The organism is Microvirga aerophila, from assembly GCF_003332305.1.
GTDB lineage: Bacteria > Pseudomonadota > Alphaproteobacteria > Rhizobiales > Beijerinckiaceae > Microvirga > Microvirga aerophila.
In genome coordinates, this window is sequence record NZ_QOIO01000015.1 from 55,517 (window position 1) to 113,187 (window position 57,671).

Sequence of the window (57,671 nt, forward strand, 5' to 3'; positions counted from 1 at the left end):
GTGGTAACCCTCTTCCTCGATAGCCTCGTCGCTCGGGGCCTCGAACACCGAATAGGGCGCCGCGAGGCTGGGGCTGCGGCTGCTTCCGGAGGAGGCAGGGTGATCCTTGAGCCTCTGCTTGTAGCGGCGAAGACGCCGTTCGATCCGCTCGGCGCTCTGGTCGAAGCTGGCATAGGCGTCCTGGGCGGCCCCCGTGGCCTCGAGGGTCATGCCCGAATTCAGGTGAAGAACGCAATCCGTCCGGAAGCCGGCCCCGTCCCGGGTGACCGTCACATGGCCCGAATAGCCCCCGTCGAAATACTTGGTCAGCGCGCCGGCCATGCGCGCCTGCACCTGGGACCTAAGGGCCTCGCCGATATCGAGATTCTTGCCGGATACCCTCAGTGACATGGCGATCTCCTTGGTTCGTTTCCCCGTGCGCCCTTGAGCGGCGCACCATTCGGACCGGAAAAACCGGTTCTGCTTTTTCGCGCGATACGCTTGCCCGGACGGTTGCCGGTCGCGGTGAGTCTTGATGGGATGATGATGGTTTCAATGAGGTCAAAACCAGCCTTGAGGTTTTTATCGGTTACGATGCCTTCCGACGATGCTTGCTCATTCGTCGCCGTTCGGCCGATGAGGGAATGCGGAGGGCCTCGCGGTATTTCGCGACGGTCCGGCGAGCGACTTCGATACCTTCCAGCTTCAATTTTTGGGCAATTGCATCATCCGACAGCACAGCTCCGGGGGCCTCGGCTCCGATCAACTGTCCAATCCGGTGCCGCACGGCATTCGACGAATGCCCGCCCTCGCCCGCGGCCGCATTGAAGAAATACTTCATCTGGAAGACGCCGCCAGCCGTGCCGATCGCCTTGTTGGCGACCACCCGTGAGACAGTTGATTCGTGCATGCCGATCGCTTCGGCCACATTCTTGAGGGTGAGCGGCCGAAAGGCCGCGACCCCGTGCCGGAAGAAGCCGTCCTGTTGCCGGACGATCTCGGTCGCAACCTTCAGGATCGTCTTCGCCCGCTGGTCCAGGCTGCGTGTGAGCCAATGGGCGCTCTGCAAGCATTCGGACAGAAAAACTTTCTCCTCGTCATTGCGCACCGCCTGGACGACCTGGGCGTGGTAGGTGCGGTCGAGAAGGATGCGCGGCAGGGTGTCGGGGTTGAGCTCGACCAGGAAGGCCCCATCGGGAGCGGCGCGGACGAAAACGTCGGGAACGAGCACGTCGATGGGCACGGACGTGAAGGCGAGGCCGGGTTTTGGCTTGAGACGGCGGATCTCGGCCAGCATGTCGGCCAGATCCTCCTCGTCGACGCCGCACAGCCGCTGGAGAGCCGCGAAATCCTGCCGCGCCACCAGGTCGAGGCGCGCGAGCAGCGCCTCCATGGCTGGATCGAGCCGGTCGCGATCGCGCAGCTGGATGGTCAGGCACTCGGCGAGATTCCGCGCGCCCACCCCCGGAGGATCGAAGCCCTGGATGAGCCGCAAACCCGCCTCGACGGCGGCAGGTGACGCCCCGACCGCATCGGCGATGTCCTCCAAGTCCTCGGTGAGGTAGCCGGCCTCGTTCAGGCTGTGGATCAGGTGCTGACCGATGGCGCGCGCCTGGGGATCGGCGGATGCCAGGTCGAGCTGCGCCTCGAGATGCTCCGTGAGGCTCGCCGCGCGGGCAAGGGTCGCCTCCAGCTCGGGCTTGATGTCGGTTTCGCCCCCGGACGCGCGGGTGGAGCCGCCCGATGAGGTTCCCTTGGGGACAGGCAGCGGCCGGGGAGCGCTTCCGCCCATGAAGCCGTCCGCGGACCGGGCGGTCTGGGCGCGGGATGCCGAAATACGCGGCAGCGCGCCGCCTTCCGCCTCCTGCAGGAGAGGATTTCGCTCGAGCTCGGCTTCCACATAGGCGCAAAGCTCGGCGTGGGAGAGCTGCAGAAGCTTGATCGACTGAAGCAGCTGCGGAGTCATCACCAGGGACTGGCCTTGGCGTAGTTCGAGCCGTTGCATTGAACTCATGACGGCATCCAGCGAACCTCTCGCATGTCTTAAGCATGCCCTCTTGGTTTACTGCGCCGTCTGCCCGCCGTCAAAAGGGAAGGTTTCCTAAGGTTAGGTCTTGTTCATGATCCGACGTGGTCGCAGGCTCGCAGCCGGGCCTGCCGATCCTATATGGACAGGATCATTCATCCCGAACCGCGGGAGACGGGGATGCAGAACGACGAGCCGGAAGCCCCTGCCGCCTTGGACGAGGCGACGCTTGCCTTCGCGCAGCGGGTCTTCGGCCATGCTCGGGCCGGGCGCGCGGCGGAGCTGGCGAAACTCCTCGGAATGGGCCTTCCGGCGAATCTGCGCAACGAGAAGGGCGACAGCCTTCTCATGCTCGCGTGCTATCACGGGCACGTGGAGGCCGCCCGGCGGCTTCTGGAGCATGGGGCCGATCCGGAACTCGCCAACGATCGCGGCCAAACTCCTCTGGCGGGCGCGGCCTTCAAGGGCGATGCAGACATGGCGCGGCTGCTCCTGGAACAAGGCGCGAGGGTCGACGGCGCGGGCCCGGACGGAAAGACCGCCCTGATGATCGCCGCCATGTTCGACCGCATGGAGATCGTGGAACTGCTGCTCGCCTCGGGAGCGGACCCGGCCGCAAGGGATGCCGGGGGCCTTACGGCCGCGGACGCAGCGCAGAAGATGGGCGCCTTGAACACCGGGGCCCGGCTGGCGCAGCCCAGCCAGGCTTGAAGAGCCGAGAGGGTTATGAGCCGACCCCTCAGGATGAGGGTCGGAGGCAGGAGCCGACCTGCTGAGGGTGAGGCTTGCACGGCTTGTCTCGTCCAGCCTCCTCCTAGGCCTTGGCCACGCCGACCGTGTCGGCCATCTGGGCCCCACGGGTGCCGAGGGGCTGATGACTGCCCTCGGTGGTGTCCTTGGATGTCTGGTGCTCCATCTCGGCGTTGACCTCCGCACCCACCAGCACCACGATGCTGGAGATCCAGATCCACGTCATGAAGCCGATGACGGCGCCGAGGGAGCCATAGGTCTCGTTGTAGCTGCCGAAGTTCGACACGTACCAGGAGAACAGCATCGACACCGCGAGCCACAGCACCGCGGCCACGACGCCGCCGGGCGTCACCCATTTCCACTCCGCCTTGTCGCGGCTCGGGCCGAAGCGATAGAGCAGCGCCAAGCCGAGCACCACGCAGGCCAGGAGAACCGGCCACCGGGCAATCGACAGGAGCCATTCGGCCCTGCTCCCGAGCCCGATGAAATTCAGCAGGATCGGCAGAACGATGATTCCGCCAACCGCCGTGAGCAGGAACACGATGGCGCCCAGGGTGAAAGTCAGTGACATGAGGTTGAGCTTGATAAAGCTTCTCTTCTCCTCCTCGTCGTAGACGATGTTGAGGGCGTCGAAGACGGCCTTCATGCCCGCATTGGCGCTCCACAGCGAAATGACCAGACCAATCACAAAGCTCAGTCCCAGGGTTCCCCCGCCCTGCGAGGCGATGCGGGTGACCTGCTCGCGAATGATGTCGAGGGCCCCGCCCGGCATGATCCCCGACAGGGTGTTGAGGTGATCCTGGATCGTTACCGGGTCGGCGAAAAGGCCGTAGATGGACACCAGAGCGGCGATGGCCGGGAAGACGGCCAGCAACGCATAATAGGTGACGCCGGCTGCGACCGACATCACCCGGTCCTTGTTGAATTCCTCATAGGTCCGCCACAGGATGTCCTTCCATCCCTTGGCGGGAATCTCCGTCGGGGTGTCGGCGTGCCGGCCGCGTCCGCTCTCCTGGGTCGCCTGCTCCGGCGGCGCATGCTGCTTCTCGCCAAAGCCCCTGTCCGCACCGTCATCGCGACTACCGGCCCCATTCTGTTGCGGACGCCTGGCATGGGCGGGCCTTGCGGCGCGCTCGCTTCCGGCGATCACCCGGATCAGGGCCCAGCCGAGGACGACCGACATCATGGTGGCTATCGCGGTCGGAGACTGACCTTCGCGGGGTGGCTGGACAGCAGGATTGTTCGCCATGATCGGGCCGGGCCTCGTTGATCGGATGCCAAACGGACAGGCTTGGCTCCAATCTAACCTCTTGAGGAAGCGGCGGTTCCGGCAGCCGCGTGGCGTCGGCCCGCGATCACGATCCGATCGCCGGACTGCTCATACGGCGTTTCGACGCCCTAGAGGCGGAAATCCTCGCCGAGATAGAGGCGGCGCACGTCTTCGTTGGCCACGATGGCATCCGGGTGGCCTTCGGTCAGAACGCGGCCCGAATGGATGATGTAGGCGCGATCGATCAGGCCAAGGGTCTCGCGGACGTTGTGGTCGGTGATCAACACGCCGATGCCGCGGCGGGTCAGGTGCCGCACGAGGTTCTGAATGTCGCCGACCGCGATCGGGTCGATGCCCGCGAAAGGCTCGTCGAGCAGCATGAAGGTCGGCTCGCCGGCCAGCGCCCGGGCGATCTCGCAGCGCCGCCTCTCGCCGCCCGAGAGCGCGATGGACGGGGCCTTGCGCAGGCGCGTGATGTTGAACTCGTCGAGCAGCGCGTCGAGCTTGCGCTCGCGCTCCTTGCGGCTCGGCTCGACGATCTCGAGCACCGCCCGGATGTTGTCCTCCACGTTGAGGCCGCGAAAGATCGAGGCCTCCTGCGGCAGGTAGCCGATGCCGAGGCGCGCACGGCGGTACATGGGCAGCTGCGTCACCTCGTGGCCGTCGAGACTGATGACGCCCTTATCGGCCGAGACCAGACCGGTGATCATGTAGAAGATGGTGGTCTTGCCCGCGCCGTTGGGCCCCAAGAGGCCAACGGCCTCGCCGGCCCGCACATTGAGGGCGGCCTCATGCACCACCGTGCGGCCGCGATAGCTCTTCTGCAGTCCTTTGACGGCCAGCACGCCAGGTCCGCCGAAGACCGACACGGGTCCGGACGCCTCATAGAACTGGTGGCCGGGGGCGGCGAGCTCCGTCTCCAGGAGGCGCGAATCCGCCGGACGTGCTTGAGAGCGGTTGAAGAGTGGTTTCAAAGGGCCAATCGCTGCAATGGGAGGGATTTTACCGAAGCGGCTCCAAGTCGTCTCAGTTCGTCGCCGGCGGCTTCTTGGGCTGTGCCGCCGGTTTGGCGCCAGCCGCCGCGCCTGCTCCGGTCGGGGCTGGGCCGCCACTGCCGGGGACGAATAGGGCCCTGACCCGTCCGCCCTCCACATTAGCCACGCCCGTATCGAGGTCGTAGACGACCCGCTCGCCCTTCGTGACGTTCGGTCCGTCGCTGAGCACGGCGTTGCCGGTGAGGAAGATCTTGTTGGCCGTGCGATCGAAGCTGGCGTTGTTGCCGGTGGCGACCTGGGTCTTCGACACGATCGTGACAGGCCCCTTGCAGTCGATCTTCTTGATCGAGCTGTCATTGGCGCCTGCCGCCGCGGGCGGGCCGCCGCCTTCTCGATTCTGCTCGTAGTAGACGGTCATGAGCGTGCAGTTCATGGTGCTCTCGCCCTGAACCGCCACCACGTTGCCGGTGAAGACCGCCCGGCCCTCCTTGTCGAAAACGTCGAGGCTGTCGGCGTCGATCTTGATCGGCTCCTTGCTGGATCCGAAATTGCCGAAGCCGACGGCGCGCTCCTTGCCGGCGCTCACCTGGGCCGACGCGGCGGCGATCCAGAGCGGCGCCGAAAGGAGAAGCGCGCCCGCGAGCGCGGCGTGTCTGAAGGTGATCATGGCTTTGAACTTGTGGGTTGGGCCGACGGGGCCGCAGAGGCGGTGCCCGCAGGATCGGATGCGGGGGAGGACGGGTCGGACGCCGAGCCGCGGAACGTGGTGCTGACCCGGCCCTTGAAGTGCAGGATCTTGCCGTTGTCCTTGACCTCGAGGCCCGCGGCCTCGATCAATCCGTTGTTCATGGACACGGTGACGGGTTCCTTGGACACCACGGTGCCGGCCTTGAAGTCCACAAAGGCCGAGCGGAGCTTGACGTCCTGTCCGCCATCGGTCCGGACGCGTACATCCTGGCGCAGGTTCATCTGCTCCTTCTGGGTGTTCAGCACGCCGACGGCGGCTTCGAGCCGGGCGACGCTGCCCCGGTCGTCCGTGACGAGGCGGGCCCGGAGGTCCTTCAACTCGACGAGGTTCGGGTTCTTGACGTCCTGCGTGGCGGCGCTCGCCGTTACCTCGTAGGGACGATTGTCGTTGCGGAAGCCCGTCAGCTTCGGGCTTTCCATGGTGACGTTCGTGCCGTTCACCGAGATGGGGCCGACCGTCAGACCCTCGATGTTCCGGAACGGATCGAGATACGCCACGAGGCCCAGCGCGACGATTGCCAGGAAGGCCCCGACCGGAATGACGATCTTGGCGAACCGGACCCAATGCGAATGCCGGCGGGCTTTGGAGAAGGCGCGCGAGCGTGCGACGGCCTGCGAGGCCGGGCTGCCGCCTATCGTCGTGATGCCGCTTGTTCCCGCCACTCTCGAAAAACCCCTCATTGCCGCAAACAGGCCGGTGCCATGACTGAAAGCCATGGCAATGTTGTGACGGACAAGGATTTTATGCGTGAAAGTTTAAGCCGCCGTCAACTATGGGCGAAGATGTCGGTCTCGGGCCATCCCAGAAGGTCGAGCTGGGACCTTGTCGGCAGGAACGAAAAGCACTGATGCGCCACGCCCAGCCGGTTCTCCCGCTCCAGCATGCGGTCGAGCTTCTCCCGCAGGGCATGCAGGTGCAGGACGTCCGACGCCGCATAGTCGAGCTGCGCCTGGGTGAGCGTGTCCGCGCCCCAGTCGGAGGATTGCTGCTGCTTAGAGATTTCCACGCCGAGCTGCTCGCGCACCAGGTCCTTCAATCCGTGCCGGTCCGTATAGGTACGTACCAGCCGGGAGGCGACCTTGGTGCAATAGACCGGGCGCGGCATCACCCCGAAAGCGTGGAACAGGACCGCGAGGTCGAACCGCGCGAAGTGGAAGATCTTGAGCACGCTCTCGTCGGACAAAACCCGAATTAGGTTTTGCGGGACAGGTCCGTCCTTGAGGATCTGCACCACGTCGGCGGTGCCGTCGCCGGTCGAGATCTGCACCACGCAGAGCCGGTCGCGGTGCGGGTTGAGCCCCAGGGTCTCGGTGTCGATCGCAATCGCCGGGCCCGGCTTGTAGTCCGCGGGCAGGTCGCCGCGATGGAAACGCACTGTCATGAGAAGTCCAGATCGGAATGGGTTCGCCAATGCCTGTAGCGCATGATCCGCCGAAGTGTAAGCGGTTCGGCCGCAGGATCATGGGTCGCTTCGAGAAGAGAGCGAGAAATGCGCCTGCGGGCCGGAAAAACAGACCCCGCCGGGGCGGGGCCTGTTCGGGACCTTGGCCGGCTTTGGGCCTCAGTAGCAGGTGCGAACCCTGCGCACCACGGCATTGCCGTTGCGGGTGACGATTCGGCGACGTTCGAAGAAGCAGCGGCTATAGGCCGGGTATGCGGCAGGCCGGTAGTAGGGCTGGGTGGCCGCGTTGGCGATCGCCCCCAGGGCCAGGCCGCCGATCAGGCCCGCCACCACTGCGCCCCCGCCGTCATAGGAGCGCCGATAATATCCGTAGGGATAACCGCCGCCGTAATATCCATAGTATCCGTAGCGGGGGCCGTAATAGGCGCGGCGGTAGCCTCCGCCCCAGCCATAGCCGCCACCGTAATAGGCTGGCCGGTACCCGCCACGCCAGCCGTAACGGGGCCCGTAAGCGGCGGGACGGTAGCCTCCGCGCCATCCGTAGCGCGGGCCATAAAAGCCGCCGCCGCGATAGAACCCTCCGGGCCGAGTTGCGACGAAACCCGGTCCGCCGCCCCGGAAGCGCACCGCACCACCACCGCCGCCCACGCGAACCACGCGGTAGCCTTGAGCTTCGGCGGGCGTCGGCTCGATGGTGGCAGCGCCGCCCATGGTCAGGGCGGCGAGGGTCAGAACCTTGAGAGCCATTCTCATGGCGTCCTCCACATTCGCAGGAACTCGCTCAATCCGACAACGTGACCCACAGCTTCGATGTTCCGCTTTTGTTTTGCGCCGCTTCGACGCAAGACCACAAGCTGCCGGGAGGCGCTTCTGGCAGAGCCGGCTCTCGCGACAGGCCTGAATTCCATCTCCCGATGGGATTTTTTGTCAGCACCGGCTCAGGCGTCGGAACGGAGAAATTGACGTTACGTTAACTGACAACGACGCGTTCCTCCGAGCCCGCGATATGTCAGGGAGATTTCTCGATGCGTGTAACCTTGTTGACCACTGTTGCGGCGGCGGCTCTTTCACTGAGCGTTGCTGCCATGGCTCAGACAGGCGGGTCCTCGGGCGGCGCTTCCGGATCCGGCGGCTCCTCCACGGGCGGTTCCACCACCGTTGCCCCGAGCGGCGGTTCGTCAGGCGGATCCTCCGGCGCGACCGGCGGGACGTCCGGTAGCACCTCGGGCTCGACCTCCGGCAGCGCTGCATCCGGCAGCTCGAATCCTACATCGGACAACGCCTCGTCGGGTGCATCGGGCACCACGTCCGGCAGCAATTCCGCCGGCACGTCGGGCACGAGCGGGACCAACACCAGCGGCACGAACAACACCACCACCGGCGGCGCTTCGGGCACGAACAACAGCAGTTCGGCCTCCCGCCCGTCGAATGAAACGAACACGACCGGAAGCACCTCAAGCTCGACGAGCGTCAACGTGACTTCCGAGCAGCGGACCGAAGTCACACGCGCCTTCAGCAGCGTGAAAGTCGAGCCGGTCACTAATGTCAGCTTCAGCGTGAACGTCGGCACGGTTGTTCCGACCACTGTCACGACCCTGCACACCTGCCCGGGCGAAGTTGTCCGCATCCTGCGCGGTCTTCCCGAGTGCCGCTACATCGTGGTGCGCGACCAGATCGTCATCGTCGAGCCGTCCACGCGCAAGATCGTGACCGTGATCGAGCGCCGCGGCTGATCCTGGGTTCCGAGCCCGCGCAAAGCCCACCCGTGGGGGCCGCCTCAGCCCCCACGGACCGGCTCCCGCGAAGAGCCGGGAAATCACGAATTATTGATCTCAATTTGGCCATATAACGCGTCTGAGACGGTCCCAGGGACCAGTGTCTCGCTTGAGAACGCGACCACTCCGCACCATCTCAATCATGCGGACCTCTATTCCCCGCATTCCCTTTGTGCTTGGTCCGCGAACTCAACGACCTAGGTCAATTTTAAGCCCGCCATCGAAGCGGGCTTTCTTTTGTCCCCATGGACTAAAAAGGCGCCTGGGCGGCGCAAACCGGACCCCCAGGCGCGTGATTTCCCGGCTCAGTGCTTCGTCGTATCCGAACTGTTGATGGCAATGCGCTTCACGTGCGAAGCCGCCTGGACCGTCTTGGGCATGGCGACGGTCAGGACGCCGTTCTTGAACGAGGCTTCCACCTTGTCCTCGTCGACCTCCCAGGCCAGTGGGATACGACGCTCGAAGCGGCCGTAATACCGCTCGGTGAACGCGCGCTCCTTGTCCTCCGACTCCGATTTCTTCTCGCCGCGGATGGTCAGGACGCCCTCGTTCATCAGCACTTCCACATCCGTCTCGTCGAGGCCCGGAAGTTCGGCGCAGACGCGCACCTCCTTGTCGCTCTCGATGACTTCCACGCTCGGCCATCCCGCCAGGCGGCCCGCGGCGCCGAACGACGCGAGATCGAAGCCGCGGAAGACGTCGTCGAAGAGCCGATTCATCTCGCGATGCAGGGTCATGAAGGGATCGCCCTCTTCGCGATAGCGGCTCGGGGTCTGCTGGGTGCGACCCCATGGGATGAGATCGCGCATGTTCATGATGTTCTGCTCCTGTCTGTTGGCGTTGAACGCAAGAGGTTGGAACCGACGCCGGCAAGAGCCGGCGTCGGCCCGAGATCCGATCCCTCCTAGGCCGCTTTGTCGTGCTCGATGACCTTGTGGCCCCGGCTGGTGCCGATCTCGATGCGACGCGGTTTCATCTCCTCGGGCACCTCGCGCACGAGGTCGATCGTCAACAGGCCGTTCTCGAGTTTCGCGCCCGTGACGTTGACGAAATCCGCCAGGTTAAACGTCTGCTTGAAGTTACGGGTCGCGATGCCCCGGTGCAGGAACTGCCCGTTCTCCTGCTCGGGGTGCTTCTGGCCCGTCACCAGCAGCGCGTTCTCTCTCTGGGTGATCTCTATCTCGTCAGGCGCAAAGCCAGCCACCGCCATGGTGACCCGGTATTGGTCGTCACCGCTCTTCTCGACATTGTACGGCGGCCAGTGGGGCGCGCTCTCGGCGCGTGCGGTCTGGTCGATCATGTCGAACAGACGGTCGAAGCCGACCGTGGAGCGGTAAAGGGGAGAGAGGTCGAATGCCGTTCTCATAGCTACATCCTCCATTGAGCAACGTAACCACGGACGCGCCGGACACCGCCGGCGCCCGATCAGCCAAGCTGTTGAAAAGCCTTGGCATTGCTGATGTTAGGAAGCGCTTTTCAGGTTTTCAAGACCTCTTAACCATCTCCTGCGTAGAATAAGATGCTCCCTCGAACATCCTGCCGGCGACGGCCTTCGCGGTCAGCGGAGACAGGCCTGAGGCGCGGCAGGAACGGAGCCTATCGCAGACCGAACCGGAACCCGTTTGTCTCATTCGTTCGAAAGCCCGATGATCTCCATCAGCCCCTCCCGCTTCATCCGTAAATCCTGCGCCGTCGCGGCGATCGTTGCCGGCGTGGCGAGCTTCTCCGTCGCGCCCGCCTTGGCGACATTGCCTGACACCCAGAAGGCGAGCGTCGCGCCGCTGGTGCGCGCGGTGACGCCCGGCGTCGTCAACATCGCGACCCGCGGAGTCGAGACGGTGGACAACCCGCTGCTGCAGGATCCCGATTTCCGTCAGATGATGGGCATTCCGGACGAGGCCGTGCGACGGGAGACCCGCTCTGCCGGCTCGGGCGTGATCGTCGACGCCGCGCGCGGCTACGTGCTCACCAACAACCATGTGGTCGAGAAGGCCAGCCAGGTCGAGGTCACCACGAAGGACAATCGGCGCTTTCCGGCCGAGGTGGTGGGCCGCGATCCCGCGACCGATATCGCGGTGCTGCGGATCAGACCGGATCGCCTCACCGCGGTTCCGCTCGGGGACAGCGACCGCATCGAAGTTGGCGACTTCGTGCTGGCGATCGGCAACCCGTTCGGCCTGGGCCAGACGGTGACGTCCGGCATCGTGTCGGCGCTTGGTCGCTCGGGCCTGAGCCAGGACGGCTACGAGGATTTCATCCAAACCGACGCGTCGATCAATCCGGGCAATTCCGGCGGCGCCCTTGTGACCCTCGACGGCCGTCTTGTCGGCATCAACACGGCGATCATCTCGCCCAAGGGCGGCAATGTGGGCATCGGTTTCGCGGTGCCGATCAACATGGCGCGGCGCGTCATGGAGCAGATTGTCGAATACGGGGAGGTGCGGCGCGGCCGCATCGGTGTCGGCATCCAGGACCTGACCCCCGATCTTGCCCAGGCGATGGGCTCCCGTCGCGGCCAGGGCGCGATCATCGGCAGCATCGAGCCGCGCTCGCCCGCGGCCAGGGCCGGTCTCTCGAAAGGAGACGTGGTGACCGCCGTCGACGGGATCGCGGTCAACAGCGCCGCGCAGCTGCGCAACGCGCTTGGCCTGACGCCGGCCGGAAACGAGGTGGAACTTGCGATCGAACGCAAGGGCGCGCCGATCGTGTCGCGGGTCCGGATCGAGCCTGAAGCCAGGAGGGCAGTCCGCCGCTCGTCCCGCTAGCGCATCGCGCGGAACCGGAGATCCGCGTCAGCGAAAAGTGGATCCGGTTTTCCAATCCGTACGATGCACCGCCGATAGACCTATAGAGTGGGGCATCAGCCTACAGCTTGCTGCGACCGGGCGGGGCCTGACTCTCGAACTGCTTGTAGATCGTCTCGGCCACGGTGAGGAGGTCCTCGCGGCCGATCCGGCCGGCGACCACATAGGACAATCCGTCATCGATCCAGGAGAAGGCCGAGACCCCGTCCTGGTTCTCGAACCGAAACGCCGTCGACCCCTCAGCGTCGCCGGAGCGGGCATAGAGCGTGAGCCGGTTGCCGCGTCCATCCTCGTACATGAACATGGCCGCAGGCTGGTTCCCGGCCGGGAGCAGGCGTCCGCCCATCAGGCGATAGCCGTTCTGGTTGAGATTGGGCGCCACGAGTGGCTTGCCCAGCCGGCGCGACAGCCACTGCACCAGGTGGGCCTCCTGATCGGCCGCGACCTCCACCGGATGCAGCCGTTCGGTCACATAGGTCCGGTAGGCCGTGATGGCGTCGCCGGCGGCGTTCGTCCCGTGGGTGAACGGCCGCAGGTGCCCGTCCCTGATCCAGGCGCTGCCCAAGGCTCCGCACACGAGGCCGATGGCGAGCCAGGCGACAGCGGCCGCCACGGAGGCGAGCCTGAAGCGCGGCGCACGGCGTTTTGCCCCCATGAGATTGGCCACCCGCAGGCGCGCCGGAATCGGCTCGCTCGCCTTGAAGGCCAACCGGGCGCGCAGGGCCTCCCGATGCTTGGCTTCGAGAGCGGTCTCGGCGGCGGCGGTCGGGTTCGCGGCAAGGTATGCCTCCACCTCCTCACGGCGCGCTGGCATGAGCCGCCCATCGATGTAGGCCTGCAGATCGTCCTCGCCGATGGGACGCTCATCCGTCACTTGACCCTCCTGAGAGCGGCGCTGCGCCCGACTTCGATAAACTGCCGCATTTTCTTGCGCGCCCGGCTGAGGCGCGACATGACCGTGCCGAGAGGAACGTCGAGCGCCTGGGCGGCCTGCTCATAGGACAGGTCCTCGACTCCCACCAGCAGCAGCACCGAGCGCTGCTCTTCGGGCAGCGCATCAAGCCCCGTGATGATGTCGTCCATGCGGACCGAACCGTCCGGATCTCCCGCGAAAGCCGGGACGTTCTCCAAAGCCTCGGCGCCCACATGGGGCCCGCGCCTTTTGCGCTGCCTGATGCCATTGAGGAACAGGTTACGCTCGATGGCGAAGAGCCAAGCCTTCAGGTCACCATCGTGGCGGCGCTGGCTCCAGCGGGCGATGGCCCGCTCGAGAGTATCCTGGACGAGATCGTCTGCGGCCTCGTCATCGCGCAGCAGCGCCCATGCGTAGCGCCTCAGGCCGGGAATCAGCGGCTCGATCAGGGAAGCGATCTCGTCCACGGGTCTTTTACGTCCCTTCATGCGCCGGAGGCTGTCGGATCGCCTTGAGCGTCCGGCGCGTGCGAGGTCTTTTTAAGGCGTCGCCACGTGCCAGACCTGGTTGACGCCGTCGCCGGTGACGTCGCCAGCCTTGGTGTCCTTGACCCAGGTATAGAGCGGCTTGGATTTGTAGGCCCATTGCATCGACCCGTCGTCCCGCTTCACGACGGTCCAGTCCCCGTCCGCCTTCGCGCCTGCGGAGGCCATGAGGGGCGGCCAGTTCGTGGCGCAGGGGCCGTTGCAGTTCGACTTTCCGGCCGCATCCTTGTCGAAGGTGTACAGGGTCATCCCCTTGGCGTCGACCAAGGCCTTGCCCTTGCCGGTCTCGGCGACTTTGGCCGGAGCGGCCGTCTGAGCGGTGGCGCAGGTTGCGGCCAGCAAGGCACCTGCCAAGGCTGCAGAGCACGCGAGAAACTTCATGATTCTTCTCCCCTGGTCGATCATGACCACGCCCGCTAAGACACGCGCCAACGGACATTATTCCAGCCTGTCCTACAATTATTGCTGACTGACCGATTTACCGTCGAGGTTGGTCTCAGCCCATCGTGTTCCGCTAACAGGCAGCAGCTCGGCATGAGCGGAAAAGCGCACTCATGCGATGGCAGTTAGCAGTCGCAGCGGCCAACTTCATTTCCGCTTTTTGCGCAATGGAACGCGCTCGCAGAGACGCCCTATCAGGGACGAATCCTGCTCCAATCCGGATGACGTCGAATGGGGAGGTCGTGGCGTGTCGCCAAAACCAGGCATGGCGTACTTCTCAAATCTGAGAAGGATTGGTGCCCAGGAGAGGATTGTACCTTTGCCCCTGGTATATAAGCAATATCAAATACTTAGCACACCCTTGAATTGCTCGTGTGTACCACCGTTGTGTACTCATGTCGAGCCATCATAGGTCACAAATGCGGCCCTGACGGGTGTGATCGCCGCCGGCAACGGCGTCGCAAACCTTATGACAAAAGGCCCCGGATTTCTCCGAGACCTTTCCACTCTTAAAGGAGAATGGGACTTAGAAGCCGCCCATGCCACCCATGCCGCCGCCCATTCCGCCACCTGGCATCGCCGGAGCAGCGTCATTCTTAGGCGTCTCAGCAACCATGGCTTCGGTGGTGACCAGCAGACCGGCCACGGACGCTGCATTCTGCAGAGCCGTACGGACGACCTTCGCCGGATCGACGATGCCAGCCTGAAGCAGATCCACGAACTCCTCCGTCTGGGCGTTAAAGCCGAAGGTGTCGGAGCCAGTGTTGTCATTGATCTTGCCGACCACCGTCGAGCCTTCCACGCCGGCGTTCTCGGCGATCTGGCGGATCGGAGCCTCAAGGGCACGCAGCACGATGTTGATGCCAGCCTTCACGTCCGGGTTGTCCGTGGTGAGCTTGGCAACCGCAGCCTTGGCGCGCAGCAGAGCCGTGCCGCCGCCGGGAACAATGCCCTCTTCCACCGCAGCGCGGGTGGCATGCATGGCATCATCCACGCGATCCTTCTTCTCCTTCACCTCGATCTCGGTCGAACCGCCGACGCGGATCACCGCGACACCGCCTGCGAGCTTGGCGAGACGCTCCTGGAGCTTCTCGCGGTCGTAGTCTGAGGTGGTCTCCTCGATCTGCGCCTTGATCTGCTGAACGCGAGCCTCAATGTCCTGCGAAGAACCAGCCCCATCAATGATGGTGGTGTTCTCCTTCTCGATGCGGACGCGCTTGGCACGGCCGAGCATATCAAGCGTGACATTCTCGAGCTTGATGCCGAGGTCTTCGGAGATCGTCTGACCGGCGGTCAGGATCGCGATGTCCTCGAGCATGGCCTTGCGGCGGTCGCCGAAGCCCGGCGCCTTCACGGCGGCGATCTTCAGGCCGCCGCGGAGCTTGTTGACCACGAGAGTGGCCAGAGCCTCGCCCTCAATGTCCTCCGCCACGATCAGCAGCGGCTTACTGGTCTGAACGACGGCCTCGAGGATCGGCAGCAGCGACTGCAAGGAGGAGAGCTTCTTCTCATGGATGAGGATGTAGGGGTCCTCGAGCTCCGCGATCATCTTCTCAGCGTTGGTGATAAAGTAGGGAGAGAGATAGCCGCGGTCGAACTGCATGCCTTCAACCACATCGAGCTCGGTCTCGGCGGTCTTGGCTTCCTCGACGGTGATCACGCCCTCGTTGCCGACCTTCTGCATCGCCTGAGCAATCATCTCGCCAATCGAAGCATCGCCATTGGCCGAAATCGTGCCGACCTGCGCGATCTCCTCAGACGAAGCGACCTTCTTGGCGCGGGCCTGGATGTCCTTCACGGCCTCTGCCACGGCCAAGTCGATGCCGCGCTTGAGGTCCATGGGGTTCATGCCGGCGGCAACCGCCTTGGCGCCCTCGCGGACGATGGCTTGGGCCAGAACCGTCGCCGTGGTGGTGCCGTCGCCAGCAACATCGCTCGCCTTCGAGGCGACCTCGCGCACCATTTGGGCGCCCATGTTCTCGAACTTGTCGGCAAGCTCGATTTCCTTGGCGACGGTCACGCCGTCCTTGGTGATGCGGGGAGCGCCGAAGCTCTTCTCCAGCACCACGTTGCGGCCCTTGGGACCGAGCGTCACCTTCACCGCATTGGCGAGGATGTCGACACCGCGCAGCATGCGATCGCGAGCGTCAGAGGAGAATTTTACGTCTTTGGCAGCCATGAGCTGAACTCCTGTTATTTATTATCTGTTCGGGGCTGGGCTGTTTAAGCGGCCTTCTGAGCCGCGGCAGACTGCTCGATCACGCCCATGATGTCGGACTCCTTCATGATGAGGAGATCCTGACCGTCGATACGCACCTCGGTGCCGGACCACTTGCCGAACAGCACACGATCGCCGGCCTTCACGTCGAGAGCAGCGACCTTGCCGCTCTCGTCACGGGCGCCAGGGCCGACGGCGACGATCTCGCCCTCTTGCGGCTTCTCCTTGGCGGTGTCCGGGATGATGATGCCGCCGGCCGTCTTCTCTTCGGCCTCAATGCGGCGGACGACGACGCGGTCGTGCAGCGGACGGAATGTCATAGGCAAGCCTCCTCGATATGGAATTAGAGGCACTCGTCTGCGCCGAGCAGCATGTTTAGCACTCGACGCATCAGAGTGCTAAGGCGAGTTGATAGACCGATGCTCGGCCGGAGGCAAGCTTATCCTCGAGGATGGGTAAGGCCCGGGCGAACCGTAACCTTTTAAGAAGCGTTGAACCCTAGAGGCCGCTTGGCCGTTCAGAGATGGGGTTCAGCAGTGTTGAGTATCGATGCCGTTGAAGAAGTCTGTGAGAGCAGGCAGACGACCCTCGTGATCCACCCGGCCATTCGTCGGGCCATCAAAGGGTACGAGGAAAGCTTCTACGTTGGGCTACGCTGCTTTCTGGCAGGCGAATCCGACGGCCTATACTTCCTCCCGCTCGAGGGGGCGGGCTACGTGCGCCTCATCTTCTCGAAGCGAACTTCGTCTGGAGGGCACAATCTTCTCAGGATTGACCCACTGACGAAGGAGGGACTAACGCGGATCAAAGCATCCTTAGGCTGACCATATCTAAAGCCATACTGTTGCCTGTTCCCGTTGGGCATCCATAGCAGGCGGTTGGCCATCGGCGCCGCGGCCAATGACCAGAGATGCCGCTATAGGCTTCTATAAGGTTTAGTGCGGCCTGCGCCAAAAACGGGAGTGGCCGACCGAATCTCATGGTTTCATGGTGCCACTATCGATAACCGGACGCCTGCAATTCAAACAGTTCGGCGTAGCGCCCGCCTGATGCAACAAGCTCTTCGTGTGAGCCAGCCTCCACGACCTTCCCATTCTCGAGAACGAGGATGCGGTCTGCCATCCGCACGGTCGAGAACCGGTGCGAGATCAGAACCGCGGTTTTGCCTGCGCTAAGATCCCTGAACCGCTGGAAAACCTCGTATTCTGAGCGAGCGTCGAGAGCAGCAGTCGGCTCGTCCAGGACGAGGACCTCGGCATCCCGCATGTAAGCTCGTGCAATAGCGATCTTCTGCCATTCGCCCCCGGAGAGATCCGCCCCCTCATGGAACCGCTTCCCGAGCGGCTGGTCATACCCTTGGGGCAAACGTTGGATGATGCGATCAGCGAGGCTCCGCTCCGCGGCCTGCTGGATCCGGTTGCGATCCCCGGTGGCTTCGATCCGGCCTGCTCCGATATTCTCGCCCGCCGTGAAATGAAACCGCACAAAATCCTGAAAGATGACGCCGATGTGGCGTCGCAGATCGGCCAGATCGTATTCACGCAGGTCATTACCATCGAGAAGGATCCGCCCCTCTGTTGGGTCATAAAGCCGAGCAAGGAGCTTCACGATTGTGGTCTTGCCGGCCCCGTTCTCGCCAACCAAAGCCACAACTTCGCCAGCCGCGAGCGTCAGGCTCAGGTGACGGACTGCCCATCGGTCCGAATCTGGATACCGGAAGCCCACGTTTTCTAACACGATTCCCGACCGCAGCGGCTGCGGGAAAGATCGAGGAGCTGGCGGTGAGGCGATGCTCGGGCGGACATCGAAGAATGAGAACAGATCCTCCAGGTAAAGCGCCTGCCCTACGATCTGCGAAAACCCCAAGAGCAATCCCTCGAGCAGTCCCCGCAAGCGTAGGAAGGAGCCTGACAGGAACGTCAGGTCGCCGAGGCTGAACTCGCCCTGGACGGTCCGCCATACGATCAGAGCATAGGCGAGGTAATAGGCGCATGATGCAAGGGCTGCAAAGAGCGTGCCCCATGCGGCACGGCGGATCGCAAGTCGCCGATTGTCCGCATACATGCGATCAGCGAAGCTTCTAAAGCGATCGACCAAAAAGGTGCTGAGGCCAAAGAGTTTGATTTCCTTTGCGGTTTCGACGCTCGAACCCAGGTAGCGGATGTAATCGAGCTGACGTCTTTCTGGGGTGCGAAAGTAGTTGAGCCGATAGCCCTGCGCGTTGAAATGCACCTCGCCGACAAAGGCCGGCAGGAGCGCAAGCAGGATTAGGACGATGAGCCACGGCGCATAGGCGAGCAGGCCGGCAGCGAGGGAAAGGATGGTGAGCACATCTTGTGCCTGCCCGAAAACCTGGGTGAGAAGAGTGGTTCGCCCGGTGACCTGGCGGCGAGCCCGCTCCAGTCGGTCCTGCTGATCACTGCTCTCGAATTGCTCAAGATCCAGCGTCGTCGCATGCTCCATCAGACGCACGCTGGCAAAGTTGCTGTAGCGCTCGGAGAGGAGGCTGTCGACAAGGGAACTGGCTCGCCCCAAGAGATCAGCGGTGACCGCGAGGGCCAGTTCCAAAACCAGCAGCCCACCAAGAAAATCAAGTCGGCCGCTCCCGATCCAATCGCTGAGATTTCCCCTGGCGAAGGGAGCTGTGTCTGGGCCACCACCTCATCGATGATGAGTTTTCCGATATAAAGTACCAGAATGGGCAAGACTGAACGCGTCAGTCGCAGCCCGAGACTTGCCGCTGTAAGAGCAGGGCTGGCCTGCCAAACCAGACGGAACAGAGACGGAAGGTGACGCAAGGCGCCAACCCGCTCACGCAGTGAGCGGGTGGAGGGGAACACTGGAGCAGACATCCCATTAAGATGGGGGTCCAGGGCTCACTCGTCGAGCCACCTAACTGCCACCGCCGTGGGCGGCTGGTCCCAGAACAAGGATGGAAGGCAATCGTCTCGGAGGGCGCCATGACAGACGACAATCAAGACAAATCCCATGATCAGCACGAGCACTGGAAGCACCACGGCGTTCAAGTGATCAAGGGGGATCGCCTCGATCCGAACACAGTTCAGACCCCGGGCATGTTTCGGCAGGCCGCGATCAATCATGCGCGGGTCGGAGCACAGAAGATCTGGGCTGGCACTGTGTCCATCCAGCCGAATGCCAAGACTGGAGTGCACCACCACGGCGAGTTGGAGAGCGTGATCTATGTGGTGCGAGGCAAGGCCCGCATGCGCTGGGGTGAACGGTTGGAGTTCGTTGCGGAAGCCGGGCCTGGCGACTTCATCTATGTGCCGCCCTTCGTGCCTCATCAGGAGATCAACGCCAATCCGGATGAGCCCCTCGAATGCGTTCTCGTGCGCAGCGATAACGAGGCCGTCGTCGTGAACATCACCGACGTGGATCCAGTCGAAATGCCGGAGGAGGTTTACTGGGTCGATCCGATCCACAAACAGCCGAAATAAGGGCATTTCGGAACTACAAACCCTACAAGTCAGTAACAGCCCCGGTGCTTTCCCCAGGGTGATTGCAGAGTCACTTAGCTCCCCGCAAAGCCGGCGGGATCGGCGCCAAGGACGGAGTTCACACCAAAATGCAGGTCTACCGCTCGCTGGAAGAACGATTTGCACGCATCAGCTCGATCGAGGACGCGATCGGTATTCTGCAATGGGACGCTGAGACCATGATGCCGGAAGGGGCCGCCGACAGCCGTTCGGATCAGCTCGCGACGCTTAAGGGTCTCGCCCATGAACTGCTCACCGCGCCTGACACGGGCGAGCTGCTGGCCCTGGCCGATCAAGACAGCGATCAGCTCGACGATTGGCACCGCGCCAACCTGCGTGAGATGCAACGGATCTATCTCCATGCGTCCGCCGTTCCGGCGGACCTCGTCGAGGCCAGCTCCAGAGCCGTGTCCAAGTCGGAATTGGTGTGGCGGGAGGCGAGACAGACCGGGGACTTCGCCCTCCTCCTCCCGCACTTGGCGCAGGTGCTCGCACTCCAGCAGCAAATCGGCCAAGCCAAGGGCCAGGCGCTGGAACTTTCCCCTTACGACGCTCTCCTCGACAGCTACGACCCTGGTCTTCGCCAGGCTACCATCGACCCACTCTTCGCCGAACTCGGCGCGGAGCTGCCGGGCCTGATCCAGGAGGCGCAGGAGCGCCAGAAGGAATTCTCTGCCATCCAGCCGCTCAACGGCCCCTTCCCTGTTGACGATCAACGACGCATCGGCGAGCAGTTGATGAAGGCCGTCGGGTTTGACTTCAGACAGGGACGGCTCGATGTGAGCCTGCATCCGTTCTGCGGTGGATCCACGAGCGACGTCCGGATCACCACCCGCTACAGCGAGGCAAACTTCATGAGCGCGCTCATGGGCGTGCTTCATGAGACCGGTCATGCGCTCTATGAGCAGGGCCGCCCGGAGGCGTGGCGCCGTCAGCCGGTCGGTCTGGCGCGCGGCATGAGCATGCACGAAAGTCAATCCCTGCTCATCGAGATGCAGGCCTGCCGGAGCCAGGAATTCGTCACGTATCTCGCTCCGCTCGTGCGGGAGACTTTCCAAGGTGAGGGTCCAGCCTGGAGCCCTGAAAACCTCCACCGGATCCTGACCAAGGTGGAACCGGGCTTCATCCGCGTGGACGCGGACGAGATTACCTATCCAGCCCACATTCTGGTCCGCTATAAACTCGAGAAGGCGCTGATTGCCGGCGATCTCCAGATCCAGGACTTGCCCTCAGCGTTCAATGAGGAGGTCAGGAAGCTTCTCGGTCTCACAGTTCCTAATGACAGCCTGGGATGCTTGCAGGATATCCACTGGCCTGGCGGCGCGTGGGGCTACTTCCCGACCTATACCCTTGGTGCCATGACAGCGGCCCAGCTCTTCAGAGCTGCCTGTCAGGCCGATGCAAACATCCTCTCAGGCCTGTCGAAGGGCGATTTCACCCCCCTTCGAGCATGGCTACGCGCCAATGTTCATTCGAAAGTGAGCCTGATGACCACCGATCAGCTTCTCGTGGCAGCAACCGGGCGACCACTGACTGCGGAGGTCTTCCGCACCCACCTGCGAGAACGATATCTTGGACGCTGAAGGTGCCTAAGCTGCACATGAAATCTATCATCCTCACTCTGGGTCGAGGGATCTCCCGGACAGCGACCATCCTGGTTACGGTCCTCGTTTCTCTTGGATTGCTCGCTGGACGAGCAACGGCGCAGCTCGACAGTCGTCCGTGTCGGCCAGCCCAATATGCTGACAGCACCTTCGTGGTTTGCACGGTGGATCTCCGACAATACGAGGTGAGGCTGTTCTGGCGCGGGCCGGATGGGAGGTCCTTGGCTCGTTTGACCGGCTGAAAGAGACACCGGAGGGTTCACGCCTTGCCATCGCAATGAACGCTGGCATGTACCATGAGGATCGCTCGCCCGTGGGACTTTACGTTGAGAACGGAAAAGAGCTGAAGGCGGCCAACACAAGGAATGGCCCCGGAAACTTCCACCTCAAGCCCAACGGCATCTTTGACGTCAAAGGCCGTCAGGTAGGCGTGCTCGAGACAGGAGCCTATCTGAGGCAAAAGATAAGGCCGGACTTCGCGACGCAATCGGGTCCGATGCTCGTCATCAACGGGCAAATCCACCCTCAGTTTTCGGAACAAAGCACCTCTCGAAAGATCCGGAACGGCGTTGGCGTGAAAGGCCAAGACACGGTCATGTTTGCGATTTCAGACAGCCCGGTCACGTTCAGCACATTCGCTCGCTTGTTCCGGGACGAGCTGGGCTGTGCGAATGCTCTGTTCTTGGATGGAAGTGTCTCCAGCCTCTATGCCCCTTCATGGGAGAGGATCGACTCACTCATGCCCATGGGGCCGATCGTCGGGGCTTTACGCCGACGCCTATAGTATGTGGCTTCAGCGGAAGTACAGACGTTTCAAGTCGAAGCTGTAGGCGGAAAGACGATGCCTTCAGGATCCATGCATAAAGTGGTTATTCACAAAGCCAGCGGGTACGAGCAACTGAAGCTCGAAACTCATCCCGTGCCCAAACCCAGCGATCGAGAGGTTTTGATCCGCACTGAGGCAGTGGGTGTGAACTATGCTGACATCTGTGTTCGATGGGGCGTGTACGAGTCCGCGCGCCGGTTCGTGGGCTGGCCGATCACGCCCGGATTCGAATATTCAGGCTGGGTAGAAGACGTTGGCCGTGAGGTCAAGCATGTGAAGCCCGGCGATCTGGTGTTTGGAGTCACTTTCTTCAACGGCTATTCCACGCACGTGTGTGCCCCAGCAGATCTGGTGTGGCCTAAGCCTCAGGCTTTGGACTTTGAGGCAGCCGCTGGTTTCTTGGCCGTCCACCTGACCGCGTATCATGGCTTGCTACAGAATGTGGTGATCCGGCCCGGCATGAGAGTGCTCGTGCATTCGGCCGGCGGTGGAGTGGGCTCGGCGCTCATCCAGCTCTGCAAGTTGCACAATCTGCACGTGACTGGTGTAGTGGGAAGAAGTCATAAGGTCGAGTATGTGCGCCAGCTCGGCGCAGACGCCGTGATCGACAAATCCACTCAGTCGCTTTGGGATGAGGCCAAGCGCCTCTGCCCTGACGGCTACGACCTAATCTTTGACGCGAACGGCCCTGAAACCCTGGCGCAAAGCTATGCGCATCTAAGGCCCACAGGCAAAGTGTTGGTCTATGGCTTTCATAGTTTGTTGCCCAAACAGGGTGGGTGCATCAACTACCTCAAGGCGGCCCTTGGAATGCTGAGGATGCCGCGCTTCAATCCCTTGTCGATGACAAGCGAGAACAAAGGTGTCGTGGCGTTCAATTTGTCGTTCCTCTTTCCGCGCGCCGACCTGTTGCACGAGGCTGTGAATGATCTCACCGCCTGGGTAGAAGCGGGGGACATTCGGGTGCCAAAGGTTCGTTCTTTTGCATTGAAAGATGTGGCTCAAGCTCACCGAGCTTTAGAGTCAGGCGAAACCACGGGCAAGTTGGTCTTGCGAACAGCGCCACCCTTCTTCAGTGGGGCAGCGCACGAGGCAACTGTTCAGGGAGCCTCTGCTCCCGATCAATGAGCGCCAGAGTCGCCTGAATGCGCTGTGGAAGAGGCTGCCTGATCACCTCGGCATAAATAGAACGGAGATCTTGCCCGATCCGGCGCAGGAGTTCGGTATCGGAGATTGCCACGGGTCGCTCGCCTCCGTCCGATCCGTTGCCCATCTTCACCTCCTAATCCGCAGCCACCCCCTGAGTATCGCTTCGCCAATCAATCGTTAACCATATTTCTTTTTGTCTGTGGAAATCGGGCAGAACTCGGTAAATGCTCAGTTTTGGCGCTTGCTTAGCTAGCACCACAACCAAATCGGCAGATTTCCACGGGTGGAGCCGAGTTAATCCGAATCGCCGTAAAAAAGCCCAGAAACAAAACCAGAACATCTAGAGCTACAGAAGGAGAGCATCCTCGTCAGTGGTGCCATCCAACGATACAGTCGGAGAGGCCAGGAGCATTTCCTGGCAGGCACCATGAACCAGATGATTCGCCCCTCACAAGTTGATCAGAGGCCAGTCCTTGAGACGCTCGCGGGTTCGGTCGAACGCGTCACCTTTCACAATGCCGAGAATGGCTTTGCCGTCCTGAAGGTGCATGCCCGTGGCAAGCGCGACCTTGTGACAGTGGTAGGTCACACCCCAGCCGTCTCGGCAGGCGAATGGATCACCGCCAGCGGCCTCTGGATCAGTGACCGCACGCATGGGCTTCAGTTCAAGGCCGAGATTCTGAAGACCACCCCACCAACCGGAGTGGAAGGCATCGAGAAGTATCTCGCCTCAGGTCAGATGCGCGGCATCGGCCTGGCCATGGCCAAGCGGATTGTCGCTGCCTTCGGCGTAGACACCTTTGAGATCATCGAGGCCGCCCCCGAGCGCCTGACCGAGGTGCCCGGCATTGGCCCGATGCGGGCCTCCCGCATCGTGGCGGGTTGGGCCGAGCAGAAAGCCGTGCGGGAGATCATGATATTCCTTCACGCGCACGGGGTCGGTACCGCTCGGGCGGTGCGCATCTTCAAGACCTACGGCTATGAGTCCGTCCAGGTCATGACCGAGGACCCGTACCGGCTGGCGAAGGATGTGCGCGGGATCGGCTTCCGGACAGCGGATGCCATCGCAGCCAAGCTCGGGATGGAAAAGACCGCTCCTCAGCGCATCCGGGCTGGTATCTCGTTCGCGCTCCAGACGGCGACGGACGAAGGGCACTGCGCCTTGCCGGTCGAGGCTCTTACCCGGCTGGCCGAGCAACTTCTCGAAGTGGATGAGGCCCTGATCCGCACAGCCATCGTCGAGGAGTTGTCCAAGGGCGAGATCATCTCGGACACCATCGGCAACGAGCCGTGCCTCTTCCTCAAGGGCCTGCATCTGGCCGAGCAGGCGATTGCCTCCCGGTTGATTGAGCGAGCGTCTGGTCCAGCCCCTTGGCCAGAGATCGACCTCGACAAGGCTATTCCGTGGGTTGAAGGCCGCACGGGCAAAACCCTGGCCGCCTCGCAGCGCGAGGCGCTGAAGCTGGTGCTCGGCGCCAAGGTCGCGGTGGTGACCGGCGGTCCCGGTGTCGGCAAGACGACCCTGCTCGATACGATCCTGCGCCTGCTCGTCGCAAAGGGCGTCCGGGTTGCCTTGGCCGCTCCGACAGGACGCGCGGCGAAGCGCATGACAGAGCAGACCGGTCTGGAGGCCAAGACGATCCACCGGCTCCTGGAAATCGACCCGAAGCACGGTGGATTCTCACGCACGGAGGAAAATCCACTCGGCTGCAATCTGCTGGTGGTGGACGAGACCTCGATGGTGGATGTGCCGCTGATGAACGCCCTCACCAAGGCTATCCCTGCTCATGCGGGTCTGCTGCTGGTGGGTGATGTGGACCAGTTGCCCTCGGTCGGCTCGGGGCAGGTGCTTGCGGATATTATCGCCTCGGAGCGCATTCCCGTGGCTCGTCTGACCGAGGTGTTCCGGCAGGCAGCAGAAAGCCGAATCGTGGTGAATGCTCACCGCATCAACAAGGGCCAGATGCCCGAGGTGCCAAAGGCTGGCGAGGAGACTGACTTCTACTTCGTCGAGATCGCCGATCCCGAGGAGGGTGTGCCCAAGATCATCCAGATGATCAAGGAACGCATGCCGCGTAGGTTCGGGCTTGATCCGATGAAGGACATTCAGGTGCTCTGCCCGATGAACCGGGGTGTGCTCGGAGCCCGCAACCTCAACATCCAGCTCCAGGAAGTGCTCAATCCGAACCCTCCTGCCAAGGTGGAGCGGTTTGGCTGGCGCTTCTCGCCGGGTGACCGGGTGATGGAGACCCAGAACGACTACGATCGAGAGGTCTTCAACGGCGACTTGGGCACGGTGGTCGGAATCGACGACGAGGAGGGAGCGCTGATTGCCTCCTTTGATGGGCGGGAGGTGTCCTATCCGTTCGGAGAGCTCGACACGCTGGTCCCGGCCTATGCGACCACGATCCACAAGTCGCAGGGATCGGAGTACCCCGCCGTGATCATCCCAGTCGTGACGCAGCACTTCACGATGCTGGCCCGCAACCTGCTCTACACGGGCGTCACCCGTGGCAAGCGCCTCGTGGTGCTGGTGGGCCAGAAGAAAGCTGTCGGGATCGCCGTCAGGGGTGGGCAGATGAAGAGGCGCTGGACGAAACTGCGGGAATGGTTAGCTGCTCACTAATCAACAACTCAAACTTCCGTTCTTATGACGCGTTCGAGGTGTGGGGTTCAACACCATCCGCACGTCTCGAGGTAATTAAGTTAGACCATGCCGCTGCTCGCATACACCCACTCAGGAGAGCCGCTTATTGCTCCACTGATGACCGATGATGAATGGGAGCAATTGCGATCAGCGCGAAATCGCGATGCATGGATGCCATATGGGAAAGGACGGGCCATACCCAAGACATCGCGTCTTGGAACACGCTTCTTCGCCCATCCTCCTGGGCGAGTGCCCGGGGGAGCAAAGGAAAGCGACCTTCATCTCTATATCAAAGCACAGATCCTGATTGGAGCCCGAGCCGCGGGTTGGGATGCTCTGCCGGAGCAATCTGGGACGGCGCCAGATGGCCAGGACTGGCGAGCTGATGTCCTGTGCCGCCGACCTGGAAAACCATGGACCGTCGCCATTGAAGCTCAGGTTCAGCTCCAGGGGGAGGAAGCCTACCGCCAGCGGCAAGAGCGCTACATGACTTCAGGAATACGTGCCCTGTGGGTAGTCGCTCATGAGCCTGCAGCCCTGCATTATTACTGGCTTAGGCCCGACCCACATCTCCCAGCATTCAAAACCACGACCTGGGAGGATCAGGATGGTCAACTGGGAGCGCTCGTGCATGTCGACGGCCTGTCGCTCAGCATCTCTGACTTTGTCGCCGGCGCACTCACCGGGCAGCTTCAATGGTATGGGAATGGCCGGCGCGGGATCATCCCACTCATTCTCCGCGAGGACCAATGCTGGCACCGCACATGCCGAAAAAGGGTTCTCCTGGCCTACAGGGCCGAAGCGCCGCGGGGGGACCCTCTTGAAATTGAGGTGGTTCAAGCGATGGAGGGCTATGCAGATGCTTATGCCAAGGCACAGGTGGCTCTTCCCGACCTGGCAGAAAGCCCAAGGCCCTTCAGAAAAGTCCTCGCGTCGCGCTGCCCTCACTGCCAAAGAGAGATTCGCTATCAGCGCGAGGACTGGGCGGGCCAGACCGCCACTCATAAGTTGCCGGTCGGCATCAATATTCCGGAGCAGGTAAGCCACATCGGCATGACGCCACATGCTCAGTGGCACTGGGGACCTGAGTCCCGGTGGCCCGACTGGGCTCCCTTCGGCGGTATTGGTCCGATCTCCCATCAGCCTCTTGAGATGCGGCCGAGGCGCCTGGGTCCCAGGACAGGTTGATGGATCTTGAGCGTCGGACTTATCGCGAGAGTCACAAGTCCTGCATCCGGGGTGAGGTGCTTGCGGGGGCGCAGAGCAGTGGCTAACAATCAGCGATCAGGAGATCCTTCATGCTGCACGTTCTGGCCTACATCACTGCAAAGCCCGGCATGCGCGAAGCTGTGCTCCGGGAGTTCCGGGCTAACATGCCGGCTGTGCACGCCGAAGAGGGTTGTATCGAGTACGTTCCTGTTGTCGATCTTCCAACATTCGGCCCCTTTCAGACCGAACTAGGGCCAGACACCTTCGTCGTTGTCGAGAAATGGGCGAGCCCTGAAGCACTCAACGCCCATGCCGCGTCTCCTCACATGAAAGCCTATGCCGAGAGGACGGCTGACATGATCGAGACCCGCATGATCCACGTCCTCTCACCTCACTAGAATCCTGCCTGACGGCCCCTGACGAGTCGTGCTTTGATTGCCACTGCATACCGCAGCGGCTCCCGTCAGAACCCACCCTACGTCGCCCCCTGCTTCTGGAGCTCTGCTTTGATCAAGTTTTACTACAACCTTGCCCCCAACCCGATGAAGGTTGCTCTGTGCCTGGAGGAGATGGGCCTCCCGTATGAGCTCAAGCCCGTAGATACACGCAAAGGCGAGCAGCACCAGCCGGACTTTCTGGCCATCAATCCGAATGGCAAGGTGCCTGCGATCATTGACCAGGATACCGGCGCGAGGGTCTTCGACTCGAACGCGATCCTGCTCTATCTTGCGGAGAGGACCGAACAGTTTCTGCCCGACAGCACACCTGTTGCGCGTGGTGAGCTTCTCTCTTGGCTAATGTTCATTGCAACGGGCGTTGGCCCGTTCTCAGGCCAAGCCGTGCATTTCAAGCACTTTGCGCCTGAGCCCAAGGACTATGCCGTCAATCGTTATCTGTACGAAGCGAAGCGGCATTACGGCATCATTGATGCGCATCTGTCCGGGCAGCGCTACATGGTGGGAGAGACTTACACCATCGTGGACATGGCCCTGTGGGGCTGGGCCCGCATGGTGCCGTTCATCCTGGGAGAGAACGCCTGGGGCGACTTCCCGAACCTCAAGCGTCTTTTTGATGAGATCAGCGCTCGCCCGGCCGCTCATGCCGCTGCTACGCTGAAGGAGAGGCACAGCTTCAAAGCTGAGATGGACGACGAAGCCCGCCAACATATGTTCCGGCACTTGGCTGCCCCGGCGAGCTGACTTCTCATGCGTGCCGCCGTTCCTCCGTCCAGTATGCAGAATGGCCCCTGGGCGGAGGTCAAAGCCGCGGAGAGACATCGATGTCCAGGGGAGCTCCCGGTTGGATGCTGGAAGTGCGGCACCCAATGTGACGAGCGGCCTACGCGCGAAACTACTGAGGCGGTCGTCTGGCGTTACGTCCCGCAGAATGTCCGATAGACGCGCTGGTGCGGTTCCGGTGGCTCGGAATAGTGAGCGAACGCTGGCTGATCCTCATAAGGATTCGAGAGAACAGTCAGGAGCTCCTCGAAAGGAGCAAAGTCGCCCTGCTCCACCGCAGCTTGTATCACCGCCTCTACGCGGTGATTGCGCGGGATAAAGGCTGGATTGACGGCTCGCATGGCAGCTTGGCGGCTTGCGCCATCTTGCGGTTCAAGGCTCAACCGCTCCCGCCAACGGGTGGCCCAGGCATCATAAGCAAGCGGATTGATGAAGAGGTTTCGTACCGCCTCATCTCCCTTGGGTCCAGCGGCAGCATCGCTCAACCGCCGGAATGTCAGGGTGAAGTCAGCCTCGTTCTCAGTCATCGCCTTCAGAAGATCCCCGGCGAGTGTCGGATCTTCCTCTCGCTCCGTTAGCAGCCCGAGCTTGCGCCGGAGCCCCGCGTGATAGGATGCCTCGAATTTACCCGAGAAGGCTTCGAGCGCCTCGCTCGCTTCAGCCACGGCCTTCTCCTCGTCCTTAGACAGGAGCGGCAGAAGCGTCTCGGCCAGCCGGGTCAAATTCCAGAGGCCGATGCGGGGTTGGTTGCCATAGGCATAGCGGCCCTGCCGGTCGATCGAGCTGAAAACTGTCGCCGGATCGTAGGCATCCATGAAGGCGCACGGGCCGTAGTCAATCGTCTCGCCGGCGATGGACATGTTGTCGGTGTTCATCACCCCGTGGATGAAGCCAATGTGCAGCCAACGAGCGATAAGGTCTGCTTGGGCAGCAATGACCTGGTCTAGGAGCGCCCGGTAGGGTTGGTCGCTCTCGGCAGCTTGTGGGTAGTGCCGGCCAATAACGTAGTCCGCGAGGAGCCGCAGCCCTTCTATATCCTGCCGAGCGGCAAAGAACTGGAACGTGCCGATCCGAATATGGCTCGACGCCACCCGAGTGAGAACCGCACCGGGAAGTGGCGTCTCGCGGGCAACCGTCTCGCCGGTCGCCACTGCCGCAAGCGCACGCGTTGTCGGCAGGCCGAGCGCCGCCATTGTCTCGCTGAGGAGATATTCACGCAGGACAGGCCCCAAGGCCGCCCGCCCATCGCCGCGGCGCGAGAACGGTGTCGGACCTGAACCCTTGAGCTGAATGTCCCGGCGGATGTCGTTTCGATCAACCACTTCACCAAGGAGAATGGCACGGCCGTCACCGAGCTGCGGCACGAAGTTCCCGAACTGGTGACCGGCATAGGCCATGGCGATAGGCTCTGCCGCATCCGGAACACGGTTGCCGGACAGAAGCTCAATTCCGTCAGGACTGGAGAGGCGATCCGGGTCAAGGCCGAGTTGTAAGGCGAGATCCCGGTTCAGCCGGATGAGCCTCGGAGCCGTGACGGCTTCGGGTTCTACGCGCGCGTAGAACCGGTCAGGCAGGCGTGCGTAGGTGTTATCGAAGGGGAAATGAATTGTCATGGTCCAGGCTCACCATCAGGACCACGTGAAATCGTGTTGGGCGCCTCAGAAAGCAAGAGTCAGGCGGTAATTCTCGATAGGGTTCAGGGCGCTCCCACTGCAATCTTGTATAACTGACCTGCCTGCACGCATCGGGACAGACCGCCCACTCCACGGTTTTACTCCCTCCCTGCATACCTTGTGCATTAACGATCTGGCGACCCGCACCCTCTAGTCTGCCCCGTCGGGCCCTCACGCGTGGGCCTGTCCTGTTGGCGGGCAGAAGGTGTGGGAATGCGAGGCCAGGCTGACCTTTTCTTAGACTACGACGCACCGCCAGGTCCGATCGAGACGCGTCCGGTCGGTGAGATTGTCATCAAAGCCAAGCATCGCGGTGAAATCTTCAAGGCTCCTGACTACGAGACCGCCGCCCGGATGCTGGAGGCCACAGGCGACTATCGCGTTCTGCGCCGATTGACACCACGCCCTATCCTCGTGTCCCGCACCGTTCGTCAGGGCGAGAAGTTCGCTGTCATCCTGGACACCGAAACTACAGGTCTGGATCACACGAGGGACGAGGTCATCGAACTTGGCATGATCGCCTTTACCTATGATGAGGAAGACCGGATCGGTGATATGATCGGGACGTTCAATGCCCTGCGTGAGCCGAGCGTACCTATCAGTTCCGAGATCACTCGCCTGACCGGGATCACGCCTGACATGGTCGCCGGTCAGATGCTCGATCTCGAAGCGGTTGAGCGTTTCATCGCGCCGGCGGATCTGATCATCGCGCACAATGCTCGCTTTGATCGGCCCTTTTGTGAGCGCCTGTCCAAGGACTTCCAGGTCAAGGCTTGGGCCTGCTCTCATTCCGAGATCGCCTGGAGCGGGTTCGGCTTCGAGGGGTCGAAGCTGGGCTATCTCCTGACGCAGTGTGGCTGGTTCCACCAAGGGCACCGCGCAGTCGAGGACTGCCATGCCCTGCTAGAGGTGTTGGCTTCTCCTCTGCCATCAGAGGCTGGTCTCCCTTTCAAGCACCTGCTGGCCTCGGCTCGGAAGTCGCTCCTGCGCATCTGGGCGGAGAGCAGCCCATTCGATATGAAGGACGTGCTGAAGGCGCGAGGCTATCGCTGGAATGACGGGACCAACGGACGCCCAAAATCGTGGTGGGTGGAGGTTGATGAGGAGGCCGGCGAGGCGGAGCTCATGTTTCTTCGGCGCGAGGTTTACCGGCGTGAGGTCGAGCCCTACACCCAGAAGATCACTGCCTTCGAGAGGTTCCGGTCGGCACGCTAAGCGGCACCTGCTAGATCTCTACACGGCTGGCCTCACCCGAGGCTTTCAGGCTTGAAATCTTGGCTGTGCGCTGCCATCTCATCGCCCGCCGGAGCAACAAGGTTCATCTCAAGCCATGACGACTGCTGACACCACCCACACCCCTGAGAGCCATACGTTCGAGGCTGATGTCGCCAAGCTGCTGCACCTGATGGTGCACTCGGTCTACTCCGACAAGGACGTCTTCCTGCGCGAACTGATCTCGAACGCGGCCGATGCCTGCGAGAAGCTGCGCTACGAGGCGATCGCCGACCCTGCCCTGCTCGGCGCTGATCCCAAGGCCCGGATCACGATCCTGATCGATGCCGACAACCGTCGCCTGACGGTCGAGGACAACGGCATCGGCATGAGCCGGGAAGAGATGATCGAGGCTCTCGGCACCATCGCACGCTCGGGCACTAAGGCCTTCATGGACCGGATCCAGGCTGCCCAAGGTGGCGAAGGGGCCCAGCTCATCGGGCAGTTCGGCGTCGGCTTCTACTCCGCCTTCATGGTTGCCGACCGGGTCGACGTCGTCTCGCGCCGCGCTGGTCATGACGAGGCCACAGTATGGTCGTCCGACGGCAAGGGCTCCTATACGGTCGCGCCCGCAACACTCGATGAGGCCCCGGCCCGCGGCACGCGGGTGATCCTCCACCTGATGGAGGACGCAAAGTCCTACACGGAGCGCTATCAGATCGAGCGCATCGTCAAGGAGCAGTCGGGCCATGTTCCGGTGCCGATCTCCCTTGTCGAGAAGCCCGGGGCGGAGCCGCAGGAAGTCGCCGACGGCGCTGCTCTGTGGGTGAAGCCACGCTCCGAGATCACACGTGAGGACTACACCGACTTCTACCGCAGCGTCGCCGGCCAGTTTGATGAGCCGGCCCTGACGGTGCATTTCCGGGCCGAGGGCCGTCACGAATACACCGCCTTGGCCTTCGTGCCGGGCTCCACGCCGTTCGACCTGTTCGATCCCGACCGCCACGGGCGCATGAAGCTCTATGTGAAGCGGGTCTTCATCACTGATGAGGCCGAGCTCCTGCCGCGGTACCTGCGCTTCGTGCGCGGACTGGTCGACTCGGCCGACCTGCCGCTCAACGTCTCGCGCGAGATGATCCAGGAGAGCCCGCTTCTGGCTGCCATCAAGAAGGGCGTGACCAGCCGCGTGCTCAGCGAGCTCGAGAAGCTCGCGCAGAACGATGCGGAGGCCTACACCAAGGTGTGGGAGACCTTCGGCTTGGTGCTGAAGGAAGGCCTCTACGAGGATTTCGAGCGGCACTCGACATTGCTGGGACTGGCCCGGTTCAAGACCACCGCCTCCGGTGGCGAGTGGCGTTCGCTTAAGGATTATGTCGGCTCGCTCAAGGAGAACCAGACCGCGATCTACTACGTGACCGGGACGGATCTCGCCCGGCTCGAGACCTCGCCGCAGCTCGAAGGTTTCCGGGCCCGCGGCATCGAGGTACTGCTGCTGCCCGATCCAGTCGACAGTTTCTGGGTCACGGCCGGCATTGATTACGAGGGCAAGCCGTTCAAGTCAGTGACTCAGGGCGGTGCCGACCTGGCGCAGATCCCACTGACCGAGGCCCAGGAGAATACGGGTGCGCCGGCGCCAGAAGGGGTGACGCAGTTCATCCAGTCCGTGAAGGCCACCCTCGGGGAGGCCGTGGCCGATGTGCGCGCCTCCGAGCGGCTGACGGAAAGCGCCGTCTGCCTTGTGGCATCCGAGACCGGCATGGACCGTCAGCTCGAGCGGCTTCTGGCCCGAGCGGGTCAGCTGACGTCAGCTGCGAAACCCGTTCTGGAGATCAACCCGCGCCATGACCTCGTTGTGGCCCTGGCCAATCTTGGCGAAGGTGAGCGGACGCTCCGTGAAGACGCGGCCCATCTCCTGTTGGACGAGGCACGAATCTTGGATGGTGAGTTGCCGGCCGATGCGAGGGCATTTTCGCAGCGGCTCGCCAGGGTCATGCGACGGAGCCTGTCGTAAGAGGCATTTACAGGTGATCTTTGCGGGCGTGCGGTCGTCAACGACTGCCTCCCGCCGGTTTCCAGAGAGCCGGCCGACCGGTTGACCTTTAGATTTCGAAGGCTGGGCTGAAGGCCACCTGCAGTCATGACATTGAAGGCTAGTGCACAGCAGCTACCCACATCTGCAAACATGCATTAGGCTCTTACTGCGTTTAGTCTAGAATCCCGGTCAGGTCAGATAAGGGATTGAAACTGCCAGGCTTTAATCGAGGCTCTGACGCATAGTTTCCGCCAGCGCCAACAGGTCATAATCGGAAAATGGACGGCCGATGACCTGTAACCCTATTGGGATATTGTTTGCATCAACGCCCACGGGGATTGAAAGCGATGGCAGACCCAAGAAACTGAAAGGGCGATTCATCCTCAGGAACTCCAGGCTCAAAGCCCCTCCTGCTTCGGCATCGTCAGGAATGTGATCGACCCGAGGAGCGCTGATGCGGATTGTGGGACAGACAAGGAAGTCTGCATCGCTGAGCGCTTGGGCAAGAAGCTCAGCCAGATACTTACCTCTCAGCCGAAGCACGCTCTGATAATCCTCTCGACTGACGCAGGCTGCTGTCAACAGGCGCCGTCGAACAGAAGGAGGATAGTATTCAGGCTGGCGGGCGAGGGCATTGCCGTGAACAGCATCCGCCTCATAGGAGGTTATGATTGAGGCGCAGGCATTGAGGTCGTCGATCGATGGGAATGGTACTTCGACCAACTTCGCGCCCAAGCTCACCAATGCATCTCGAGTTCTACGAAACGCTCCTGTAACAGCTTCGTCCATGCCGGCGAGCAGCTCGCTGGTGTTCGTTCCGATCTTAACACCTTCCAGCGTCACTCCGAGGCTATGTCGCGGATGGGATTGCCCCTTATCCTCCACCTTCTCGCTGACGTCTTGCGGCCGATCGGAGAGAACGTCCAGAACTCGCCCTATGCTAGCAGGGCTTTCGGCAAGGATTCCGATCGTATCTTGAGACGCAGAGAGCGGCACGACCCCGGGATCGTGGATGAGGCCGTGTGTTGGCTTCAGTCCATAAACACCGCACAAAGAGGCTGGAATTCGGACTGAGCCACCAGTGTCAGTTCCAAGGGCGAAGGGCACGATCCCTGCAGCAACTGCTGCAGCGGCACCGCTCGACGATCCGCCGACAGCGTAGGCAGGGCCGTGCGGATTCAGAACTCGACCATGATATGAGTTGAAGCCAGTAGCTGTGTAACAATGCGGGTCGAGATTAAGCGCCCCAATCGGGATCGCGCCAGCGTCTACAAGCCGCTTCAGCGCCACACTGTGCGATTGGCTCTGCCACCGGTAACCCTGCCCGACTCCCGCTGTCGGATGTCGGTCCGCCGTAGAAAGCACATCCTTGTAGGCGAATGGGATGCCATAGAGTGGGTACTGCGTGCCGTGGTTCTCCTCGTGAAGACGCCTTGCAAGCTGTTCTGCTTTTCTCGGGAAAATCTCGATGAAGCAGTTGAGCTGATGGGCAGTATCAACGGCCTTTTCCAAGGCACGATCCGTTGCAGGAATCGGTCCATCTCGATTGACTTCCCACTCCATCCACCCGGAGGAGCTTGAGGCTTGAGGCCTAGAGAACGTCTCGAGCATCCGACCGAAAGCGTTCGTATCGTCGCTTGCCTTAAGCGTCGGCTTAAGACGCTCCATCATAGCAGATATGCGGCCAAGGTCAGTGGTAACCGCCTTCACCTCGTCGTCCGTCACCGACAGTCCACGCTCAGTGAGCCGCGCCGAAACTTGATCCTGTGCCATGCTTAAGAGTTCTCCCGTCGCACGATCAGACATGACCGAACTTCTTGAGTGCCTCTGCGAGCGTCATCCCCGCGGATAGCTCTGCCCGAATCGAGACCTCTATGCTCGTTAGCCTCTCTGCCTCTTCAAGGACCTGTTCGACAATCGCAGCCGGGATGGTGAGGACGCCATCCTCATCGCCGAGGATGAAATCCCCTGGCTCAATCTTCACAAGGCTGGTCGTCGCGCCCCGTAAAAATACGGGAGTCTGCCAAGCATTGACCTTCCAACGTCCAATGGACTGGATCGGTGTTCTGTATCTCGCGAAGACGGGGAATTCATGCTGGCCGATCCAGCGGACATCCCGAATACCTCCGTCGACGAGAGATCCCACGCAGCCACGTTCCTTCATCCCGATGGCGATGAGTTCTCCGAAATAGCAGATACCCTCCCCGTCACCGCTCCAGACAGTAACCTCGCCCGGCGAGATGCCCTGGCAGGCCATCATCTTTTCAGGATCTCCGCCGAGCGGAAACGGCGTCATCTGACCGCGAATTGTATATGCCCAGCCCGCCAGTCGATCGGCGGTTGCTGGGAAGGGTGAGAACTCTGCTGCCAGTCCTTGATTTGGATAGCCCAGGTTGTCGAGAACATCGGCGACATTAGAGGTGTCGACCTTGAGAAAGCGGATGCGAATCTCCTCTTTCTTCTGATGATCGATTGTGGATGCGATCGAATCCATGATGGCATTTACTCTTTGAATGACTCTGGATGTCGCAATAGATCGACAATCCGGGGTTGAGCCGTCGAAACTGGTGAAAGGGATTTCAGGTGCGGACTATGAGCCTACTCGCAGAGGGGCCCTCATCTTCCGGAGGCACGCGATAACGGAGAGGGCTGTAATCCGTCCTGTCTTCGGGTTATCTGACGGTATATTCTCGATCGACATCGAAAAACTCGCTGAGTCCGAGTCCACCTCGATGCGGTGCGTATTGCGCTTAAGCGACGGATCTGCCCAGATCTCCAGCGTCGTCCGATCAGGACCGATCCCCGCGAGCGACAGCGCGACAGCCACATTCAAATTGGCCGGGAAACCGATAGCGGCTTCTCGCGGGGTGCCATTGAATACCCGGATCGGCTCTCTGATATGTTCAATCTCGATATTGTTCTGAACGAGATAGGGTGCTCCAACCAGCCCTTTCACGGGCTTGCGTGTGATCATCCGGACTGAGTGAATGGTGCCCTCGGCCGCAGCCGTAACAGCATCGAGCCCGATCAGGGCACCCGTTGGTACGATGATCTGCCCCCCGTGCTCCCGCGCCACCTCAACTAAGGCTTCGTGAGAAAGGATCGCACCAGCACTTAGCACGATCACGGTCTTGCCTGCCTTCAGAAACGGCTCCGCAATAGTGGGCAAGAGCTGCGCTGGTGCACACTCGACGACGACGTCGGCGAGGGGCTCGAGTTCCTCGATGGCAACCACCGGCACCCGCTGCTTGAGATGAGACAACCGCTCCTCGGCTCTCTGGCGATCATTGGCCGAGACGGCCGCGAGTTTGCAACCTGGCAAACCTTCGTCGAGAACCTGTGCAATTTTCTGGCCCACTGCACCTAGGCCGGCGACTGCCACTCGCAGCGGCGGATGCGCCGCTGCGTTCAAAACTGTGCTCATGATCTAAGCCCTCTAGTGATCGCTGCCAGGTGGTGGAAACAGCGATGCGTAGTGATCGGCGATCTGCCCCGACGTTGTGAACCAGACCTCGTCCTTGTGTTGTGCCAAGTGCTCGAGGACACGACGGAAATGTTTGATCCGGAACGGCTGTCCGACGATGAACGTGTGAATAGTGATGCCATAGACGAGGGACTGGTGCTTTGATTGTGCCAGCAGCTCGTCGAAGTTATCGATCGCCATATCCGCGAATGCTGGGGCAGTACCATCGTGCATGACGATCATTGGGACGTCATTCACCTCATGTGGGTAGGGGACGCTCAGAAGCGGCCCTCCACGGGTCTGCATCCAGACAGGCTGATCATCCATTGGCCAATCGAGCGTATAAGCGTAGCCGACCTCAGCGAGGAGATCCTCGGTGTTGGCGCTGGGATGGGCCCCAGGACTCATCCAACCGCGTGGCGGCTTCTCTTCGTGCTTCCTGATCGCATCTGTCGCCTCTTGAATTAGGCCCGCCTCCGCCTCAGGAGACATTCCATTCTGGTGTTCTGAGTTCGTGCGGCCATGAGCGACAATCTCGTCGCCGCGCTTGCGATGTGCAGCGACAAGTTCCGGACAATGGTCATAGCATTCGGTGTTCAGGAGAACGGTGATCGGCAGCTGGTACTCTTCGAAAAGCCCAATGAGTCGCCAGCCCCCGACTCGATTACCGTACTCGCGCCACGCCCAGTTGTAGGTGTTAGGGTGGCTTAAGCCTGGTGAATATGGCAGGCCGAGCCCAGTCCCATAAGAGAAGTGCTCCACACAGAGCGCGAAATAGACGGCCAGCCTCTTGTCACCCGGCCATGTGAAGGCCGGGCGGTTGACGATTCCTGAGTATGGGAAACGACCGTGCGAAGGAAGCATCGTTGCCTCGCTATAGATTAGGGACGGTAATCGCTCGGCGCAACGACGTTGCTCAAGTCGACGGAGGACAGGTTGTCCGATGTGACCAGAAGCGCCGGTAGCACAACTTCCTTTTCGACAGGCTGCTTGTTGGCTGCGGCCACGGCCTGCTTCAACGCGGCGCGGCCCTGCGCTACGACTTGCTGGATTGACGTACAGACCAGCTCACTGTCCTTGAGGAGTTGTTGCGCCGTCGGGCTCAGGTTGGACGCTGAGACCTTGACGCCCTTCAGCTTTCCTGCCGACTTCAGCGCGGAGACCACGCCAGCCGCCATGTCATCCGTTGCGGCATAAACGCCGTTCAGATCAGGAAACCGCTGCGTCCAGTCTTCTGCGGTCGTAAGTGCCGCATTCCGATTGTCCGCAAGACGAGACTCCGCCACGATTTTCATGTCCGGCGCCTCCTTGGACAGGGTATCTTTGAATCCTTTTGCGCGTTGATCTGACCAGGCTTGTCCAGTCGGGCCAGCCATCATTGCGACATTGCCCTTATTCCCGAGCGCCTTTGAAAGGCACTGAGCCTGGAGCTTGCCCATGTCGTAGTGGTCTGCACTGACGGTGGAAACGAGCTTTGGTGTGTTTGGCGGGGACGAAATTCCGACGACGGGAATCCCTCGCTCAATCGCCTGCTCGACAACTGCCTTTATCGCATCTCCGTTCGTCGCCCCGACGATGATTGCGTCGACCTTGCGCTGCATCAGGTCCTGAATCTGAGCGATCTGCTGACTCGAATTGGCGTCGCCACCGGCGTTCAGCTTGAGGACCTTGGCCCCAGATTTCTTAGCTTCATCCTCGATTCCATACACAGCAGAAATCCAAAAGGAGGAGGCGAGATTGGGAACAGCTACACCAATCGTCTTTTCTTGAGCCACGGCTGTGCTCACCACCGTCGCGATCGAGGCAAGAAGGCTGAGGCCTCCAAGAAGCGTCATCGTCGTCTTTCTCATGTTCGACTCCTTGAGTTAACTTGGGCGAGGTGCCGGATGGCATATTCGAGGAGGCCTGAGCCAATGATCACCAGGCCAACCGCGATCTGGGCAACGAAGGGCGAGACGCCCTGAAGGTTCAGGCCGGTGAGGAGAACCTGAACAAAGGCTGCTCCGAGCACGACGGAGGACACGCGGGCGACTCCGCCTGACAGCGCGGTTCCGCCGATTACAGCCGCCGCAATAGATTGTAACTCCATGCCCGTTCCCTCGGTTGGGAGACCGGTTCCCGCCCGAATGGTCAGCAGCACACCGGCAAGGCCGGCATAAAAACCGCAGAGTTGGTAGGCTCGGATCTGCGTGCGGGCAAAGCTGATGCCAACCAAATGAATCGCGTCAGGGTTCGAGCCTAGCATGAGGATGCGCCGTCCCACTGCGAGGCGGTTCAGAATCCAGGCGGCGAGCCCGACGAAGGCAACGGCTCCCCAATAGGCCGGCGGCAATCCAAGAACCGGATCGAATGCCAGCCGAGCGGCTGTGGCTGTGTCATTGAGCGGCACGACCTGCCCGTCGTCCGTGAGCAGCAGCGAGAGGCCGCGAACCCCGACCAACATTCCCAGGGTGGCAACAATCGGCTGGACGCCGACGAACCCAATGAGAACCCCGTTCAAGGTTCCAACGCCAAGACCGGCTAAGGGACCGAGGAAGAGACCTGGTAAGCCGAAGAAATTGGCGCCAAGCGCAGCGATGGTGCTCGATAGAGCAACCGTCGCACCCACTGAGATATCAAAGCCGCGGGACGCGATGGCGAACATCTGACCGACGGCCAAGAGCCCCAGAATCCACATCTGAGCGACAATGCTCTGAAGATTGCCTGTGTTGAGAAACTCGGGTGCGGTGATTGCAAATGCGAGGACCCCAATCCCAAGACATAAGGGTGCCACGAGGAAACGTCCGCCGAAGCGAGGGATCGGGGCATGAACTCTCATTGTGTCCCGCCTCGTCTGGCGAGAAGATGCCACGCCATCTGGATTGGGCCAGACGCTCTTTGCAAAACGACCGTTCCAAGGATGACAGCTGCCATCATAAGTTGCTGGTAGGCGACAGGGAGGTTCAGCAGAACGACTGCATTGTTCATCATGGCGATGATCAGCACGCCGCAGACGACCTGTGAGGCGCGCCCCTGCCCTCCCGAGAGCGGGATGCCTCCGATGGCGCAGGCCGCGATAGTTTCGAAGGGCAGATTGGGAGCAAGGCCTGGTTGGCCTGATCCAACACGGCTCGTCAGGATAACGGATGCTACCGCGCAGAACCCTGAGGCAACGATGTAGCCCGCGAAAATGGTGAGCCTGACCCTGATCCCTGACAATCTCGCAGCTTCGGAATTAGCTCCCACCAGATACCAGAGGCGACCTATGTGGGTGTGGGTGAGGAGCCCATAGAGAGCAATGAGGCTCAGGACTGCGGCAATGATCGGCACAGGCACACCGCCAATGCGACCGCGCGCTGGCCAGGTGAAGGCGTCGGTGAGGGGAGCGTCAATCGGAAGCCCGCCGGCTAGCGTTGCAGCAAGGCCGGCCACGGCCATAAGCATACCCAGTGTGACGAGAAAGGGTGGGAGGTCAAAACGTGCAATGAGTGCTCCATTCAAAGCACCCACTAACAGAACAACCGCCGCTCCTGCCGCAAAACCTCCAGCAATCCCCAGGTCAGGCAGCGTTAGGACCGTCATGATGCTCGCGAGTGCGACTGAGGATCCAAATGAAAACTCGATTCCACCAAGGATGAGCACAATCGCCTGACCACACGCGACAATGCAGAGAATAGAGGCGATGCGTAGGACGTTCTCTATGTTCCCGAAAGTCGCAAAGCGGGGGACAGCAAGTGCAAAGAGCACGAAGACGGTAAGCGTGAGCCAAGCAGATGCCGGAGGAATAAATCGATTTTTGATGCTTTGCTTCATGGGAACCGTAAGAGCCGTCAAGCAGCCGCCCTCCCTGCCAGGGATTGCATGAGAGCGGCTCGGCCGGCTCCCCAAGGGAGTTCACATTCAACATTTCCATGGCGCACGACCAGGATACGATGAGAGAGAGCCATCACTTCATCGAGGTCGCTTGAAGCCAGCACAACAGCAGCTCCATTTCGAGCGGCTTCAATGATTGCTTCATGAATCGTCTCTCGGGCCGCAATATCAACGCCGCGGGTTGGCTCAAGAACGATCAAAGCACGGAGCTGCGGCAAAGATAAGCTGCGCGATATGAGGAGCTTTTGCTGGTTGCCCCCACTGAAATTACCAGCCTGCAGATCTGGTTGAAAGGGATGCAGCTTAAGGCGTTGCAGCCATGGCAAGATGCTTTCACTCTCTACCTCTCGGTGAAGAATGCCGTGGGTCGAGAAGCTTTTGATTATAGATGCAGAGGCGTTTTGCAGCGCCGTCAACATCGGAAACAGCCCTTCCGCATGGCGGTCGCTGGGAACATAGCCAATGCCAGCAGCAACGGCTCTTCCACGATCACCCAAAGGGATGGCCCGCTCGCCGACCTTCAACATGCCTGAGACGGTAGAGCAAGCGCCAGCCAGAGCCGATGCTAGTTCAAGCATCCCCGAGCCAACCAGGCCGGCAAGTCCAACGATTTCGCCGGCGCGAACCGCAACGTCAAATGGCGATGAGTTCGCGTGAAGTTGAAGCTTGCTTGCGCGAAGCGTGACGTCTCCAGGGGGCGGCAGATCTCGGATCGCAATATCGACGGCCTCTCCGAGCATCGCGCGAACCAGATCTGTGCGGGTCAGAGTTGCGCGTGGCTCCCCATCGATGACCGTCCGACCGTCCCGCAGCACTGTAACATCGTCGGCGAGAGCATCGATCTCATCGAATTTGTGGCTAATGAACAGAACGGCAGTTTGTTGGGAGCACAGAGTGCGGACGACGCCAAAGAGGCGCTCAGCCTCCTCCTGGGTCAGTGCAGCGGTCGGCTCATCAAGCACCAGAACCTTGCACTTCTGCCCGAGGCCGCGGGCAATCTCCACAAGCTGTCTTTCGCCGATTGAAAGGGCTTCAACAGGCGTCTCGGGATCCAGATCGAGCCCGACGGCTTTGAGCCAGGTCTCTGCTTCTTGGCGGCTGATGGTGGCGGACTTCGCCGAAAGGCTTTTCGTGCTGCCATATGAAAAGGCCGAGAGATTCTCGACGATGCTGAGATGGGGAAACAGGCTCAGGTGCTGGTAGATCGGAATAATTCCGGCTGCGATGGCGTCCTGAACGGAACGGAAGCGTGCGGCAGAGCCATCGATCGTGATTGCGCCTTGTTCGTGCTGAATGGCCCCGACAATGATCTTCACCATCGTACTCTTGCCGGCCCCGTTCTCTCCAAGAAGGGCGTGAACCCGTCCGGGAAAGAGGCGTAGGGACGCAGCGCGAAGAGCACAGGTTGCACCGTAGTGCTTTGCAACTCCCTTGACCTCGAAGACAGGCGCAACGGATGTTGTCACAAGCCCTCCCTTTGTCGGGTCTGGCACTGGCTGCAGGTGCCTGGCGGCGCTCCTCAGCCAGAGAATCCCTTGAATAGGATCAAAGCTAGAGGACTTCTCGGTGCGCCAACAAATGAATAATTGGGCGCCATGGATGACAATAGCTCATGCATGAGCAAGGGAGCGGGGCTGGATCTCCGAACAATATCGGGTAGGCTTGCGATAAGATGGCCTCGGGATCCAGGACCATGCGACGCAAGCTTCCTCCGTTATCCGCTCTGCGAGCTTTCGAGGCTGCGGCACGAACTTTGTCCTTTACTAAGGCTGCGGAGGAACTGCTGGTTACCCAGGGCGCCGTCAGTCGCCAGATTCGGCTTCTGGAGGAGCATCTGGGCGTGGCACTGTTCACGAGGTCGATCCGCAAGGTTGAGCTCACACCTGAAGGCGAACAATATTCTATATCGATAGGAAGGGCCCTCGACGAGGTTGAGAATGCAACCGGACGCCTGCGACGCGACGGCCGTCGGGAGGTCATAACGATCAGCGTTCTCCCAACGATCTCGTCGTTTTGGCTCATGCCGCGTCTTGCTGCATTCTCGGAAGCACAAGGCAAAGCCGAGGTGCGCATCATCAACTCAATTGAGCCGGTGGACCTTCAGGCAAAAGGCGCGGATCTGGCGATCCGTGTTGGTCGTATCCCGGGAGAGGAATTCGGTGCCGACAACCCGAGAATAGAAATGGACATGGTCACGGATTGGCGTGGCATCCATTCGGACTTGCTGTTCCCCGATGTACTTGCCCCTGTCTGCGCTCAACAGCTGATTGATGCAAATGACCCAGTTATGTCGATTGACGACCTCGCGCGTTACCGGCTTATTCATGTCACGACGCGCCGATATGCCTGGCATGACTGGCTCAAGGCGAACGGATCCTCGCTAGATCCCGACCAGGATGCGCTTTATTTCGGACACTTCTTTATGGCGATGGAAGCAGCGCGTTCTGGTAAGGGAGTCGCGATTGTACCCACCGTGCTGCTCAGACATTACGAAGCAGCCCGCGACCTGATCTGTCCGTTCAAGCCCGGGATACGCAGCGCCGGAAACTATCACCTGCTCTTCCATGAGAGCCGTGCGGCGGATCCGCACCTAACTCTGTTCAGACAATGGCTGGCCGAGGAGGCGTCAACCGAGCGTGAGGCGGACCTCTACGTGAAATAACATCAAAGGCGCTATCGTAATCCGCTGCCAAATTCCTGAGAGAAAGCAGCTCATGCTAGCGGTGAGGACCGCGCACCTGCACAAGGCGAAGCACCTCCTTCGCGCAAGATTCCTGGAATTGAAGGGCGGGGGGACTCTGCTGAATTCGTGGTCTGGCACCCAGGTGAGGATTGTACCTTAAACGCCGGTACATCAGCAAAATCAATGGCTTAACCTAGCCCTAATTTAACCGTGTGTACCACCGCTATGTACTCATGTCGAGCGAGCGAAAGCACAGTGCGTCCTCTCCCATAAGCCCTACCTTACTGATCTGCTCTATGAAAAAGGCCCCGGAATTCTCCGAGGCCTTGTAATCATAGTGAGTGGGCTCTGGAGGGCCTATTCACCAACCGGAGCAGTATCATGTCCCTATATCCCAGCAGTCATAGTCTCGGCGGGATCAGACGGGTCGGGTACGTCGTCTGATCCCAAGGATTAAGCAACGAGCCGCACCCGTGGCCTGCTGATGGTGCCGACGACACGTGCTCGAACGCGGCGCGCATCTCCGGGCAGATAGGCAATCGGGATATCCTCCGCATCAACCAAGCTGATCGACTTCGGATCGGCGCCTGCCTCTACTGCTCGGCTGGTCGCGATCTCCTGGGCTGCGGCGATAGCAGCATCGCGCGTCAGTCCAGAGAAGACTTGGTCAACCTCGCCAGAGACTTGAGCCATGGCGGCCCCAAGGGCATTAGCAACGCCTGCATGCGGCACGCGAATGACCTCGCTGACACCTTCAAGCTGATCCGGAACGAGGAAGGCACCCCCGCCGACCACGATAACCGGAGTGTCGCCAGCCGATGTCTTCATCCGATCGACGCCATCCTCGATCATGGCATGGATGCCGGCGAGGTGCTTGGCGACGAGCGCACGGTCCAGGTGGCGGACTCTGTCCTTATCGCCGATCTCGACCAATCCGGCCGCAACCGCGATATCCGTCGTTGTGAGCGTGCTCCCCCCGAAGACGAGCGCCTCTTCCGTAATGCGGTAACCGACGCTCCGGGGGCCGATCTTGCCGGTGTTGGGGTCAATGATCGTGCCACCTCCGAGGCCCATCGGCAGCAAATCGGGCATGCGGAACAGCGTACGCACGCCGCCAACCTCGACGATGTTATTGGCCTCACGTGGAAATCCGTTGACGAGATAACCAATGTCACTGGTCGTTCCGCCGACGTCGATAACCATTCCTTCGTCCCGGCCGGATAGGAAGGCCGCCCCGCGCATGGAATTGGTAGGGCCCGAGGCGAAGCTGTAGACAGGGTTCGCGGCAGCGACCTCAGCCAGAACCACCGTTCCATCGTTCTGAGTTAGATAGAATGGTGCTCGGATGCCGACGCTCGCGAGCGCACTACGGAAGGCGTCGACGGTTTTCTTCCCAAGGCTCTGGAGCGAAGCGTTAAGCAGCGTAACGTTCTCGCGCTCCAGCAGCCCGATGCGACCGAGCCGATGCGAGAGCGTGATGCGCGCCTCCGGCAGAACCGAAGTGACGATCTCTGCCGCCTCGAGCTCGCATTCCGCGGTGAGCGGCGAAAAGAGAGCCGTAATGCCCACCGCTGTGATCCCCGCATCACGGATCTGCATCGCAGCGTCCTGGATAGCGTCTTTGTCCAGCGGCACGAGCGGGCGCCCATCATATTCATGTCCGCCCTCGACCATGAACCTGAGCGGATTCACGGCCTCACGTAGATCCGCCGGCCAATCGACCATGGGAAGCAGCGAGGCCGATGCCGGCATGGCGATTCGGATCGCGGCAACCCGGTCAAGCCGGGCACGCTCGACTACCGCATTGGTGAAATGCGTCGTGCCGATCATAACGGCGTCGAGATCATGCACTGCGTCAGCATGGCTCTGAACCAGATGCTCAATGCTTTTCACAACGCCGGACATCACATCCGCCGTCGTGGGTGATTTCACAGCTCCCAGAACTGTCGTGGAGTCGATCAGGACGGCGTCCGTATTGGTGCCGCCAACGTCAATGCCGATGCGTTTCATGCTGCGAATACCGATTTGAACTCGAGGTCATAGCCGAAGGCCCGGGGACCGACATGGTCGAGTCCCTTCGGTGTGAGCAGGATCTCTGGAGCCGGGAGGGCAATAACCGTCACTCGCTGGCCGTAACGTAGCGTCTCTGTGCCAATCGCTTCCCCGGAGACCGTGTCGAGCACGCAGATCAGATCCGGCGTCATCACCACAGGCTCACCGTCCCGGAACCCGACCGCCCACTCGTTCTGGAACGCAAGCTCCATTTTGCTACCGCGATCGGTATCAAGCCCTTCCAGCTTGGCTGCGCCACGCAAGAAGCCACCGGTCGTGCGGCGGTCGACATCAGCTACCTTGCCCTTGAACACGATTTTACCCCCCTCGTGCGCGAGCACGGCGGCAATCGGATCTTCATGAGCTGCACGGGCCTTCAGGACGGCCTGTCCAAGGCGGGTTGCCTTGGTGACAGTGTGGAGAACCCCCCACTCCTTGACCTCCTTGCCCGTACGTGGAGCTTTGCAGGTAGCTGAGGTCGAGCCAACCTCGGTGCAGACCTTGCGCGAGATCCGCTCCATCCATTTCCACGATGCAGCGCGGGTGACCAACACCTCGTTGTCGCGGCAATCGACCAAGCTCAGAGGATACATCTGCAGATCGCCGATAGCGAAACTCGTCATCTGGGCCTCGGGGTAGGCCCGGCCCATCGCATCCGCATCCACCACAGGACGATCAAGAACTGCCCCGGCAAGGAATGGCGAGATCGCGTTGCCGCCGCCAATCTCCACACTCATGATCGCGCGGAACTGCTTGCCAATGTAATCTTCCATCACCAGCACAGAGCGGGCGAGATGGACGGGATCGACAAGGCGTTCTTGGCCGACGAGCGGCGCACCCATCTTCGAGACGACGGCGACGTAATCGTCATCCTCTAGCGCGAGCGGATCAAGCAGGCGGCAAGTCTTTCCGTCGGCATAAAGTTGCTTCAGGTTGAGCTGGGCAAGATAAGGACTCCCCCCGCCTCCGGTGCCAAGAATCCAGGCGCCGATAGCGAGCGGATCAATCTCTTCCGCTGCGAATTCGCGGATCATTCTGTCACCTCCGGTTACGCTGGTGACGATACCGAGCTGGTGAAGCCCCTGAAATAAGGGTGTGCACCTAATCCGTTTGGCCCTAAATTGGCACCCTCCGCCCCGAAGTGGCTTGCTCCAACGCGCCGCCGTGGGTTAAATTCTATAAGGGCAGGAATAGGTTAGGTGCTCGACCACAGCGCAACGACAGTGAGTTCAGCCGAGAAGTCGCATTTATTGCGTGTAGCCTTCTTGAGTGTCGGGCAAACACCGCGCATGGATGTTGTTCCCGAAATCTTAGCTCAGCTCGACCTGCCCATCGCTGCCACGGAATTCGGAGCCTTAAATGGCCTCTCTGACCGTGAGATCGTCGAGCTGGCGCCGTCTCCGTCGGAGTATTCCCTGGCCACCCGCCTTTCGGATGGGAGCAACGTGATTGTTTCCAAGCCCCGCGTTGCAGAACGCCTTGCGGGTATTCTCGCCCAATTTGGGCCGAGCGATTTTGACCTTGTGGTGATTCTGTCCACCGGATTGTTTCGAGAGTTTGATAGCCGGTGTCCGACTGTCAATGCACAGCGGGCCATCGAGGCCGGTATTCTTGCCCTCGCGGCCCAAGGTGACGCGATCGGGGTCGTGCAGCCTCTGGCTCAGCAGGTGCAGGAGGTAAGCATTCCTGCCTTGGCATCCTACCGTGTCCTTGTAAGCCACGCGTCACCGGGCGATCGGGATGCTCTGGCGCGGGCACTGGTCGATCTGGCAGAAAGCGAGATCATCGTGCTGAATTCTGTCGGTTTCAGCGAGGCTGATCGGACCATGGTGGCGCGGGCGAGTGGGAAGCCGGTGGTTCTCGCCCGCCGATTAGTGGCAGGTGCCATGCGCCTGCTTCTCGACGGTCGTAAGGATGTAGCACGAACCTACGATACAGCGCCGATCTTGGCCGAGAGATTGCAGCGGCTGACCCCGCGTGAGCGGCAAGTGCTCTCGCTCGCAGCCGAAGGGTTGTCCAATAAAGCGATTGGCCGCCAGCTCGGCATTAGTCCTAAGACTGTAGAAATCCACCGCTCTAAGGTCATGAGCAAGATGGAGGTTGCCTCCACGAGCGCCCTCATTAGGCTCATCGTTTCGGCAGAACACCCGGGATTGTGAGGCAAATTGCCTAGTTCTTTAGCATGCCACAAATAGGGGCAATCCCCTATAGCTGACTACCGAATTCAGAAGCTAGCCTCTGTTGTCTCGAAATACAGAGCTGGATCATGACGAAGAAGCTGCGACTAGCATTCGTAACCATCGGCCAGAGTCCTCGGAGCGACATCGTCCCCGAGATGCTGTCGGACATCGGAGGAGACGTCGAGGCTCACGAGTTCGGTGCACTCGACGACGTTCCTGAAGACGAGATCCGGGCCCTCGTGCCTGCACCGGGCGAAACCTCCTTCGCAACCCGCCTTCGGAACGGGCGTGAGGTCACTATTTCCAAGGAACGGGTCGAGATCCGCCTTGAGGAGCTCCTGGAGCGCATCGATCAGCAAGGCTTCGACGCAATTGTGTTGCTCTGCACAGGCACGCATGTGAAGCCCCTGCGCCGAACGTTCATGATCGAGTCGCAGCGTGTCGTTGACTCCATGGTGGAGGCTTTGGCCGCTTCGTCCCAGCGTTTGGGCGTGATCCTGCCGCTTGCACGTCAGGTTGAGGAGTTTCCCAAGCGTCACGTGTTCTCTCGCACTCCCAAGCTGGTCGCCGCCTCTCCCTACGCGGGCGACGACATCGCCGAGAGAGCTGCGGCTTTGGCCGATTGCGACCTCGTGGTCATGCACTGCATGGGATACTCGGAGGCGATGCGCGCCGCTGCGCGGCAATCGATTTCGGCTCCTGTGCTTCTCTCACGCCGCATTGTGTCCGGAGCAGTCCGGCAGATCATCTGAAGCTAGTCCATAACCAAAAGGGAACAGGAGTGAAGAGGATGCGCAACTGGATTTACGGGGTCGCAGCAGCAAGCCTGATAGTAGGCATGCTTCAGGCTGGTCCGGCCGAGGCCTTTGAACGGGTCGAAGGCCGGAAGGTCGTGGTATTCGGCGGGCGCCAGGCGATCCCCGTCCTTGATCCCCATGTGCGCTACGATTGGTCGACGCGCATGATGCAGCAGGCGGTCTATGACGCCCTAGTGAAATACGAGGGCAATCCGGCGGAGATTAAGCCGTGGTTGGCCGAGCGGTGGGAGACAAGCGAGGACGGTAAGACCTGGACTTTCCATCTCACCGGCAACGCCAAGTTCCACAACGGCGACCCGGTCGATGCAGAGGCCATCCGTTACTCGTTCGAGCGCGGGCTCAAGCTCAACAAGGGCGTGGCCTGGATGCTCAAGGATTTTCTGACCCCTGAGAACATCGAGGTGGTGGATGCGCGTACGATCCGCTTCAAGCTGAACTCGCCCTACTCTGCGTTCCTGTCGTTCCTGCCATGGTGGTATGTCGTCAATCCCAAGGAAGTGAAGGCGAACGAAGTCGACGGTGATTACGGCCAGAAGTGGCTGACCGACCATGCCGCAGGCTCCGGCCCGTTCAAGCTCAAGCGGTGGGAACCAAACGTTCTCTATGAGGTCGAGGCGGTCGCTGACTACTGGAAGGGATGGCCGCAACGTGAAGCCAACCGGCCGGGTGGCGTGATCTACCGCATCATCCGCGAGCCGGCCGCCCAGAAGGCGTCGCTCCAGCGTGGCGAGGCGGACATCGTCGAAGGACTCACGCCAGACGACTACGTGCAGATGGCTCGCCAGCGCGGCGTCACGATCCAGGATTATCCTGGCATGACAACCTTCAGCATCAAATTTAACACCCAGCAGGGTCCCACTGCTGACAAGAACCTGCGCAAGGCCATTGCCCATGCGCTCGACTACGACGGCCTCGTTCAGATCTACAACGGAGCGGCCAAGCTCCAAACGAGCCCGTTCCCGGATGCAATCCGCGGCCACATCAGCGTTCCGTCTGTTCCCCGCAAGGACCTTGCTAAGGCCAAGGAGTTTCTTGCCAAGTCACAGCACCCCCAAGGTGGTGTGACGCTTGAGTACTATCACGTCGCTGGCCTTGAGGAGGCTCGCCGCATCGGTTTGCTTCTGCTCGACAACCTAGCCCCCCTCAATATCAAGGTGGACCTGCGGCCGGAACAGTGGCCAAACATGGTGGCTAAGGGAGCAAAGGTGGAAACATCACCGGCGATGACCTCGGTCTTTGTGACGCCGATCTCCACTGACCCAGATGCAGTGGCATATCAGTATCACCCGAATTCGCACGGCCAGTATTTCGCTATGTCGTTCTACAATAACCGGGACGTCACAGCGAAGATCGACACCGCCCGGCGCACGAGCGACTGGAATGAGCGCGCGAAGCTTTATGCGGAGATCCAGACCCAGATCGTCGAGGATCAGCCCGAGGTCTTCGGGATGCTGCAGAACCGGCGCTGGGCCCACCGGGACTATCTGAAGGGCTTCGTCTTCAGCCCAGTTCGCTTTACCGGCGAGGTCGATCTCTACCCGCTTTGGATTGACGCAAAGTAATGAGGGCTTGGCCAGTCATGGCAATCCCTATGGAATGCGAGTAACGCGATGGTTCTGTTTACCTTGCGCAAGGTCGCGGTTCTGATTGGGACCATGCTGGGCCTGGCTGCACTGACCTTCATCATCACCAATGTCGCGCCGGGAGACCCGGCGCGCCTCGTCGCCGGCCCTGACGCCACCAACGATATGGTGGAGACCATCCGGCGCGAATACGGCCTCGATCGTCCGCTGATCGAGCAGTTCCTCATCTATATGGGCGACCTACTGACAGGCGATTTGGGCCGCTCGATCGTGTCCACCCGCTCTGTTATGGAAGAGCTCGCGCGCTATGTGCCCGCAACACTGGAGCTTGTACTCGTCGCGATGACGCTCGGCATTCTTATCGGCGTGCCGTTTGGAATGCTGTCTGCGGTCTATAAGGATCGCTTTATCGACCAGGTGACACGCATTCTCTCGATTTCAGGTGTCGCGCTGCCCGCGTTTTGGTTCGGCATCCTGCTGCAGCTGTTCTTCGCGGTGCGTCTTGAACTCCTGCCCGTTTCTGGGCGACTGCCGCTGACTGCGCTCGCTCCGGAGCCGATTACTCACTTGCTGCTCGTCGACACTCTTCTCAGAGGCGACTTCGAGACGTTCCGGGAGGCGCTCTCGCATATCATTCTGCCTGCCATTGTTCTCTCCTTCCCGTGCTTGGCTTCGATTCTGCGGGTAAACCGGGCCGAGATGATCGAGGTGCTGCAGTCCGATTACATCGTCGCTGCTCGGGCGCACGGCATCGACTCTCGCCGGATCGTCATGCTTTACGCCCTGAAAAACGCTCTCCTCCCGACCATCGCCATGATTGGACTGCGCTTCGGTTGGATGCTTGGGTCGACCGTGCTCGTAGAGACCGTGTTCGATTGGCCTGGGATCGGGCTCTATGCTGTCTCGTCCGCCTTGGCATCAGACTTCAAGCCAGTAGTGGGCGTAACCCTCGTGATCGGCTTCTTGTTCATGATCACCAATATGCTTGTCGATCTGGCCTATGCCTGGATCGATCCTCGCCTGAGGAGCGCACGATGACGTCAGCCGATCTCCCGGCCACAGCGCCGGAAATTCCGTCCTTCCGCGAGCGTCACGCAAGCACGATCCGGCAATGGCGTCTCTATACGCATCTCTTTGCTGGCAGCTTCTCATCGATGCTCGGCCTTGCGCTCGTGGTGCTGTTTTTGATCCTCGCCATCTTCGGACCGGTGCTTGCACCCTACCCGGAGGACACCACAGGCGCCGTCAATCTCAGTCAGCGCCTGCTCTCGCCAAGTCTTGCTCATCCATTCGGCACAGACGAAATGGGTGCAGATATCCTGTCCCGCATCATCGTGGGTGCCCGTACGTCCCTCTGGATTGGGCTCATCATCACCGGAGTCGGTGCTGGCATCGGCGTGCCGCTTGGCATTATTGCGGGCTATCATGGCGGCTTTACCCGCGCGGTGATTATGAGGGTGACGGACTTGTTCCTCTCCGTTCCTGGCCTTGCGCTCGCGCTCACGATTGTGGCGGCGCTCGGCCCGGGCATCACCAATTGCGTGATCGCGCTCTCCCTCGTGTGGTGGCCAGGTTACGTGCGTCTTGTCGAATCCAAGACTCTCTCCGTCAAAGAGGAACTCTACGTTGAATCCGCACGGGCCCTTGGTGCGAGCACCCCATGGATTTTGCGGCGGCACATCCTGCCGAACTGCCTGACGCCAATCATCGTCAAGGCCAGCATGGACATGGGCATGGCGATCCTCTCGGCTGCCAGCCTTGGCTTCATAGGCCTTGGTGCCAAACCGCCCCTTCCCGAGTGGGGCTCAATGATCTCCGTGGCCCGTACCTACATGCCAGACTGGTGGTGGTATTCCCTCTTTCCGGGTCTTGCCATCTTCCTGACGGTTCTAGGCTTTAACCTTCTCGGCGACGGGCTGCGTGATATTCTCGACCCAAGGAGCCGCAGCCGATGACTGCTTTGCTCAGCATCGAGAACTATCATCTCGATATTCCCACCTTCGACGGTACCTTGAAGGTGCTGGATGGCATCAACCTGTCTCTTGCTCAGGGCGAGACGCTCGGCATCGTCGGCGAGAGCGGCTGCGGCAAGACTGTTCTGGCTCGTTCTATCCTCGGTATCGGCCCCCAGCGAGCCCGGCGAACCAGTGGTCGGATGACGTTCGACTCTATGCCGCTCGACGAACTCAATGAGGCGGAGTGGCGCCGGATCCGTGGCGTGAAGATCTCAATGATCTTCCAGGATCCGATGACCTACCTCAACCCACTTCTCACGGTCGGGCGCCAGTTATCCGATGTCCTGGTGGCGCACGCTCGTGCCTTGAGCAGGCCTGCCCTCTCGCGGCAAGAGCGTCGCCGCCGTTGCAGCGAGCTTCTGGATCAGGTGCAAATCCGTGATCCGGAACGGGTGGAGGCCAGCTATCCGCATCAGCTCTCGGGCGGCATGCGCCAGCGCATCCTCATCGCCATGGCGCTTGCCGGTGAGCCCAAGCTTCTGATTGCTGACGAGCCCACGACGGCACTTGACGTGACGATCCAAGCCCAGATTCTCGACCTTCTGCGCGATCTCGTGCATCGTCTCGGTCTCACAGTTGTGATGATCAGCCACGATGTGGGCGCCATTGCTGCCATCGCTCAGCGTGTCGCGGTGATGTATGCGGGTGTCGTTGTCGAGCAGGGAGCGACGAACGACATCCTGACACACCCGCGTCATCCTTATACCCAGGGCCTGCTGGGAGCCTTGCCTGACATCGAGGGCGATCACCAGAGCCTCGAAGCCATTCCGGGCACAATCCCCAACCTGATCCACCCGCCTTCGGGCTGTCGCTTTCATCCGCGCTGTCCGCGCGCAACGGCGATCTGTACGAGTGATAAGCCTGCAATGACAAGCATCGGAGCCGACCATGTTGTCGCCTGCCATCACGCCCTCGACTGACGCTAACACCGATGACGGCTCGATCCTCTCGGTCACTGGGCTCACAAAGGTTTTCGTCTCGGGCGGCAAAGAGTTCCGCGCCGTCGATGACGTTTCTCTCAGTGTCAACGCCGGTGATGTCCTCGGCATCGTGGGCGAGTCAGGGTCAGGCAAGTCGACTGTCGCACGCCTCGTCATGAGACTGATCGAGCCCACGGCCGGACGCATTGTGTTCGAGGGCGGGGATTTGACGGCCAAGTCCGGTGAGGAGCTTCGTCGTATGCGCCGACACATGCAGATCGTATTTCAGAACCCGCATTCATCCCTTGATCCGCGTCATACTATCCACAGCGCCCTTGCCGAGCCATTTTTGATCCAGACAAATCTGCGAGGCATCGAGCTCGAACGACGGATCGACGCTCTTCTAGATATTGTGAGCCTGCCTAAAGCCTTCAAATACCGCTTTCCGCACGAACTTTCCGGTGGCCAGAAGCAGCGTATCTGCATCGCCCGTGCCGTCGCACTTGAGCCCCGGCTGCTTGTGCTTGATGAGCCGACCTCAGCTCTCGACGTCTCCGTGCAGGCCCAGATCATCACCTTCTTGCAAGAGCTTAGGCAGCGACTGAATCTCACCTATCTGTTCATCTCCCACAACCTAGCCGTTGTCCGTCACATCTGCGACCACGTGATCGTCATGAACCAAGGCAAAGTCCTCGAACAGGGGACAACCGAGTCCGTGTTCGCACATCCGCAGAATGATTACACTCGTCAGCTCATCGACAGCGTGCCACGCCTGCCGCGACTTGCAATTTAATCCTTGTCAGTCTGCCGGGCGGCACATCGTAGGTTCGGGTACGCACACTGGATCGGCTTTCGGCGGGAGCCGGTCAATCGGGGTGGCGGCTAATACGGCCTATGCTCTGACTTACCCGGCAACAGACTGGCTGACTCTGGAGATCGCCTGATCGAGACAACCGCTCACGCGGTTTGACTTTTCACACCAATCGCCTTTCGCACCTCTGGTGCCACCCTCGTTCCGAGGATCTCAATCGCCCGCATCAGCTTGAGGTGGTCTATCACGCCAATAGCCATCTGGATCAAGAAGCGGTCGAACCGGAAAATCTCATGCGCGGCCAGGATCTTGTCCGTGACCTCGGCAGGGCTTCCGACGAACAGCGCACCGCGCGGTCCCCTGGCCGCGTCGAACTGCTGGCGGCTCGTCGGCGGCTAGCCGCGCTCCCGCCCAATCCGGTTCATCACGTCCGCCTGCGGGGCATAGAAGGTGTCGGCAGCCTCCTGGGTGGTGTCGGCGACGAATCCGTGCACGTTGATGGATGTCTTCAGGGTTGCGGGATCGTGGCCGGCCCGCTGGGCTGCCTGCCGGTAGAGGTCGAACAAGGGTGCAAAACGCGCTGGCTCTCCCCCGATGATGGCAAGAGCCAATGGCAGATTGAGGACCCCGGCACGAGCAAGAGACTGCGGGGTCCCGCCGACTGCGATCCAGATCGGCAGTTTCTCCTGATAAGGCCGCGGATAGACGCCACGGTCTGTGATCGGAGGAGTATGTTTCCCGCCCGGCCAGCTGACCTGCTCGCTTTCGTTGAGTTGCATCAGGAGTTGCAGCTTCTCGGCAAAGAGCGTGTCGTAATCATCAAGGTCGTAGCCGAAGAGCGGGAAAGACTCGATGAAGGAGCCGCGGCCGGCCATGATCTCGGCTCTCCCCTCGCTGAGATTGTCGAGGGTGGCGAACTGTTGAAACACGCGGATTGGGTCATCGGAACTGAGCACCGTCACCGCGCTTGTCAGGAGAATGCGCTTTGTCTGGGTCGCTGCGGCTGCCAGGGCTACAGCAGGCGCTGAAACCGCATAGTCGGGCCGGTGATGCTCGCCGAGACCAAACACATCCAGTCCCGCCTGGTCGGCCAAAACAATCTCTTCCACCAGGTTGCGGAGGCGCTCCGCCGGACCAACCCGGCGTCCCGTCGCCGGATCGGCGCCCACGTCGCCGAAGGTGTAGAGTCCAAGTTCCATAAGAATGGTCCTCCCATAGGGCCTTCGCCCCAGTCATAGTCCCACCATCACAGCTATCAGCTGCCCTTTAAATGGTAACCCCGCTAGTGCCCTGCCGATGCCCCATGCGCCAGTCACGGGTTACGGCTGGCTGCTGCCCGCTTCCTTGGGAGGGTAGTTCATGCACCCAAGTCTTTTCACGCGGACCACAACATACTTCACTTCCCGGCCGACCGATTTTGTCACCTTGAGCAAGCTTGTGTCTCCGCAAGGTAAGCAGCTCAGTCTGAAGGTCGATTTCGCCGCTCTTAACGAGGCGAATGATAGTCCGGAAGTACCCGCCAGGGTTTCGGATGCTGTGTTTGCCGCTTGAGACATCGTCGTCATAGAGTTGCAGGACGTAGATCACAGCTGTTGCAGCATGCATGGCTCCGATGGCCTCGACGGCCTCAGTCCAGGCGCTTGGGTGGGCTCCCAAGGAGGCTCGAAGGAATCGTCCGGCTGAAACAAGATCGACAACATCTCGAATCGAGTGAGCACAATCGGAGATCACGGGGCACGCTTCGACGATCAAGGCTGGTAGCGACATCTCAATGGGTAAAGCATCTTGAGCACCAGGCTCCGTGTCATCCTGGCGGCCGTTGTGACAAGTCTCACTCAAGGATTCATTCTCTGCCTCAATGTGTCGGCATGTCGTGCCGTCACAGCTTGCCTGATAGAACGCTTCTTCAGCGAGCTGTCTCATCTCGTTCCAGGCCTCAACGAGCCCGGCCGGGAGGGTCGTCCCGGAGCGTTTCGGGGTGCGAGCTTTCAGGGTACTGACGCGGCTCTCAAGCGCAGTGCGATCAACTTTGGGATAGTACTGCGCCAGTGCACTCAAAGCCGCTTCGGTGGCACGACGGCAGATCGTGATCTCGTCAAAGGAGCGCTTTAGGAGTTCCTTTCGTTGCTGTTGCTCGGCGGTGACGGCGGCCCACTCGCCTCGACGGGCATAAAGTGGCGTTAGATCAAAGCCGAAGGCATCGACAACAGTCCCCTTCTCGTCCCGAACGGCGTAGCGCTTGCCGTTTGGCAAGTCCTTCGGGATGAGCACTTGAAGCTCAATCAAGGCCTGGATGGCATTGCGGATCGCCCGCTCCGACAGTCCGGTAGCCGCCGTCAGCCGCTGGTTGGACGGCCAGACGAGAAGCCTGTCCATGTGGTGTTCGCCCCAACAGACGACGAGCTGGCTTAAAACCAGTCGTTGCGGCGCGCTCAGACGGAGCGCTCTTTCAGCATCACGAGCAGAGGCTGAAAGCTCCTTTCGTGTAACAACGTGCCCGGTTTCGAGCGCAAACTTCCTCGCGGCCAAAGCAGCGTGTCTCAGCCGCCGGCCTCCAGACGATGCGGATTGCATCGTACCCTCCATTGTGAGGGCAAAGCGGGAGCGTTCACCGAAACCGATGTTCTTGACACGCAGCTTATCGGGATGGCATAAGGATTGTCGCCAAACTAATCCGGTCGCCGTCCCTCGGTGACTCCAAAGGCCCTCGAAGTTTCCAGCTTCGTGGGCCTTTTGCTTTGCCTAGCCTTAGTTCACGGTTGTCTTCTCCCGTTCGAAGAGTGTTGCGAGGTCGGGGATGATCGCAGTCCAATGAGACCGATGCGCTCTCTTGTGCCGGCACTGATCTCGCCACCGGCTTCTTTGAGCACCAACACGACGATCTCCCGGAAGTCCGTCTGGCGAGGGACCTCTCGGAAGCGCTGATGATCTTGCTGCCTCAAGCTATCGGACGTTGTGTACCCCACTCTCTCGCAACACATGAGAGATGAACCGATTCGGTGTTACGTGTGGAGTCGATCTGTAAGAATCGATTAATCCTGATTGTGATTTTCACTGAAAAGCTGAGTCCGAATGAGTCGAGCGCTTGGATGGATCCAGTCACGTTGCAGTGGACTTACCGCATGTCCGCCATTTAAGACTCAAGCTAGATTCGAGCTCTGACAGAGAGATATTCAAATAGACTCTGTATTGCTAAATATTCTTCGTGCTATGCAGGTCAACGACAAGAGACTACTTTTAAATATCGTGGTGTATCTCCAAAGCCCCACGATCCAAGAGGCCTGCTCCTGGCGCATGAACTAAGGGCACTCCATTTTAGAACCTTCTGACCCAGGATGCGGGGCAATCCCACATCCCAATCTCTTCTCCCGCGCCTCTCGGAGGGATCGTACTGTCAGTTCGCAGGCTCTGTGTTCTTGACCGAGCCAAACCAGTTCTTGATCTTGGCGAACATGGGATGGTCGGCCACCGAGGTTGGGGTCGCCGCGTTGCGCTGAACGACAGCCATGCGTGTCCGCACCTCCTCGGGCGCCAGCCCGTTAACCTGCCGACCGATGGCCAGCGCGCCCTCAAGGATCCGGACACAGTCCTGGAATGACTGACGAAATCTCAGGTGCGTGGTGATATAGACCTCCCGCTCCCGCTCCACCTCAGCGGTGTCGGCGCAGGCCAGGCGGGTTACAAAGGGCAGCAGGTGCTGGCGCTCCTCATCGGTGGCTTCATCGTTCAATTGCATAGCCAGCGCGCAGATCGGGCGCGAGAAGCAGTCTGGCATGTCCTGCACGGACCGAACGGGCCGGTACGGGAGGCCTGCCGCGACAATGGCCGCTTCGTTGATGCAGGTTCCACCGTCCTGGCCGGGGAACGTGTGCGAGCCCTGTTTCAGTTTCCAGTTCAGAATGTGGTCGAAAGTGTCCATGGCAGCCATCCTTGTGGCGTGCCCCCACCCTCAAATGGTGATCCCGTGCCATCCCGCCTGTCAATTGTTGGGAACGACACGGTCAGCAGTAATCAGGAAGGCAAGCATTCGATCCGCAGTTTTCCAGGAGGATTCCGACCGCGGTCGAGGACCCTCACAATGAGACTGGGCTGTTTTAGCTCAATGCGCTTTTCACTTCTCTGACCCAAACCGTCTCATCCTTTCCCATAGGATGATCGGCAACGATGAAGCTCCCAATCACGTCTCCGTCGATCACGATATTCCCTGCCTGACGAGTGTAGCGCCCGGCGACCATATCGGGGTCACGAACAAAGCAAGATGAGTCTAGGAGGCCAGCGGCCCAGTCGGAGCCGGTTGCAAACACGAGACGCTTCGGACGAAGGGCAGAAATCTCGTGCAGT

The 57,671-nt window shown here is 60.9% G+C and carries 50 protein-coding genes and 3 pseudogenes (2 of these 53 running past the window's edge); 21 read left to right on the plus strand and 32 right to left on the minus strand.

Features of this window, described 5'->3' with window-relative positions; all coding sequences use genetic code 11:
• Positions 1–390: the 5' portion of a ribosome hibernation-promoting factor, HPF/YfiA family gene (gene hpf / locus DRB19_RS10280; RefSeq protein ID WP_114185951.1), read on the minus strand. The gene continues 189 nt to the left of window position 1, outside the view; 390 of the gene's 579 nt are visible here — the first part of the coding sequence; its start codon is at positions 388–390; the stop codon falls past the left edge of the window.
• 178 nt (positions 391–568) lie between these two features.
• Positions 569–1,993 carry an RNA polymerase factor sigma-54 gene (gene rpoN, locus DRB19_RS10285; protein WP_114185952.1) on the minus strand — a complete coding sequence of 475 codons (1,425 nt, stop codon included), beginning with the start codon at positions 1,991–1,993 and terminating at the stop codon, positions 569–571.
• Between the two features lie 192 nt (positions 1,994–2,185).
• Here rpoN and DRB19_RS10290 point away from each other — a divergent pair, with 192 nt between their 5' ends.
• Positions 2,186–2,716, plus strand: coding sequence for an ankyrin repeat domain-containing protein (locus DRB19_RS10290; RefSeq protein WP_114185953.1), 531 nt, complete (start codon positions 2,186–2,188; stop codon positions 2,714–2,716).
• A 103-nt stretch (positions 2,717–2,819) separates the two neighbouring features.
• On the opposite strand, the gene DRB19_RS10295 is transcribed toward DRB19_RS10290, so the two are convergent.
• The 7 genes from DRB19_RS10295 to DRB19_RS29855 all read right to left on the minus strand — a co-directional run bounded on the left by DRB19_RS10295 (position 2,820) and on the right by DRB19_RS29855 (position 8,674).
• A complete protein-coding gene (locus DRB19_RS10295; protein ID WP_114185954.1) occupies positions 2,820–4,004 on the minus strand; it encodes a YihY/virulence factor BrkB family protein in 1,185 nt (394 codons plus the stop codon).
• Between the two features lie 149 nt (positions 4,005–4,153).
• Entirely contained in the window at positions 4,154–5,008 is an 855-nt protein-coding gene (lptB, locus tag DRB19_RS10300) for an LPS export ABC transporter ATP-binding protein (protein ID WP_373867372.1), read from the minus strand.
• 43 nt (positions 5,009–5,051) lie between these two features.
• Positions 5,052–5,687 (minus strand): LptA/OstA family protein, encoded by a 636-nt coding sequence (locus DRB19_RS10305; protein ID WP_114185956.1) that lies wholly within the window; start codon positions 5,685–5,687, stop codon positions 5,052–5,054.
• Positions 5,684–6,430, minus strand: coding sequence for an LPS export ABC transporter periplasmic protein LptC (gene lptC / locus DRB19_RS10310; RefSeq protein WP_162815642.1), 747 nt, complete (start codon positions 6,428–6,430; stop codon positions 5,684–5,686). Before lptC ends, DRB19_RS10305 begins: the two co-directional genes overlap by 4 nt.
• Before the next feature lie 104 nt (positions 6,431–6,534).
• Positions 6,535–7,149, minus strand: a complete 615-nt coding sequence (locus tag DRB19_RS10315; protein WP_114185958.1) for a ribonuclease D — start codon at positions 7,147–7,149, stop codon at positions 6,535–6,537.
• A gap of 180 nt (positions 7,150–7,329) precedes the next feature.
• Positions 7,330–7,923 (minus strand): hypothetical protein, encoded by a 594-nt coding sequence (locus DRB19_RS10320; RefSeq protein WP_147021783.1) that lies wholly within the window; start codon positions 7,921–7,923, stop codon positions 7,330–7,332.
• A 337-nt stretch (positions 7,924–8,260) separates the two neighbouring features.
• Positions 8,261–8,674 carry a hypothetical protein gene (locus tag DRB19_RS29855; protein ID WP_162815643.1) on the minus strand — a complete coding sequence of 138 codons (414 nt, stop codon included), beginning with the start codon at positions 8,672–8,674 and terminating at the stop codon, positions 8,261–8,263.
• Between DRB19_RS29855 and DRB19_RS29860 the strand changes: the two genes are divergently transcribed.
• Positions 8,646–8,903: a DUF1236 domain-containing protein gene (locus DRB19_RS29860; protein WP_162815644.1), complete on the plus strand. Its 258-nt coding sequence runs from the start codon at positions 8,646–8,648 to the stop codon at positions 8,901–8,903. The genes DRB19_RS29855 and DRB19_RS29860 overlap by 29 nt on opposite strands.
• 347 nt (positions 8,904–9,250) lie before the next feature.
• Here DRB19_RS29860 and DRB19_RS10330 read toward each other — a convergent pair whose 3' ends face one another.
• Together DRB19_RS10330 and DRB19_RS10335 are read right to left on the minus strand one after the other, a co-directional pair.
• Positions 9,251–9,760: an Hsp20/alpha crystallin family protein gene (locus DRB19_RS10330; protein ID WP_114185961.1), complete on the minus strand. Its 510-nt coding sequence runs from the start codon at positions 9,758–9,760 to the stop codon at positions 9,251–9,253.
• 89 nt (positions 9,761–9,849) lie between these two features.
• Entirely contained in the window at positions 9,850–10,311 is a 462-nt protein-coding gene (locus DRB19_RS10335; RefSeq protein ID WP_114185962.1) for an Hsp20 family protein, read from the minus strand.
• A gap of 280 nt (positions 10,312–10,591) precedes the next feature.
• On the opposite strand from DRB19_RS10335, the gene DRB19_RS10340 reads away from it, so the two are divergent.
• A complete protein-coding gene (locus tag DRB19_RS10340) occupies positions 10,592–11,710 on the plus strand; it encodes a Do family serine endopeptidase (RefSeq protein WP_114185963.1) in 1,119 nt (372 codons plus the stop codon).
• A 100-nt stretch (positions 11,711–11,810) separates the two neighbouring features.
• On the opposite strand, the gene DRB19_RS10345 is transcribed toward DRB19_RS10340, so the two are convergent.
• The 6 genes and pseudogenes from DRB19_RS10345 to DRB19_RS10375 form a co-directional block, all read right to left on the minus strand.
• Complete coding sequence (locus DRB19_RS10345; protein ID WP_114185964.1) at positions 11,811–12,623, minus strand: anti-sigma factor family protein; 813 nt, start codon at positions 12,621–12,623, stop codon at positions 11,811–11,813.
• Entirely contained in the window at positions 12,620–13,129 is a 510-nt protein-coding gene (locus tag DRB19_RS10350) for an RNA polymerase sigma factor (RefSeq protein WP_114185965.1), read from the minus strand. Before DRB19_RS10350 ends, DRB19_RS10345 begins: the two co-directional genes overlap by 4 nt.
• A gap of 72 nt (positions 13,130–13,201) precedes the next feature.
• On the minus strand, positions 13,202–13,588 hold the full coding sequence (locus DRB19_RS10355; protein ID WP_114185966.1) for a COG4315 family predicted lipoprotein: 387 nt from the start codon (positions 13,586–13,588) through the stop codon (positions 13,202–13,204).
• Positions 13,589–14,174: 586 nt separating this feature from the next.
• A complete protein-coding gene (gene groL / locus DRB19_RS10360) occupies positions 14,175–15,827 on the minus strand; it encodes a chaperonin GroEL (RefSeq protein WP_114185967.1) in 1,653 nt (550 codons plus the stop codon).
• 44 nt (positions 15,828–15,871) lie between these two features.
• Positions 15,872–16,186, minus strand: a complete 315-nt coding sequence (groES, locus tag DRB19_RS10365) for a co-chaperone GroES (RefSeq protein WP_114185968.1) — start codon at positions 16,184–16,186, stop codon at positions 15,872–15,874.
• 676 nt (positions 16,187–16,862) lie between these two features.
• Positions 16,863–18,718: pseudogene (locus DRB19_RS10375) on the minus strand (ABC transporter ATP-binding protein).
• Positions 18,719–18,826: 108 nt separating this feature from the next.
• Here DRB19_RS10375 and DRB19_RS10380 point away from each other — a divergent pair.
• The 8 genes and pseudogenes from DRB19_RS10380 to DRB19_RS10415 all read left to right on the plus strand — a co-directional run bounded on the left by DRB19_RS10380 (position 18,827) and on the right by DRB19_RS10415 (position 27,997).
• A complete protein-coding gene (locus DRB19_RS10380; protein WP_114185970.1) occupies positions 18,827–19,324 on the plus strand; it encodes a cupin domain-containing protein in 498 nt (165 codons plus the stop codon).
• Between the two features lie 128 nt (positions 19,325–19,452).
• Entirely contained in the window at positions 19,453–20,946 is a 1,494-nt protein-coding gene (locus tag DRB19_RS10385; RefSeq protein ID WP_114185971.1) for a carboxypeptidase M32, read from the plus strand.
• Between the two features lie 17 nt (positions 20,947–20,963).
• Positions 20,964–21,751: pseudogene (locus DRB19_RS10390) on the plus strand (phosphodiester glycosidase family protein).
• Between the two features lie 72 nt (positions 21,752–21,823).
• Entirely contained in the window at positions 21,824–22,921 is a 1,098-nt protein-coding gene (locus tag DRB19_RS10395; protein WP_170285231.1) for a synaptic vesicle VAT-1 family membrane protein, read from the plus strand.
• Between the two features lie 448 nt (positions 22,922–23,369).
• On the plus strand, positions 23,370–25,568 hold the full coding sequence (recD2, locus tag DRB19_RS10400; protein WP_114185973.1) for an SF1B family DNA helicase RecD2: 2,199 nt from the start codon (positions 23,370–23,372) through the stop codon (positions 25,566–25,568).
• A 507-nt stretch (positions 25,569–26,075) separates the two neighbouring features.
• Positions 26,076–26,777 carry a hypothetical protein gene (locus DRB19_RS10405; RefSeq protein ID WP_162815645.1) on the plus strand — a complete coding sequence of 234 codons (702 nt, stop codon included), beginning with the start codon at positions 26,076–26,078 and terminating at the stop codon, positions 26,775–26,777.
• A gap of 110 nt (positions 26,778–26,887) precedes the next feature.
• Positions 26,888–27,196: a putative quinol monooxygenase gene (locus DRB19_RS10410; protein ID WP_114185975.1), complete on the plus strand. Its 309-nt coding sequence runs from the start codon at positions 26,888–26,890 to the stop codon at positions 27,194–27,196.
• Between the two features lie 108 nt (positions 27,197–27,304).
• Positions 27,305–27,997 carry a glutathione S-transferase family protein gene (locus DRB19_RS10415; protein ID WP_114185976.1) on the plus strand — a complete coding sequence of 231 codons (693 nt, stop codon included), beginning with the start codon at positions 27,305–27,307 and terminating at the stop codon, positions 27,995–27,997.
• Between the two features lie 173 nt (positions 27,998–28,170).
• On the opposite strand, the gene DRB19_RS10420 is transcribed toward DRB19_RS10415, so the two are convergent.
• A complete protein-coding gene (locus DRB19_RS10420) occupies positions 28,171–29,649 on the minus strand; it encodes a protein adenylyltransferase SelO (RefSeq protein ID WP_114185977.1) in 1,479 nt (492 codons plus the stop codon).
• Between the two features lie 273 nt (positions 29,650–29,922).
• Between DRB19_RS10420 and DRB19_RS10425 the strand changes: the two genes are divergently transcribed.
• Together DRB19_RS10425 and htpG are read left to right on the plus strand one after the other, a co-directional pair.
• Positions 29,923–30,924, plus strand: a complete 1,002-nt coding sequence (locus DRB19_RS10425; RefSeq protein WP_114185978.1) for a 3'-5' exonuclease — start codon at positions 29,923–29,925, stop codon at positions 30,922–30,924.
• A gap of 115 nt (positions 30,925–31,039) precedes the next feature.
• A complete protein-coding gene (htpG, locus tag DRB19_RS10430; RefSeq protein ID WP_114185979.1) occupies positions 31,040–32,932 on the plus strand; it encodes a molecular chaperone HtpG in 1,893 nt (630 codons plus the stop codon).
• 243 nt (positions 32,933–33,175) lie between these two features.
• Here htpG and DRB19_RS10435 read toward each other — a convergent pair whose 3' ends face one another.
• From DRB19_RS10435 to DRB19_RS10470, 8 genes are all read right to left on the minus strand, one after another.
• A complete protein-coding gene (locus DRB19_RS10435) occupies positions 33,176–34,726 on the minus strand; it encodes an amidase (protein WP_162815646.1) in 1,551 nt (516 codons plus the stop codon).
• Between the two features lie 25 nt (positions 34,727–34,751).
• Positions 34,752–35,447, minus strand: a complete 696-nt coding sequence (locus tag DRB19_RS10440; protein WP_114185981.1) for an RraA family protein — start codon at positions 35,445–35,447, stop codon at positions 34,752–34,754.
• A gap of 96 nt (positions 35,448–35,543) precedes the next feature.
• The gene (locus DRB19_RS10445; RefSeq protein WP_114185982.1) at positions 35,544–36,377 is read right to left on the minus strand and encodes an aspartate dehydrogenase; all 834 of its coding nucleotides are present in this window, start codon (positions 36,375–36,377) and stop codon (positions 35,544–35,546) included.
• A gap of 12 nt (positions 36,378–36,389) precedes the next feature.
• Positions 36,390–37,280: a polysaccharide deacetylase family protein gene (locus DRB19_RS10450; RefSeq protein WP_114185983.1), complete on the minus strand. Its 891-nt coding sequence runs from the start codon at positions 37,278–37,280 to the stop codon at positions 36,390–36,392.
• Positions 37,281–37,297: 17 nt separating this feature from the next.
• Positions 37,298–38,266: a TMAO reductase system protein TorT gene (locus DRB19_RS10455; protein ID WP_245439387.1), complete on the minus strand. Its 969-nt coding sequence runs from the start codon at positions 38,264–38,266 to the stop codon at positions 37,298–37,300.
• A complete protein-coding gene (locus DRB19_RS10460) occupies positions 38,263–39,234 on the minus strand; it encodes an ABC transporter permease (protein ID WP_114185985.1) in 972 nt (323 codons plus the stop codon). Before DRB19_RS10460 ends, DRB19_RS10455 begins: the two co-directional genes overlap by 4 nt.
• Positions 39,231–40,208 carry an ABC transporter permease gene (locus DRB19_RS10465; protein ID WP_114185986.1) on the minus strand — a complete coding sequence of 326 codons (978 nt, stop codon included), beginning with the start codon at positions 40,206–40,208 and terminating at the stop codon, positions 39,231–39,233. The genes DRB19_RS10460 and DRB19_RS10465 overlap by 4 nt, the downstream gene beginning before the upstream one ends.
• A 17-nt stretch (positions 40,209–40,225) precedes the next feature.
• Positions 40,226–41,761 (minus strand): ATP-binding cassette domain-containing protein, encoded by a 1,536-nt coding sequence (locus tag DRB19_RS10470; protein WP_114185987.1) that lies wholly within the window; start codon positions 41,759–41,761, stop codon positions 40,226–40,228.
• A 200-nt stretch (positions 41,762–41,961) separates the two neighbouring features.
• Here DRB19_RS10470 and DRB19_RS10475 point away from each other — a divergent pair, with 200 nt between their 5' ends.
• Positions 41,962–42,930 carry a LysR substrate-binding domain-containing protein gene (locus DRB19_RS10475; protein ID WP_162815647.1) on the plus strand — a complete coding sequence of 323 codons (969 nt, stop codon included), beginning with the start codon at positions 41,962–41,964 and terminating at the stop codon, positions 42,928–42,930.
• A gap of 474 nt (positions 42,931–43,404) precedes the next feature.
• Here the strand turns inward: DRB19_RS10475 and DRB19_RS10480 are convergent, their stop codons facing one another.
• Positions 43,405–44,961 (minus strand): hydantoinase/oxoprolinase N-terminal domain-containing protein, encoded by a 1,557-nt coding sequence (locus DRB19_RS10480; RefSeq protein WP_114185989.1) that lies wholly within the window; start codon positions 44,959–44,961, stop codon positions 43,405–43,407.
• On the minus strand, positions 44,958–46,037 hold the full coding sequence (locus tag DRB19_RS10485) for a DUF917 domain-containing protein (RefSeq protein WP_114185990.1): 1,080 nt from the start codon (positions 46,035–46,037) through the stop codon (positions 44,958–44,960). The genes DRB19_RS10480 and DRB19_RS10485 overlap by 4 nt, the downstream gene beginning before the upstream one ends.
• A 165-nt stretch (positions 46,038–46,202) precedes the next feature.
• On the opposite strand from DRB19_RS10485, the gene DRB19_RS10490 reads away from it, so the two are divergent.
• From DRB19_RS10490 to DRB19_RS10520, 7 genes are all read left to right on the plus strand, one after another.
• On the plus strand, positions 46,203–47,162 hold the full coding sequence (locus DRB19_RS10490; protein ID WP_210207462.1) for an AroM family protein: 960 nt from the start codon (positions 46,203–46,205) through the stop codon (positions 47,160–47,162).
• A 107-nt stretch (positions 47,163–47,269) separates the two neighbouring features.
• Positions 47,270–47,935, plus strand: coding sequence for an AroM family protein (locus DRB19_RS10495; protein ID WP_114185992.1), 666 nt, complete (start codon positions 47,270–47,272; stop codon positions 47,933–47,935).
• 38 nt (positions 47,936–47,973) lie between these two features.
• Positions 47,974–49,563 carry an ABC transporter substrate-binding protein gene (locus DRB19_RS10500; protein WP_114185993.1) on the plus strand — a complete coding sequence of 530 codons (1,590 nt, stop codon included), beginning with the start codon at positions 47,974–47,976 and terminating at the stop codon, positions 49,561–49,563.
• Between the two features lie 48 nt (positions 49,564–49,611).
• The gene (locus DRB19_RS10505) at positions 49,612–50,622 is read left to right on the plus strand and encodes an ABC transporter permease (protein ID WP_114185994.1); all 1,011 of its coding nucleotides are present in this window, start codon (positions 49,612–49,614) and stop codon (positions 50,620–50,622) included.
• Positions 50,619–51,539 carry an ABC transporter permease gene (locus tag DRB19_RS10510; RefSeq protein WP_114185995.1) on the plus strand — a complete coding sequence of 307 codons (921 nt, stop codon included), beginning with the start codon at positions 50,619–50,621 and terminating at the stop codon, positions 51,537–51,539. Before DRB19_RS10505 ends, DRB19_RS10510 begins: the two co-directional genes overlap by 4 nt.
• Positions 51,536–52,519 (plus strand): ABC transporter ATP-binding protein, encoded by a 984-nt coding sequence (locus tag DRB19_RS10515; RefSeq protein ID WP_114185996.1) that lies wholly within the window; start codon positions 51,536–51,538, stop codon positions 52,517–52,519. The genes DRB19_RS10510 and DRB19_RS10515 overlap by 4 nt, the downstream gene beginning before the upstream one ends.
• A complete protein-coding gene (locus DRB19_RS10520; RefSeq protein WP_114185997.1) occupies positions 52,488–53,312 on the plus strand; it encodes an ATP-binding cassette domain-containing protein in 825 nt (274 codons plus the stop codon). Before DRB19_RS10515 ends, DRB19_RS10520 begins: the two co-directional genes overlap by 32 nt.
• A gap of 164 nt (positions 53,313–53,476) precedes the next feature.
• Here the strand turns inward: DRB19_RS10520 and DRB19_RS10525 are convergent.
• From DRB19_RS10525 to DRB19_RS10540, 4 genes and pseudogenes are all read right to left on the minus strand, one after another.
• Positions 53,477–54,529 (minus strand): annotated as a pseudogene (locus DRB19_RS10525) (LLM class flavin-dependent oxidoreductase).
• Between the two features lie 67 nt (positions 54,530–54,596).
• Positions 54,597–55,904, minus strand: a complete 1,308-nt coding sequence (gene repC / locus DRB19_RS10530) for a plasmid replication protein RepC (protein WP_114185998.1) — start codon at positions 55,902–55,904, stop codon at positions 54,597–54,599.
• Between the two features lie 820 nt (positions 55,905–56,724).
• Positions 56,725–57,249, minus strand: coding sequence for a hypothetical protein (locus DRB19_RS10535; protein ID WP_114186010.1), 525 nt, complete (start codon positions 57,247–57,249; stop codon positions 56,725–56,727).
• 175 nt (positions 57,250–57,424) lie between these two features.
• Positions 57,425–57,671 carry the end of a hypothetical protein gene (locus DRB19_RS10540; RefSeq protein WP_147022010.1) on the minus strand. Its footprint extends 506 nt past the window's final position, so only the last 247 of its 753 coding nucleotides appear in the window; its start codon lies off the right edge, out of view — the gene reads right to left on this strand; its stop codon occupies positions 57,425–57,427.

Coding starts and splice junctions, on each gene's coding strand:
- DRB19_RS10500 (WP_114185993.1), top strand. CDS start 47,974: ATGCGCAACTGGATTTACGGGGTCGCAGCAGCAAGCCTGATAGTAGGC.
- DRB19_RS10425 (WP_114185978.1), top strand. CDS start 29,923: ATGCGAGGCCAGGCTGACCTTTTCTTAGACTACGACGCACCGCCAGGT.
- DRB19_RS10535 (WP_114186010.1), bottom strand. CDS start 57,249: ATGGACACTTTCGACCACATTCTGAACTGGAAACTGAAACAGGGCTCG.
- DRB19_RS10295 (WP_114185954.1), bottom strand. CDS start 4,004: ATGGCGAACAATCCTGCTGTCCAGCCACCCCGCGAAGGTCAGTCTCCG.
- DRB19_RS10340 (WP_114185963.1), top strand. CDS start 10,592: ATGATCTCCATCAGCCCCTCCCGCTTCATCCGTAAATCCTGCGCCGTC.
- DRB19_RS10440 (WP_114185981.1), bottom strand. CDS start 35,447: ATGGATTCGATCGCATCCACAATCGATCATCAGAAGAAAGAGGAGATT.
- groES (WP_114185968.1), bottom strand. CDS start 16,186: ATGACATTCCGTCCGCTGCACGACCGCGTCGTCGTCCGCCGCATTGAG.
- DRB19_RS10315 (WP_114185958.1), bottom strand. CDS start 7,149: ATGACAGTGCGTTTCCATCGCGGCGACCTGCCCGCGGACTACAAGCCG.
- DRB19_RS10475 (WP_162815647.1), top strand. CDS start 41,962: ATGCGACGCAAGCTTCCTCCGTTATCCGCTCTGCGAGCTTTCGAGGCT.
- rpoN (WP_114185952.1), bottom strand. CDS start 1,993: ATGAGTTCAATGCAACGGCTCGAACTACGCCAAGGCCAGTCCCTGGTG.
- DRB19_RS10520 (WP_114185997.1), top strand. CDS start 52,488: ATGTTGTCGCCTGCCATCACGCCCTCGACTGACGCTAACACCGATGAC.
- htpG (WP_114185979.1), top strand. CDS start 31,040: ATGACGACTGCTGACACCACCCACACCCCTGAGAGCCATACGTTCGAG.
- DRB19_RS10320 (WP_147021783.1), bottom strand. CDS start 7,923: ATGAGAATGGCTCTCAAGGTTCTGACCCTCGCCGCCCTGACCATGGGC.
- groL (WP_114185967.1), bottom strand. CDS start 15,827: ATGGCTGCCAAAGACGTAAAATTCTCCTCTGACGCTCGCGATCGCATG.
- DRB19_RS10455 (WP_245439387.1), bottom strand. CDS start 38,266: ATGAGAAAGACGACGATGACGCTTCTTGGAGGCCTCAGCCTTCTTGCC.
- DRB19_RS10290 (WP_114185953.1), top strand. CDS start 2,186: ATGCAGAACGACGAGCCGGAAGCCCCTGCCGCCTTGGACGAGGCGACG.
- DRB19_RS10385 (WP_114185971.1), top strand. CDS start 19,453: ATGCAGGTCTACCGCTCGCTGGAAGAACGATTTGCACGCATCAGCTCG.
- DRB19_RS10330 (WP_114185961.1), bottom strand. CDS start 9,760: ATGAACATGCGCGATCTCATCCCATGGGGTCGCACCCAGCAGACCCCG.
- DRB19_RS10460 (WP_114185985.1), bottom strand. CDS start 39,234: ATGAGAGTTCATGCCCCGATCCCTCGCTTCGGCGGACGTTTCCTCGTG.
- DRB19_RS10465 (WP_114185986.1), bottom strand. CDS start 40,208: ATGAAGCAAAGCATCAAAAATCGATTTATTCCTCCGGCATCTGCTTGG.
- DRB19_RS10410 (WP_114185975.1), top strand. CDS start 26,888: ATGCTGCACGTTCTGGCCTACATCACTGCAAAGCCCGGCATGCGCGAA.
- DRB19_RS10380 (WP_114185970.1), top strand. CDS start 18,827: ATGACAGACGACAATCAAGACAAATCCCATGATCAGCACGAGCACTGG.
- DRB19_RS10420 (WP_114185977.1), bottom strand. CDS start 29,649: ATGACAATTCATTTCCCCTTCGATAACACCTACGCACGCCTGCCTGAC.
- DRB19_RS10435 (WP_162815646.1), bottom strand. CDS start 34,726: ATGGCACAGGATCAAGTTTCGGCGCGGCTCACTGAGCGTGGACTGTCG.
- DRB19_RS10480 (WP_114185989.1), bottom strand. CDS start 44,961: ATGAAACGCATCGGCATTGACGTTGGCGGCACCAATACGGACGCCGTC.
- DRB19_RS10445 (WP_114185982.1), bottom strand. CDS start 36,377: ATGAGCACAGTTTTGAACGCAGCGGCGCATCCGCCGCTGCGAGTGGCA.
- DRB19_RS10515 (WP_114185996.1), top strand. CDS start 51,536: ATGACTGCTTTGCTCAGCATCGAGAACTATCATCTCGATATTCCCACC.
- DRB19_RS10305 (WP_114185956.1), bottom strand. CDS start 5,687: ATGATCACCTTCAGACACGCCGCGCTCGCGGGCGCGCTTCTCCTTTCG.
- DRB19_RS10485 (WP_114185990.1), bottom strand. CDS start 46,037: ATGATCCGCGAATTCGCAGCGGAAGAGATTGATCCGCTCGCTATCGGC.
- recD2 (WP_114185973.1), top strand. CDS start 23,370: ATGAACCAGATGATTCGCCCCTCACAAGTTGATCAGAGGCCAGTCCTT.
- DRB19_RS10355 (WP_114185966.1), bottom strand. CDS start 13,588: ATGAAGTTTCTCGCGTGCTCTGCAGCCTTGGCAGGTGCCTTGCTGGCC.
- DRB19_RS10450 (WP_114185983.1), bottom strand. CDS start 37,280: ATGCTTCCTTCGCACGGTCGTTTCCCATACTCAGGAATCGTCAACCGC.
- repC (WP_114185998.1), bottom strand. CDS start 55,904: ATGCAATCCGCATCGTCTGGAGGCCGGCGGCTGAGACACGCTGCTTTG.
- DRB19_RS10495 (WP_114185992.1), top strand. CDS start 47,270: ATGACGAAGAAGCTGCGACTAGCATTCGTAACCATCGGCCAGAGTCCT.
- DRB19_RS10395 (WP_170285231.1), top strand. CDS start 21,824: ATGCATAAAGTGGTTATTCACAAAGCCAGCGGGTACGAGCAACTGAAG.
- DRB19_RS10335 (WP_114185962.1), bottom strand. CDS start 10,311: ATGAGAACGGCATTCGACCTCTCTCCCCTTTACCGCTCCACGGTCGGC.
- DRB19_RS10505 (WP_114185994.1), top strand. CDS start 49,612: ATGGTTCTGTTTACCTTGCGCAAGGTCGCGGTTCTGATTGGGACCATG.
- DRB19_RS10405 (WP_162815645.1), top strand. CDS start 26,076: ATGACTTCAGGAATACGTGCCCTGTGGGTAGTCGCTCATGAGCCTGCA.
- DRB19_RS10510 (WP_114185995.1), top strand. CDS start 50,619: ATGACGTCAGCCGATCTCCCGGCCACAGCGCCGGAAATTCCGTCCTTC.